Raw genomic sequence first — 57,671 nt, 5'->3', positions numbered from 1 at the left:
AGAATCTCAATCGCGAGGGGGGCGATTGAACGGATATCCTTTTCGGCTTTGCATGATTCTGTTCGTTTCGCTGTTCTCTTCCCCTGCCGTGGCCGGAGAGTTTTCCGGTTACGCCGAGGCAAAGGGGTTCGTCTATCCCGAACGGGCTCGCGGTCAAAGCCCATCTGTAGACGGCTGGGGAACCCTTTTCAACAAGTGGGAGGAAAAGCTGGGCGAAGCCCGGCTGACCGCATCCCTGCGGGGGGAGTGGCTTTCAACCGACGACCAGGGAGTACGTCTCCTGGACCCGGCGGACCGGCATTTCCGCCGTCCCCCGTTTTCGGTGCAGGACTTCTGGCTGCGCCTGCCCCTTTCTCCGGAAATCGACCTGCAGATGGGGCGTTTCCAGCTGGGCTGGGGAAAGACGGACGGTTACTCCCCGGCCGACGCCTTTCTTCCACGGGATCTGACCGATCCGTATGCCGACGAAAAGCTCCCCTTGTGGGCACTCCGGCTTTCGGGGCAGAAGGGAGACGTGCGTTACGAGGCCGTGGGCTGCCCGGTCACCACGCCGTGGCGCCTGCCGGTGCTCGGCAGCAGAAATGCGCCCATCAACGGAGAAATTCCCCGGGGGGTGTCCTTGAGAGAAATGGATAGCTCGCCGCCGGTGCTCGGGTTCGGCGCCATCCGCCTTCTGGCCACCTTCGGCCAGTGGGATGTGGGGGGGTGGGTGCGCGCCGGCATCCGTCCGGCACCCATCCTGGAATTCCGCACGGATCAGGCCGTGGAGACTTCCGGCGGCATCGAGATTCCCGTGGAACGCCGCTATGCAGAGGAAGAGGGGATAGGTATCGAGCTGTCACGGGTAGTGGGGGCGTGGGTCATCCGGGGGGAAGTTGCCGGGCTCTTCTCCAGAAACGATCACCTGGGCAATGCGGCCATCGGGTCGCTGAGCGCCGAAAAAGCCTTTGGCGACGGCACGCTGCTCATGACCCTGGCCGGGAATGCCATCGATCCGCCGGTGGATGAGATCTTGCTCTTCGATAGGGCAATCCTTCCTGCGCTCATCACGGCCTGGACCCGCACCGAGGAGTGGGGGGAGTGGAAGACGGTCTGGAGTGTGGGGCTGAAGCATGGCGACGGCCTCGTCAAGGCTGAGCTTTCCTACAACATTACCGACGTATGGAAGCTGACAATGGGGGGAGAAGCCCCCTACGGGTCGGGTGCCGGCGGCTTCGGCGCCCTGGATGCCGCCCGGCGCCTGCGCATGGCAATCCGCCGGAGCTGGTGAAGTTTGCGCATGTATCCAATTGGCCTGTGCATCCGAACATTTGGGAGGGAGTCATGAGCAATCTCAATGGTGACACCGGCACACAACTTTTTCACTGCAAGAGTATTCCCCTCCCAACATCAAGCCAGAGATATCAAACCGGTTGATATGGCTATAGCCACAGCGTGAGATCTGTTTGCTGCTCCGAGCTTCTGCACAATGGTTGAAGTATGGAACTTTACGGTCCGTTCGCTGATTCCGAGTATGACCGATATTTCCCAGTAGTTCTTGCCGTTGGCCAGCCAGCTAATCACCTCGATTTCACGCGGTGTAAGGGTGGCGAGACAGGCGGACGGCAGATCGGTCTGCACGGTTCGTCGCAGGGCCTCGTGAAAATACGGGGCCAGGATGTCGAGTATTTGGGGGGTATGCACTGGGTATTTCTCGCTGACGCAAAGGGAGAAGATGCTTGCTGTCCTGTCGTTTGATGACAAGACCCCGAAACTATAACCCTTGCGGATTCCGAAATCCTCCGCCAGGGAAAGAAATGGCTGCGGACGTCCCCACTTGAGGTATGCTTCGCTCCAAGGCTTAGCCGAGAAATCTGCTATATGTGCGCGTACCACTGGGTCTACCGCGGCAAAATCATGTTCAGCATAAAGACTGAGCCACTCCTCGGGGTAAGATATGTTGATGATCTGCTGGGCATTCATGGTCCCGGCTCCGTCAAAGCGTGCGGTACCACAAACGGCCATATCAAAAGATAGAAGATCGTTGAGCGAATGGAACAGCCGTTTGAGCCTTTCCATATCGGCACAGCTTCTGGATGCATCTATCAGCTCCAGCAGCCTCACCGCCTCCCTCCGTGATAGCCACTCCATCTATATACCTCATTGTCACTGTCCCAATGGACAGGTGATTTTTAGGGGACATTAACATATAGTGCATCATTCCGGCAAATGATTGGCCGTACCGAAATGCTCGAGAGGAGAACCATTGATGAAAAGGCACTTCCTGCTGTTTCCAATCCTGGTCCTGATGCTGGCAACACCGGCTTTGGCCGATCTCACCAAAATCAGCGACAACGTATACTCCTACGTGGGGGCGACGGATGCCTCGCCAACTCACAGCTTTGCCGCCAACGCCGGGATCGTCATCGGCCGCGACGGCGTGCTGGTTGTGGATACCCTGCTCTCAGCCAAGGAGGGGGAGCGGTTCCTCGCCGACATCCGCAAGGTCACGACCAAGCCGATCCGCTATGTGGTCGACACCCACATCCACCTGGACCATGCCTTGGGCAACTGCGTCTTTGCCAGGGAAGGCGCTACCATCATCTCCCATGAAGCCGAGCGGTCCTCGCTGGCCCAAAACGGGGCCGAGATTCTCAGAAAAGCCGGCGACTATGGGCTGAAACCGGAAGACATGGTCGGCACCGAGATCGTCCTGCCGTCGCTGACGTTCAGCGACCGACTGACCATCGACCTGGGGGGCGAGACGGTGGAACTGCTCCGTATCGCCCCTTCCCATACCGCGGGGAGCACCATTGTCTACCTGCCGGCACAGAAACTCCTCTTCAGCGGCGATATCCTCTTCACCGATTTCCACCCCTTCTTTGCCGACGGCGACCTCCCCAACTGGGCAAAGACCCTCGACGCCATTCTCGCCATGGACGTGGAGCGAATCGTCCCGGGTCACGGCCCCCTTTCGACGAAAAAGGATCTGCAGGAGATGAAGGAATACTTGCGGCTTTTCGACGCCAAGGCACGGGATCTGGTGGCAACGGGCAAGGATGTCGACACCGTTGCTGCGCAGCTCGCGAAGGTGCTGCCCAAGCGGACTCTGGCGGAGTGGATGATTCCCGCCAATCTGAAGGCCCGCTACCTGCATAAACAGTGAGAAGCACACATGTCTGCGAGAGTAACGGATTGGATGACTACCTTGTCGAGACTCCTCGTGCTACTCGTGCTCGCAACGAATATCTTCGGCTGTTCCCTAATGCGGAGCAGCGTTGCCGCCTTGAAATCCACCGCCGAGTTCGTTCCGACGGGAACCGATCGACGCGTCTTCGCGGAGCCGGGGGCCGAGGACGTGGCAACGGTTGCCGCCAAAGAGCTGGCCGAAGCCATTGCCACGGTGGAAAGGGAGCAGCATGGCCCATTCGCGGGGCCGGTTGAGGTCTACGTCACGCGGGACGAGGAGAGCTTTGCCGCATTTACCGGGGTGCCGAAAGAAGTACGCGGCGCCGTGATCCTGAAGATATTTCTCTCCGGGGGGCTGAGGAAGGAACCGGACCGCATCAGGCGGATCCTGACCCACGAGTTGTCTCACCTGCACCTGGGGCAGCGGCTCGGCATGGTCTATGGCTACAACGCCACCCTCCCCTCATGGTTCCAGGAGGGGTTGGCCGTGGTCGTCTCCGGTGGCGGTGGAGCGGAGAAGATGAGCGAGGAAGGGGCGGTCGAGGCAATTTTGAAAGGAAAGAGCATCATACCGGAGGCAAATGGGAGTTTCTTTTTCAAGAAATTTGCCAATTCATACGGGCTGACACCGCCCATGTTCTACCGCCAGAGCGGCATGTTCGTCGCTCACCTGCAGCGGCTGGACGAAGCGCGATTCCGCTCGTTCCTGCTGGCCATCAAGGATGGGCACGGATTTGGAGATTCGTTCGCCAAGTCATATGGAATGGGTGTGGATGAGGCGTGGCAGCAATTCACGGAACGATTTAAACGACGGCAGCCATCTGCCCATTTATGAATTTTCCAAGCCTTTGGTCAGGTTTGGTGACTGACAAGGAGGAAAAGAGATGCCGGTAATAACCATTGATTTGGCAGCGGTAACAAAGGAAAAGAAGGCACAACTCGTGCAGGTCCTTACCCGCGACGCCAGCGAAATTACGGGAATTCCAGAAGACAAGTTCATTATCCTGATCAACGAACTGGAGCGCGACAACATCGGCGTTGGCGGCACGCTGCTCTCCGACAGGATATAGCGGTGGACTTTGTGGCCGGGGAGGCATTCAGCGCCTTCATGGAGACCGTCGAGAAGAGCGGCATACCGTTTGTTCTCCATGCCCATGCGGCAACGCGGACAGTGGAAGAGGCGGGCCGAAATCTGACGTTCGACGTATCACGGATTGTTAAGACCGTGGCTTTTCGCATCAGGAGCGGCGGGCTCGTTCTGGCTGTTCTCCGGGGCACCAGAAGGGTTGATTATCCAAATCTCGCAGCCTTGATCGGGGTAAGCCGCCGCGACCTCGCACCCCTTTCGCCGGAGGAGGTAAGAGAATTTCTTGGTGTGGAGCCGGGAAGTGTCTCGCCCATGTCGCTTTGGGAGAATGCCACCGCGCTCATTGATGACGAGGTGCTGACGATCCTGCCGACCGTCTACTGCGGCATCGGTCGCCCTGACCGAACGCTGGAAGTTACGCCGGCTGATCTTGTTCGGCTTGCAGGCGGGCGTACCGGCGGGTTTTCGCGGTGATCCTATAATGATCGAAAGAGGGATGAACATGGCAATAAACTCAACAAGACTGATCTACTTCTCCCCGACCCAGACGACAAGAAAGGTCGTGGAAGGCATTGCAAAGGGAGTTGGTGTTGACGATGTTGAACACCTCGATCTGACGCCACCCGGTGCCGCAGTTCAAAGGCAAGTGGATACCCGTGATGGGTTGGTCATCATAGGCGCCCCCGTGTATGCCGGACGGCTCCCGGCCGAGGCAGCCGCCAGATTACAGCGCCTCATGGCAAACGGTACACCGGCGGTCATTGTCGTCGTGTATGGGAACAGAGCGTACGAGGATGCCCTGCTGGAACTTTGGGACCTAGCCCTGGAAGCGGGGTTCAAGCCCGTTGCCGCCGGGGCCTTTATCGGGGAGCATTCATATTCTACAGTTGCCACGCCGATCGCCGTCGGGCGACCTGATACGGAGGACTTGAGGGCGGCCAGGGACTTTGGGAGAATGATCAGGGAGAAAATGGGGATGATGGAAGATTTCGGAGACATATCTCTGCTTCAGGTGCCGGGGAACTTCCCCTACAGGGAGTCGGGTTTGTTTTCAAGCATATCTCCTGTTACCCAAGAGGCTGCATGCACAAAATGCGTACGGTGCGTTTCAGCATGTCCGACCGGGGCGATTGTCCTTCAGGACAAGGTGGCAACGGACCCAAGTATCTGCATCAGGTGCTGCGCCTGTATCAAGGGTTGTTCCGCTGGGGCACGAACAATGACTGATCCGCACGTACGGCAGGTGGCTGAACAGTTGAGTTCGAGCTGCCGAAGCCGGAAAGAGCCGGAAATGTTCCTGTGAGAGTTCCCCATGGCAAAAAATACGGAATCGTTCTATCTCCGCTCGCCTACATCTGATCCTAGCGCGCTGCGTTTTTCGTAACGAACTTTTCCCCATGAGACAGGAAGGCCAGAGGGCGCTGCCCGGTTCAGCCTCGGCGACGAGAGGCTAGTCTTGACGTAAAAAGAAGGGAACAATGATGAGAGTGACGCATTTTTTTATGGCCGCGATTGCGGTTGTCTTTGTGCTCGCCGGCTGCTCTACAATGCCGAAGAAGCCGGACAGTCTGACACGGGGAGATTACGGTTACACGAAGGAGTACGTCTCCTGGCTGATCAAAAAGGAGATGCGGGAAAACGACGTGACCGGTCTCAGCATCGCCCTGGTGGACGATCAGCGGGTTGTCTGGGCACAGGGTTTCGGCGTTGCCGATGAGGCGAACAAGGTGCCGGCCACACCGGATACGATTTACCGGGTCGGCTCCATCTCCAAGCTGTTCACGGCCACCGCGGTCTTGCAGTTGGCGGAACAGGGCAAAATGGACATCGACAAGCCGCTGTCGACCTACCTGCCCGAATTCTCCGTTAAGAGCCGCTTCCCCGATGCCGGCCCGATCACTCCCCGCACCCTCATGACCCACCATTCCGGCCTCCCTTCAGACTTCCTGAAAGGGATGTGGACGAATAACCCCGAACCTATTTCCAACGTGGTTAATCTGCTGAAGGATGAGTACGCGCAGTATCCCCCCAATTTCGTCTTCTCCTACTCCAACCTCGGTGTTTCCCTCCTGGGCAATGCGGTGGAGCGAATAGCCGGCCGACCGTATGCCTCCCAGATTGATGAGACGGTGCTTCACCCTCTGGGGATGGCCAGTTCGTCATTCTCTACCCATTCCGACGTAGCGTCCCGCCTGGCCAAGGGATACCGGAACGGGAAGGAGATCGGGGAACCGCAGCTGCGGGACATCCCGGCCGGCGGGCTCCACACCAATGTTCTGGATCTTTCCCGCTTCATGGAGATGGTCTTTGCCGGGGGGAAGGCCGGCGAACGGCGGATACTCAAGGAGGAAACGCTTGCGGAGATGCTCAGCCCGCAGAATGACGGGGTGCCCCTTGACCATGACTTCCACATCGGGCTCGGGTGGCTGCTGACTGACGTCGGCATCGAAAATGCCGGCAAGGTTGCCTGGCATGACGGCGCCACCCTACTCTACCGCAGCCAGATGGTCATCCTTCCTGAACAGAAGCTGGGGGTCGTGGTGCTGTCCAACTCAGCCACGGCTGCTTCCGTGGTGCACAAGGTGGCGACCGAGGCTCTAAAACTCGCCATGGAGGCCAAGGCAGGCATCCGGCAGCCGGAGCGAAGCAAGCCGGTTGAGCGCGAGGCGGACTTGTCCCCTGAAGAACGGCAAAAACTGGCGGGCGCCTACGTCACTCCCTTCGGAACTGTCAAAGTAATCGAATCCGGCACTACGCTGCGGACGGAGTTCTTCGGCAAAACCTTCAGCGTCGTTCCCCGCAATGATGGCCGGATGGGACTCCGGTACAGACTTTTGGGAGTCATCCCGATAAGTCTGGGAGATCTGGACTATCTCGGGTTCTCCACGTCGACGGTTTCAGGCCATAACGTTCTCCTGGCCACGGCAGCGGGGAAGAGCATGCTGGTCGGCGAGAAGATGGAGCCGGTGCTGGTCTCTGAACAATGGCAACGGAGGGTGGGGGCCTACGAGATCGCTAACCCCGGGGACGACACCATGCTGGTTGACGACATTCGCCTGCGGTACGAAGACGGCTTCCTTCGGGTCGACTACGCCCTCCCGCTGTTCTTCGACGGGAAGCTCAACGTATCGCTGCAGCCTCTCTCCGACACGGAGGCGGTGATCCGTGGCCTGGGTCGGGGGATGGGGGAAACGATCCGTGTAGTTGCGGTCAACGGCGAGGAGATGCTCCAGTATTCAGGATATCTGCTCAAAAAGAAGCGAGAGTAAGCCGTGGATCAGCACGATGATCTGTCTGCCAGGCGTGCTTCCGACGGGGTGCTGGTTCGGCGCTGAACGATAAAGAATCTGCACCAACCTTCATCAAGGGATATAATTTTTAAATCGTCGGTGCCCACATGGCGTTATCGGTCGCTGCCCCCCTCACCCCTTGATGATCCCGAGCGTCTTGACCGCCTCTTCCCGCCCGGCAAATCCGCTCTTGCTCGTCATTGCCTTCGTCAGGAGCTCTTTGGCACGGGCCTTGTCGCCGGCCTTGTAGGAGGCCATGCCGAGGTGATAGTCAATAACCGGGCTGTCGCCGGTCTTGCGATGCACCTGCGACAGAATTTCGACGGCCTTTCCGGCATTCCCCTTCTTGTAGTAGATCCAGCCGACGGTATCGAGGACCCGGGGATCGTCGGGACGGCTCTGTTTAACCTTCTCGATGAGCGTAAGCGCCCGGTCGAGATCGGCGCCCGAACCGGTTTCTGCCAGGAGGAACGCCAGATCATTGGCGGCGCTCCAGTTGGAACCATTAAGTGACAGGGCCTTTTCGTAGGCCTGCCGGGCCTTGCCATACTGATTCCGGGCAACATTCATCTGGCCCAGCAGGGTGTAGGAAGCAGCGTCGTTGGGATTTTGCTTCAGACGTTGATCGAGGAGGAATTCCGCCTTATCGAATTTGCCAAGCCGTGTATAGAGCCGCGCAAGGGAGCCGGCGAGGAGTTCCGACGACGGATTGAGCCGCACCGCCTGCTCCAGTTCTGCCAGGGCCTTGTCGGACTTGCCCCGGTGCAGGTAAATGTCTCCCATCTTGACGTAGCCGACCGGAAGGCCCGGAGCCTTCCGTTTAAGTTCGCCGTATTCGGCCTCGGCCCGCTTCAGGTCGCCGGCGGCCAGAAAAAGATCGCCAAGCTCCGCCTTCGCTTCCAGATCGTTGGGGCTCTTGGCAAGGACTTTGCGGAGGGCCGCCTCGGCGTTTTTCATATCCTTCTGCATGACGTGATACCGCGCCAGGGCCACAAGGGCATCGCGGTTTTCGGGATCGATCTTCAGGGCATTCTGCAGGTTGTCGAAGGCCAGATTCTTCTCTCTGTTAAGGAGATGGGCCTCGGCGAGACGGATAAAGCCAGGAACGGACTGGGGATTGTCGGTCACCACAGTGCGATATTCAGCAACGGCTTGGGCACCCTCCCCCTTCATCATGTGAATGTTTCCCTTGAGAAACCGTGCGTCCGTATTCTTCGGACTTTCTTTCAGCACTTCAGTTACCAGTTTTACGGCTTCGTCAACCCGGTTACGATCAAGGGCGATTTGGGCCAAGGCATTTTTCGCCTGGAGCGATTCCTGCCGGGAGGCTTTGTCGAGGCCTGCCGTTTCGGTGAGGAGCGTAACGGCCTGGTCGCCCTTGCCGGTATTGAGGTAAAGGTCCGCCAGGGCAAAGCGGAGCTTGTAGTTCTTCCCTTTTCCGGCAATCCCCTCTTTCAGAAGCTTTTCCGCCTCATCGGCCTCCCCCTTGCCGGCGAGGAATCCCGCGGCCTGAAGCCGGTTTTCCTCTTTTTCAGGAGCAATCGCAACCAGATCGGTCAGGGCCTTACGCGCTTCGGCAACCTTCCCCGTGTCCCAGCAGAGTGCTGCGAGCTTCAAACGGTGGTCTGTCCTGCCGGGTTCCAGTGAAACAACCCGCTGGAGCAGCGATATCGCCTCGTCGGTCCGGCCGGTCCCGACACAGAGACCCGCAAGGGTCAGATGGAGATCAGAAGACGAAGGATTTATCGCGAGCCCCTTGCGGAGAATCGCCTCGGCGTCCTTTGCGTTCCCGTCCAATGCGTGAATCGAAGCCAGGAGCGAGTAGGCATCAGGCTTCTTCACTCCCTTTGCCACAAGGCCTTCCAGTAATTCGCGGGCCTTACCCTTCTCCTTTCTGGCGATGAGGACCGCCCCTTTCAGGAGTTGGGCGTCTTCGCTGGCGGGGTTGATCTTCAGAACCTCCACGGCCTCCTTCATGGCCTCATCGGGAGCGCCGGCTCCAAGGTAGATGCGGCCCAGCTGGAGCCGTGCCTCCTGATGCTGTGGATTCAACTCCACCGCCTTGGTGAAGTTGCCGAAGGCACCCTTGATGTTCCCCTTCTTCATCTCCACCAGGCCGAGCATGTGGTAGGCCTCGGCGTATTTGGGATCAATCTGGATGGCATTCTTGAACTCGAGCGCCGCCTTGGCATAGTCTCCCTTGTCATAGAGCTCCTTCCCCTTGGCGTAGAACTTGGCTTTCTTGGCGTCGGGGCCGCTACAGCCGATAACAAGCAGGACGCCGAGGGTGGCGCAGATTCCACGTACCGAACGATGGTTCATCTTTGTATTACCTCCAGTTGATCGTTACCAGAGCAACGAGAGCTGCGGCTGTCCACCCGGAGAGCCGTCCGTACTTGCCCCGCAACTCGGCCATGAGCACTTCAAATCCGAAATAGAGAATGATGATTTTTGCCGCCATGAGCCCGAGCCGGTAGGGTTGCAGAGACTGGACCGGAAGGCCCGTAACCGCCACGGCGAGCATAATGACAAGCAGATCGAGGGGAGTGCTTCGAAACCCCTCGCTGCGACGCGAAAACTTCGAGATGACCGGGATAAGAAGCGCCAGAATGCCGAACATCACTCCATAGAGCCGCTCTCCCATGCTCCCGAACCGTGAACCGGCGCCGGTGTCGCCGTAATAGACCACAAAGGGAACAAGGATATAGATGATTACCCGTATGGCGCCGCCGCTCCACGCCGGCCGGAAAATGCGGACAAGGGCCAGCAGAAGGAGTAAAGCGGGCGCCGCAACGGATACATATTCGGGAACGCGCACTGGGCGCAGGCAGGAGACAAGGAGTAGTGCCGGCACACCCAACTCGAAACACCTGAAGGCCAGGCGGATAACGCCACCTTCCCCCTTGACCCGCCTGAGCCCCCCCACAATCACCACATCAAGGATGTCAAACCGTCGTATTGTGAAGCCCGTCCGGCGGGCATAGGCGAAAGAACCCGCGACAACCACCGAGAACCCCAGATACCCCGCAAGAATGATCACATCCGACTGAAAGCGCAGCATCACCGCCGCCAGCACGAGCAGGGCCTGGACCACGTAAATGACCAGCACCGACTCGGGATGCCGCAGCCCCATCTGCATGAGGCTGTGATGGATATGGTTTCTGTCGGCCGAGAAGATCGATCGCCCTTGGGAGGCCCTGATGGCCATGACCGTCAGCGTATCGAGGACCGGCAGCCCCAGGAGCAGGAGCGGCAGGAGCGGACTCAGGGAATCACTCTCCTGGGTGAGCCCCAGCGCCAGAGTCACCGCTGAAAAACCGAGAAACTGGCTCCCCGCGTCTCCCATGAAAATGGAGGCGGGGTGGGTGTTGAAGCGAAGAAACCCAAAAATGACCCCGGCCATGGCCAGGGCCACAAGCCCGATGGAGACGTTGCCGTCCAGAAAAGCCAGGTAACCGATTGCACAAAAAATAAGGAGGCAGATGCCGCCGGCGAGCCCGTCGAGCCCGTCGGCCATATTCACCGCGTTGGTGACGCCAACGATGGCGAGAATGGTGAGGGGGATAGCGATAAGTTCGGGAAGCGCTGTGCTCTCGGGGAGGAGTGTCCCGAGGCTGTCGATCTTTACCCCACCCATAAAGAGGGCCACCGCTGCCGCGGCGAACTGACCGCTGAATTTCACGCGGGGTGACAGCTCATACAGGTCATCGACGAGCCCGGTGGCAACAAGGATCGAAGCGCCGATGAGATAGGCCCGTACGAAGCCGTCGGCAAAGTTCCAGACCATAATCGGAACAAAGGCGCCCAGAGCCATGGCCACGCCGCCGATCCGTGGAATGGGCCGCAGGTGCACCTTGCGCTCATTGGGCATGTCGACGGCGTGAAAGCGCACCGCCAGGGCGCTCACCACGGGGATGAGCATTACCGTCAGCAGCATCGCTAGTATCAGGGTCGCAAGGGGGAGCATCAATCAGCTTCCCACGCACTCCATAAGCTCATGGCAGGCCTCAGACAAGTCAGGCACCTTCCCGTATTTACGGCCAATGACATCCCAGATCCGTTCCGCAGCCTTGCCGTCCCAGAAGGGGGGAACCTTCCCCCGCTTGCCCCTTCCCTCCGCCGCATCGAAAACGCGGGTAAGAATCCGATCCGGGTCGGTCCCGGCCAGGACGTTGGTCCCCATTTCCACGGTAATGGGACGCTCGGTGTTCTCCCTGATAGTGACGCAGGGGACCCCCAGGGCTGTGGTTTCCTCCTGGAGGCCGCCGCTGTCGGTCATGACCACCCGGGCATCCTTCCAGAAATAGAGGGACTCACTGAAACTCAGGGGTGGAAGACAGGTGACACCCTTGTGGAGCTGGATGCCAAAGCTCTCCATCATCTTGCGGGTCCGCGGGTGAACGGGGAAGATAATCGGTATCCGGGCCGCAATCTCGTTCACGGCAAAGGCGATGCCGCGGAAGGTCTCCTCGTCATCAACATTAGAGGGGCGATGAAGGGTCATGAACACGTACTCTCCCGCCTTCTGCTTCAATTCCCGCAGTTCGGGCGCCACAGCCCCGTTCAGGTGAACCTGAACCATCTGGTGAAGGAGATTGTCGACCATGACGTGTCCCACCAGAAAGATCTGCTCCGGCGGTTTTCCTTCGTTAAAGAGGTTGCGGACAGCGCTCGTTTCGGTGACGAAGTAGAGGTCGGCGATGGAGTCGGTCACCATCCGGTTGATCTCCTCGGGCATGGAGAGGTCGAAGCTGCGGAGCCCCGCCTCCACGTGGGCCACCCGGATACCAGCCTTCTTCGCCACAATGCTGCAGGCGAGGGTCGAATTCACATCCCCCACGACGATCACCAGATCAGGGAGTTCCTTTGCACACAGCTCCTCGAAAGTCACCATGACCCGGGCTGTCTGCTCGGCGTGGGAGCCGGAACCGGCATTGAGGAAGTAGTCGGGCTGGGGGAGTTGCAGGTCGTCGAAGAACGTCTGGGACATCTCGTAGTCATAGTGCTGCCCCGTGTGGACGATGCGGCAGGTCACCCCCTCACGGGTGAGGGATTCGCGATACAGCGGTGCGATCTTCATGAAATTTGGCCGGGCTCCGGCCACGAGAAAGACGTTCATGGGGGTACTCCTCGAAATCAGTTGGTGTAGGCCGGTTCTTCCGTGAGGAGTCCGGCAATGGTCAGGGACAATGGATTGCTAGGCCCCAGGAAGAAATCCATCGAGTACCGGCACAATCTGACGGGTGAATGCCTGGAGGCGCTCTTCGGCTACATCTACCCGCTCGTTGGGATAAACGGGAGTAATGATCCTCACTAGCGCCCCATCGGTCCGATGGCGGGTCAAGGCGTCCCAGAAGGCATAGATCTTCAGCTGCCAAGGAGAGGTTAGAATTCGTCCCCGCTGGGGAAACCAGTAATAGGTCAACTGCCTGACCTCTCCTTTCTGCATGAAGGCGCGGTTGACTGTCATACTCCGGCTGCCAGAAAGAGAAATCTGCGTGTTGCCCGACTCCTCGAAAACCCAGCCGCTACCCGGGAGGCAAGTAGCGGGCGAATGGATCGATTCACCTTTGCGCTGACTCTCATAGTAGGCGGTATAGAAATTGATTTCCCGGTCGGTGGGGTTGTGATAATTGACAATCACATAATCGGATAACGTAAGTTCATCAAGGAACTTCTGCTCCATGGCCTGTCGTGCTCCCCGCCACTCGCCCACCTCTTGGGGAAAGCTGGTGAAAGGGCGCTTGATTGGCATTTTTTCCCGGAACTCGACACCATGGGAAAGAGCAGCCGTGGCGAAAAGGAGTACCAAGGCAAGCACCGGTTGAAGAGGGAGGTGCCTTACACTACTCTCTGAGACGCTTGTCGCGGCAATCCCCGTCGAACGGTGTGATGCCGAACCGGCAGCGCTCTCCCCTTCGCCTGCCGGTCTGCCGGTTATCTTTCTCAGAAGCCACAGTTCGGCCAAGAGCATCCACAGGGTGCACATGAAGATAAACCACCCTGAAAAGTCGTGGAAGAACCCTTCCGCCACCTGCGCCCCCCATATGGGGTAAAGGATGCCGACAGAGGCGATCCGAAGTCCGTTGGTCACAATGGAAAGAGGAATAGTGGAGACGACCAGCAGAATCTTCTGCCAGAGAGCCCCCCGGTGAAAATGGGCCACTAGGCAACCGAGAACCACGAGGGGAAGGAGGTAGCGCAGACCGCTGCAGGCATCAACTACCTGGAGTTGAGTAAAGCCGACGTCAATCACATTCCCTTCCCGGAAGGCCGACATCCCCGCCAATTGCAGCGCAGTCACCCCCATCCGGGAAGAAATCAGCTTGAGGTTCATGGAAAGGTTGTTATAGATGAAATTCGGCGGTGGAAACATCGTAAGAAGGAATAAAACCGGAAAACCGATAATTCTCAGCTTTTGCCAGCCGAGGTGCGCCCAAAGAACCCCCACCACGATGAACCATGACGATATATAGAGTGTGAAATATTCACCTCCCAATTCGCCAAGCCAGAACAGCGCCAGACCGAGCACAAGAGGAAGTGCCCCCCACCACGAAACGCGTGATGGTAGCGCTGCGAGTTCTTGCCGCTTCTCCCATACCAGGTACAGGACTATAAAAGGAACAAAATAACAGTGATTGAAGTCATCCCGCTCCCACCATCTGAACATGACACGGTATGCAGGTGAAAAGATTATCGTCAGGAGCGTGCCGTAAAGGAACACCGCAACCAATGAGGCCGGTGTGGGGAAAATTGGATTAACTGCGCGCGTACGCATGATTTCCTTTCGATGAGGTTCTGAATTCGATCGATGCCTGCCGTCACTTCAAGATCGACAGAGTTGCAAAAGATGATCAACCTTCCTGAATCCGGGTCTTCTCTGCCACAGGCACCACATTCACGGCAACTCTTTTCCAATCACGCCAATGGTTGACGCCGGTAAAGGCACCATACTCGAGAGAGTTTCAAGGTAGCGGCGGGCGAGTACCTCACGATTGAAGACTGCCGAAACGAAGCGCCGTCCGTTTTGCCCCAGTTCGTCGGCAAGCTTCCCGTCGTCTCTCAGACGCCGAATCGCATCCGCCAGTTCCGCCGCGTTTTCGGGCTCAATGCAAAGGCCACAGCATCCCTCTTCGACAATTTCACGGCTTTCGCCTTCAACCCCGAGGATAATGGGACGCTCCATGGCCATCGCCTCGAATATTTTTGAAGGTATCACTGTCTTGAAGAGATCCGTTTTTTTCAGAAGCACCATGCAGGCATCCGAAGCGTTAATGATTTCCGGCATCCGCTCCTTTGGCTGTTGGGGGAGCATAAGCACGTTCGTAAGCCCTAATTCCGCCTTACGGGCAAGAAGCGGCTCCCTCTCTGCCCCATCTCCGACGAGCAGGAAAACAATATCCTCACAGCTCCGCATCGCCTCGGCAGTCTCGAAGATGGTATTGAGACCATGGGCCATGCCATGGGTGCCAACATAGGAGACAACAAACTTTCCTTCCAGTCCATGCTCTCTCCGGAAAGAATTCTCCCTCGGACCAGATGTGAAACGTTCAAGGTCCGCGCCGTTCTTGATGACGGAGATCCGGTCTCTCCCCACACCGCGGCCGGCAATATGCCGCTTGAAAGCGTCGGTCACGGCCACCACATGGTCGGCACGACGGTACATAAATGTTTCCAACCCTTCCAGCAGGTCGATCACAGTTCTATTGCGGATGGCACCGACGGCAATGATCGACTCGGGCCAGAGGTCCCGTATCTCCACAACCCACGGGGCACTCCTCGCCCGCGACACGAAATAACCGGCCAAACCACAGAAAAACTGGGGGGAAGTGGAGACCACCACGTCGATGTCCCGCACCAGACAGGAGAAGACGGTACTTGAAAGCATATACGAGAGATAATTGGCGATCCGCTTGGCAAAACCCTTGTTGGCGCTCAGGTAGGTCTTCACCCGCAGCACCCTGATCCCGTCAAGATCTTCCTGTTGACACCAGCGGTTCCGGTATCCCGGGTAGATTACGCCCTTCGGATGGTTCGGAGCGCAGGTAATGACGGTGACATGATGACCGTCCCGAACCCATCGCCGCGCGTTCTCGTAGGTGCGCGAGGCAGGAGCGTTCACCTCGGGGGGAAAATAGTGGGTAAGAAAGAGTATGTGCATGGCCTCGCTAACCTCATTTTCATGAAGGAGCTTACAGGGCGCATGCTAGCACCGCTCTTTGTAGACTGTGTTACACGGAAGTAAAAAGAGTATGGGTGGGAAACTTACTACGATAGCTCGACCGACAACTGCCGGTTCAGGTTACTGCGGGACTTACCGCAGCTCATCAGCTGAGCCGATAGTCATGACCCATCCGCAACGGGAGGGGAATCTCACGTTACGCAGACGGACCGAAAGGACTGAACAGGGGAGGCTGAGTCCAAACTCGGGGCAGTACCACCCCTCGTCACACCCGATCTCTTCCCCCCCCAGAGACGCCACTGTCAGGAGCAGCTCAGAACCGTTCCGGATAAAAGCTCGATTTTCATGAAACCCGACCGTGAGATCCGGATGAATATGAAGCCTCGATTCAACTTCATGCTCCCCTTCCCCATCGAGCAGATCCTCCACGACCAGTCTCTTCCCCTGCCAGACAACATTTCGATGGTGGACCGGCCTGCCGGAAAGTCGGTGGTAACCATCGTGGGCGCCGGTAAAGTGGAGGGCGCCATCATCGCGGAGCGTAATGCCTGGGCCCATGGGGCGGGCCCGCCGGGCGCACCGATGGGCGCTCCAGACATCCGACTGGTTCACCCCGTCCAGGGTGACGGTGTTGTGTCCGACGTTGCCCCGGTTATACCGGCGAATGTCACCATCGAGGTACTGACAGCAGCCCGAATCGACTATTACCCGTCTCCCCCTTAGCGACAGTTCGAAGCTCAGAGTGTCACAGTGGGCGTGCCCCGGCTGGTAGTCGGGCCCCACGGGCCCGCAGTCGATAATGAGACGATTCCCCTGCGCAGGGGCCATGACAAAATAGCCGGATTCAGGAAAAGCCCAATAAGCGCCAGTCTGCGCCGCAATCCGCTCACCGGTAAGACGTTCGTAGTAGGCTGCAAGCTCTGCCGGCCGGGTCTCGATGCCGAAGGCTGCATCATTGAAGAGGGCAATCTCCCCGTCGGGGTGACTCATACCGAGCAAAAATCTGACCATGGCACGAGTCACAAGTCTCAATCGTTCGGAAAAGATCCCCAGGTCGCGTCGGGAGTGATCCAGACAGAGGTTCAACAGATCGAGACAATCCTCAAGAATCATGGCGTGATACATGGGGCTGCGTTCAAAATGGCCGCCGTCGGCAAGAATTTGCTCTTCAATCTCTGAAGAAAGGATTTGCAGACCCTTTCCCAGCCACCTTTCGGCCACAGGCCCCACGAAGAAGAGTCCGGCAAAAAGGAGCGCTTTGCCATTCTTGAAATAGTGATTGCCCATCAGATGATATTCGACGGATTGTTCCAGCCAGAGGGTTTGATCGTAGAGGCTGTCCAGCCATTTATCAGCAATTGTAGTCCGCATATCGGAAGTGAGGAATAACTTGATCCAGTTCACAATGCGCAGCGACAACGGGAAAGGCTCCCACGCATCGGCCGTTCCGGGTGCATTGGAGGCGATCCATGAATCGAGCAGTGTCCGCATGCTTTCCCGAGACCGCCCCTCTTCCATAAGGCAATCAAAATAATGAAGATTATAGCGCCAGAGCTTGCCGACGGCGACAGGGTGCCAGTCGATGGCTTCGGGGGAAAAACTCAACTCCTCGTTCAGGAAGCGAAACGCAAATTCACTGCCGCAGTTCATTTTTCGAACAATTACCGGACTCATGAAAACACCGGACCGTCGGTTCACCGGGCCACGGCGACCAGGCAGCGAGGGCTGCCTGAGGCGGCGAACAACTCGAAAAGCCATCTGACGAAGCTTCAGGTGGCGAAGGGTATGAAAATAGCGGGACACTGATTCTGCTTTCACTACCGTATCCTTTATTGAGACAGTTCGTGCAAAATGATGCGGCGTGCCTCATCCGCCTTGCCGGTGTCAACAGGATTTGAAAGAACTCCTTTCGCCAGCGCCCTTGCCGCATCTTCCCCCTTGGACTTTGCATACATGGAGAGCAGTTCGTAATCCTCAACGCCCATACGCCAGGCCTCCCAGCGGCGACTCGAAACAATACCGCCGTTGGCCCCTTCATAGATCACTGCAAAGTCCGGACGGTCACCATCAAAATCATCCCAGGCACTCCCAGGGTTATCGCCTGAACCGATATCGGCATAATTCCAGAAACCGGCCCCTTTGAATCCCAGATAAAACGCTTTCCATGCCATGAGTCGATAGTAGGAATAGGGAGAAAGCGATTTCGTATTGTCGGCCGCGCCGTATATCCATATCTCTTTCTTTGAACGCCTTGCACCCTCCAACAGATCATCACGGTCGATTACCTGGGCTATATCCAGGTAAGGCAAGACCCTCAGGGCTTCCTTCCTCTCCAGAGTCCCGTAAAACTTTATCGACGGGATTTCCTTTCTGGCCCAGGAAGCGAATGCCACAAACCGATCGATATCCTTTCCGTGCACCTCGTCGAAAGGATAAAGATACAGTTGCTCCTCGGAGAATCCGGCTCGTGCGGCACTCTTGACCAGCGTACGATAGAGCTCTTTGAACCAATCCTTCCACTCGGAACTCAGGTACGCATAGTTATTGTTGGCAGTCAGCTTTTTGTTTTCATTGAAATTCAAAAAAAATAAAACCTTGGAAGCCCCGCTACTCAAACGGAGGTAATTTTCAATCCTGAGCAGATCACGAATTTTAGCCGGGGAATTAAAGGGAATATACCACGGGGGAATAACCGCGATATTGACATGATGTGCAAACAGGTCTTTCACCGCATCAGCCTTATGCTCTCTGATGGGCTTGAAATCGAGATAACCCCAGTTAATCGCATTGCAGGAGAATCTAGCGGGGAGAGCAGTGGTTGCTACATAAAGATTCAGGGGGACCGAACTGACATCTGCGCCTATAGCGACTTTCAGAGTGCTCTGCCATTTGCCGGGATATGCCCCATGTGCTGCCAGAAATATCATCCGTGATTCGCCGGGACGCAGTGTAAAACCGGAGTTCACTGGTACAAGCGGATCGGCAACAAATTCCATCGCAGCGCTTTTCACAAACGGCACATAATATACAGCCAGGCTGGGAGCCTCCTTCGCCATACTCTCCGGTCGAATGATTATCTTCTGAGGGGTTGCCGCCAGGTTCGTAAGCACAAAGGATGCATAATCATAGCCGCCCTGCGGCATCGTTAAAGCTATGCCGTTCGGAGGGTTGTCAAGGGGCGCGGAAATCGGTGACATCGGTGCCCAAGGGTTGACTGATTCCAAAAGGAATCGCCTTCCCGAAAATCGCGAACGGAGCGCGTCGCCACGCTGAGCAAAAATCGCAGTCTCGATTGACCCGGTTTCGTCGATACCGGAGAGGGCGTTTATGCTCTGCCTGATTGCGGATAATTGCATATCGGACCTAATGGAGTTGCCAGGCTCCCTGATTGCCGCGTCCAGGAGCCCGATCATAAATTCCTTTTCTATATCGAGCCGTTCCAGCTGGCTGCCAAAGCTCCGTACCGCCTCCATATCCATAGAGCCGACGATATTAGTTGGTCTGTTACCGGCAAAAACCTCGATCTCATCGCAGAAGGCGAAATTCCCTCTCGGGATAACCTCCAGCAGCAGATACCTTCCCTTTGTATTGATGCCTGACAGCTCGAACTTCTTGATCTTGTAATGGCCTGGCGTATTGTCCGGGCTTTTGACAATATCCCCCACATAGGAAAAATGATCCTTGTCAGTTCCGACGAATGCATACACATGGGCGGGGAAGTACACGCCCGCTCCCTGTCCGCGTGCGGTATTGAACGACAATCCGCCGATATCCGCTACTTTTCCGAGATCAATCAGTATTTCAATTCTTTTTGCACCCTGCCACCCCACTGTCGATTTCCGGGTCCAGAAATAGCCTGAGCTGTATTTGCCGTCCGTAAGGGAGGTCCTGTCATCCGGCCCTGCTGTCAGCTTGTAGTTTTGAATTGGAGTGACCGTGTATGCCTTGCCGATGGCCATGTTTGTAGCGGAGTACGTGGAAGGAACCAGGGCGGTAAACGAATATACGAATACCAAAAGAAGGAGGATCAGCTTGTGGACAATTGCGGCAGTCATGAAGTCAGGCAACGGTACATGTGCCAAGTAGCCGGGAGTAATACTGTTCTGCAGCCGATTTACTTAAGTGGGCCTTGAAATACTCGTAGCAGTTATCAGACATAGGTTTGAGCAACTCCCGATTTTCCAGTATGGTGCGGATTGCCTTCTCCAGTGCGGAAACATCGCGGGGCGGGATTTTAAAACCGGTAACCCCGTCCTCGACCAACATCTCCAGTGCTCCCGAGCTCGTAGAAATCATGGGCAACCCGGCACGCATGGCTTCGATTGCGGCATAGGGAAATGCTTCGTGATACGATGGAATGACCAACAAATCAGCTTCTCTATATGCCTGTTCCAGAGTCTCTCCCGACACATGCCCCAGAAACCGTAATGCACCATCAGAAATATATTTGCACATCGTAGAAAGTTCAGGATAAGCAGGGCCATCTCCCGCAACCGTCAACTCAACCTGTCCGTCGGCGCCATGCAGCCTGTTGAAAGCCTCCAGCGCTTCGAATATTCCCTTTTCTTTCACTAACCGCCCCACAAACAGGAGTTTAAGAGGAGCATTTTGGGACTTCAAGTGTCTTAGCCAGATGTCGTCTCCCTGGGCATAATTGGCAAACAGACCGACACTACAACCTTTGCATACAGGTACAAAACCCTCCTGCTGAATTTTGCTTAAAAAGTGATGCATTCGTACCTTGTGCATCAGTCGCAAACACAGAGTTGAAAGAAGTACCGACAGCCATGCGGGTAAGGACTGGAATCTGCCTCCATGATAAAATACATGTATTTTTGTATTGTCTGCATTCGGCAAAATCGCAAGAATCAGCAGCAACTTGATGATAGAGCCGGTATAGATGGAGGTGTTCACGAAAACATGAGTGAAGCGCCCCAACAATATTCTTTGCTTCAATCCTGTCAGTGAGCGGAATATTGAGACAATGCCAGTTTTATTGTTGGAATGGATGGAACCAGGATCGATGACTTCAGCATCCTTGAAACAGGCAAGTGTCTTCAACGTACTGATATGAGTGGCAACCCCTCCTTGATAGGGGCTGTCAGGAGACGGTCCGATTATGCATACCTTCTTATCTGGTTCCATTCCCATTCCATATTGGCGTCATCAAATCAGGCATTATATAATTGTAAGTACTTCTCAGCTGTCATCTCAATAGAATATAATTGTGAGAACTTTTTTCGAGCATTATGGGCAAGACTCGAAGCAAAAGAATTGTTTGATAAAACCTCGATAATCGCATTACCAAGACTTTTAGAGTCACCTTTCGAAACGAGCAGACCATCAAATCCGTGCTCAATAACGTCCGGAATACCACCGACAGATGTGCAGACGACCGGAGTACCGTACCCCATGGCTTCAAGGAGCGTTAAAGGCACCCCCTCCCAATCTGATGAGAGAACAAAAACATCTGAAGCAATCAACAACTCTGGAATATCTTTCCTTGGACCAAGGAGATGTAGGTTCTCTCTGGTTATATCTGGCAATTCAGATATTATTTTATCAATCTTATTTTTATAACTGCCGTTCAAATTATCTTCTCCGACTATCAACAAAGTATAATTTTCAGCATTTTTACATACTTTATTAAAAGATTCTATCAACAGTAACTGGTTCTTTTGTGTGCAAAGCCTGCCTATTGTTATAATTATTTTACTATTAAGCGGAAGTCCATAATGCTTTCTGATATCTTCTTTGCTTTTATTGATAATTTCGCTATTTGTTTTAATCCCGTTATTTACTATAACTGACTCTAAACAATACATATCCCTGACGCTGTCTTGTACTTCCTTGGACAAAGATACGGGTATCCAAGAAAAGAATTTAAAAGCAACTCTGTGTACGTTCTTCAAAAATCCGAATGTCTCATGAGTTGCTAAGTTGTGAACTGTATGAACCTTCAGGGAATAATTACCCAACACTCCTGCGAGAAGTGTATAGCGAAGCCCTGCCAAGTGAGTGTGAATTACATCCGGCTTGATGGCACGGAGGGTTTTAAGCATCCGTAATGGCGTAAACGGATCAAAGCCTTTTTTCTTCCCCAATGTTACGATTTGTGCGTCAGAAGCAAGAGCTTCGTCATATACAATAGATGGTATCGGGTCGTACAAGCTGATCAGTGTCACTTTATAATCAGGTCTTTGATTTTTAATTTCAGCGCAAAGTCTGACCGCCAACAACTCACCGCCACCCACATTGAAACTTGGTATAACCTGAACAATATTCATTGGCATTCCTCAAATCACGCATTCATGGCTATACTTTTAGAGTTCTTTGTCATACCGCAGAGATTGCCTTTAACATAAGCAAAAACAATAGACAAATTGCGATTACGAACAGAATTTACCATGTAAAGCAGACCTAAACTTATCACCGACCAAGCAAATAGTGCAGCAAGCAGAAGCTTCTTGAATGCTGTGTTGCCTCTCACAAAGATATATTTTTTCCAGAAGACAAAACTATTACATCCAACGGAAAACGCTGAATATACTGCTCTCATTGAATCAAGCCTCGTGGAACCGCACAAGTGACGCGTCAGCACATCGGGCACCGCAAATATCCGATAACCAGCCAAGTGAGCTTTGTATGAAAGTATCGCATCGTCACGGAAACCATAGGGCGAGGAATCAACCCACACGTCCTCGTCAAGATTTATTGCCAACAGAGCTGATCGTTTTGCAAGCAACAGCATGCCAGGACAGCTCTCACTCGGGAGCGGAGTTAACGGATCCTTATTCAGGTACGAATACCCACCGGTGGGGAGCATGCGAATAAATACATCCTGATTTTTTCGCGCAATCGCTTGAATGGTGATAAGGCGAAGCCATGCCTTGCCCGGCGTTGGAAGAAGCGTCCTGTTAATAGGATAAACAATATCGGCACCATATTTTGCCATGGCAAGCATGAGCTTGTTCATGGTTTCAGGTTCAAACTCCACATCATCGTCCAACAACAGGACATGATCGTTTCCTGCGCTTTCGATCCCCTTGATCCGTTGAGCAAGCATTCCCTTGCCCGAATAAACAACCAGTTCATTACCCCTGAGTTCGGGAGGAGCAGGATAGCCATGGGGCAAGACGACTATGATTTCGTTCGGTGGTATGGTTAATCCATCTATACTCTTCAACAGCGCTTCAAACCTGTCAGCGCTGGTGCCCAATGTTCTGATGCAAATCGAATATTGAGGAAATATATCTTTTCTATTCGGCTCGGTGTCCATAATTTCCATGGGTTAAGATTCTATTGAAGAAGTTCCAGATAACTCCGGCTGACAGTATCCCAGCTATAGTCGCTGACTTTATCATAGTTTGTGGTCGATATACTATGGCAGAGGCGTTTATCTGCTATCAGCATTGTAATAGCATTGACTATGTGCATATGATTATTGCGTCCCACCAAGAGGCCGTTCACCTCGTTATCTATCAAATCGACATTACCGGCCACTTGAGTTGCGACTATTGGTAATCCTGAAGCCATGGCCTCAAGTATGACCAACGGACAGCATTCATAATTGGAGGTTGACAGAAAGATGTCGGACTGCTGATATGCCGCTACTAGACTTTCGCCAGCAAGGTTTTCACATGTCGTAACGGTGTCGCGTAACCCTCTATTAATAATTGTTTCGTTCAATTGTGATGTACCACCGCCTACTATCAGATAATGTATGTCGCTTCTTGATTTTGCAATTTCAGCGACAGCATTTATCCCAAGTCCAAGGTTTTTAACCAGAGAGTTCCTGCCAACGGTTAATACCAATTTTTTATGTTCGGGGATATTGAACATCTCCCTGATATTTGTATTTGCCTTAGTTTTAAATCTATTCAGCTCTACGCCATTTGGTATTACTCGTATGAGCGAAGGTTTTACTCCAATATCCAACAAATTAGCTTTTGCACTGTTACTGATGGCAATTACTGAACTTGCATTATTGAGGGAATTTGCCAGTTTGTTGTCAATATCGTACTGGTCGCGTTGTGAGTTTACGTCATTACGCACAATATCGGAACCGTGGCTGGTAATACTCCAGATTCGTTTTGGCTTCAAATTATCAAGATACAAAGCTACAGGAATAGAAAAATGTCCTGATACAAAATCAGGATTAAAGTAGTTTATCTGTCTGTTCAAACTTCTTGTGCTGACATTTACCCATGGGAATCTATGATAACCGAATCGCGTTGCGCCGCGCATGATCTTATAACGCATTACCTTATAAAGAGCCTCAGGGTGAGCAACCTCTGCCGTCAATGAATTGAATACGCAGACATCATGTCCCTGCATGCTCCATTGGTTGCCAAGATGATGGACAACGAATTCTCCTCCACCCGTTAAAGGTAGAAATGTATTTGTTACAAGGGCTATTCTCAAGAAATCTGCTCCATAACACTGTGCTTCATGAACATTTTCAACCGCTCAGTCTCTGTCGTGGTGGACAATGAAAGTCCGGCGAGTGAGGTGGCACTTTGCTTGACTGACATAGGGTCATCGCTTTTTGAATCCACAAATCGAAGGATTGTATTTGCTGCTCCAGCCGCATTGTCAAGATCAACAAAGCAGAAGCATGATGAATCAAGCCTGGCGGACGACCATGAATTTGCAACATTGCCAACAATAACCGAAAGGCCACAGGCAAGATATTCTCCGAGTTTTGTCGGCGAAGCGACTCGATTTACGACGCCATCATCCCGGATCAAAAATCCGATGTCTGCAGCGTTAAGATAAGCAGGCACTTCTTCATGGGGGACTGCAATTATTCTGAAATCATCATCGGACAAACCAAGCGAATAGGCATGATTGCAAAGCTCAGCATCCGGATTCGGACACATGATCAACAATTTGGCAGCAGTTGCGGAGCACTTGAGATACTCGGCAAAAACGTTTACTGAGTAATGCACGTTCTGCCACTTATGAACGGAACCACAATACACGAACAAGGTTTCACCGTCATTCAACTGAAGCTTTTGCCTGTAATATGATCGCGTATCAAGATCCATCCTGAAGAGCTCTGATCTCACAGAGCATTGAAACGGATGGAACCGGGCACGTGTCGCAGGATACTTTATTATTAGATGTTCAATCATGTTGACAGACTGACAAGTGATAAAATCAGCATTAAGAGCTATTTCTTGCTCCAGCCTAGACTCATAGCTGTAAACGGATTCATGTAGTTTTGACGTTGGATTATGGAATAACACCTCTTCAGGCCCTGCGCCGTGGAGGTCCATTATCAGTTTGGCTCTCTGCCGCCAAAACTTGGTTGCCTTGGCCAGTTTCCACGACGCGCTGGTTTCCCCGACAACAATGTCAGGCCGCAAGAAGGTGGCAAGAATCAAGCCTGCAATACATGAACTGAAACCATTCCATGTGCGTGCAAGAAGATGACGGTTTGTCCAGAGGATAGGGAGAATAAGTCTCCGTTCGAAAATTCGCGTATTTCTATCGTTCTTAAAGATTTCGCGAAAGTGACGCACTGACACAAGGACTACCTCGTGGCAATGTCCAGCAGTTATTTCAGCAATAGCCGTATTGAGATTTTTAACCCTGATAAAGGCGCCGTCATCAGGCCGGCGAAACGTATGTATCAAAAGGTTCTTTGACACTATCATTCCTCATTCTGCTGTTTGCCATATCTGTGTACTCACTTATGAACAGCCCGACGAAAATGCCGAACGGGACCAGATTCATTGAATAAAACAGGTATGGAACCGTGTTCAGCAGCATCATCAAGCAGGCGCACATTACTGCGCAGAATGCAGACAGACAAAGCCCCAGATTTGGTTCACCACATTTTTTCAACAATTTGGCAAACCTTAAGAATTGAGTAGATATCCAAACCAAAACCATAAGAATTGCCGGTAGTCCCCCCATAAAGCCTACCCGCAGGATACTATGCGCATCCTGGCTTCTTGTGCTCGAAACGATTGAGCCGATCCCCCATAAGGGTGATTCTACAATAGATTCGAGAGCATCGCGGTTTGCAGCAATCCTTGCATTCCTTGGGTCCAGACTTCCCACTTTGGCAGCTTCTGCAAGCCGCTTTTCCATCACTGCAGTAAAATTCGACTTTGCTGACGCATTCCTGATAACTGCATATCCACCACCAACCAGTATGATCATGACAAATACAGTGGCTATGCCCCCCCTTCTCTTAAAGGAAAGTCCCGCATAGATCAGCATAACTAAAGGCAATATCAACACGAAAGACCGTTGCGCAAACGATATTGAACATATGAGACAAATAACCAAAGATGACAGCAGCAAGAATAATCCGAAAACATTTTTGTATGATTTAAGCAAAATTCTGCCCGCCAGAAATGCAGTTGTTATCATTATCAACGCTGACGCCCTAGGTACATAGAACATCCCAGAACTGGTGGCTATGTTTTCGGATACTCCGTAAGCATCATTCATCCCCTTTGGCAGGAAATAGTATTTTGCAACCAGCTTTCCATTTTTTGTCCATAATATGCCGAGGTGGATTAGAGCAAACAACACAGCTAACAAAATAGTAATGTTTGCCAGCAATTTTCGTTCTTTAGCTGAAAGGGTTGAGACTGCTAAAGGCAAAATATAAAATATTGCAGTTTGCAAAGTGACAGTAATCAGATCCCATTTGGTTGATTGGTTAATCAGAAAAGCAAGACTAGCTGATGCAAACAACCAGCCAATCAATATTATTAACAATCGTGCATCGAATTTATTTACAGTTTTAGATTTATAACTAATAATTGCACGAATAAACAAACATAATATAAGTATGGTTGCAGAGCTCGTGCCTGTGACAATAAAGCTGACATTTGTGAACACAGACGGCAGAACAAATGAACATTCCAATAACAATAAAGATATAATTCCGACAATAGGTTTAAATAATGTCACTATGCCGATAAATATGACAAAAAACGTTAACATCTAATTCCCTTCAAAGGTAAGTTACGATCCAATCGCATTTGATACATTGAGAATCTTTAAATAAAATCCTAACTTTATGATCCTGTTGTTCCACATATCGCGAGTAGTTTGTTTATGGGCGAAATTCCTTATCTGATTTTCTGAATACAAATACCTTCCATACCGCCTCCAAAGCGTTTCATTCTCTTCACGAAATACGCTTTCCAGGGTGCTGGTTTTGCTCGCCGGGTGATAACGGAAGGCAGCCAGAAAAGACCGTATCCGGCCGCTCGGCCTGCGCTTGGCCAAGCGGAAAAATAAGTCGTAATCAAAACAGAAGCGCAGGGTCCTGTCGAAGCCCCCTGCTTGCTCGAATGCGCTGCGCCTCCAGAAGCTCGCCGGCTGATGAAATCCGCCGCAATTGTGCAGCAAAAGGCGCTTGAAGGTGACTTTGACGCCGAGATCAGCCTCGGGAAGCCCCCTGCGCGAACGGATGATCGGTATGCCCAACCCATCGATCAGTATCGTTCCGCCGACCACCCACTCTTCGTCGGGATGCTCCCTGAACCATCTGCCAACCATTTCCAGGGAACCCGGCAAAAGCAGATCATCTGAATTGACGTAGCAGAAAATTTCACCCGTGGCCCGCTCGAATCCACGGAATATGGCATCCGCTTGCCCCTTATCCGGAGCGCTTTCCCAGTAGGTCAGGCGATCTGAATATTTTTGTATGATCTCGGTCGAACCATCGGTACTTCCACCGTCCATGACTATGTATTCCAGATCAGGATACCCCTGATCCAGGATGGATCTCATGGTGGCTTCGAGATACTGGGCCTGGTTGTAACTGGGGGTAACAATCGAAATTTTTGGCAACGTGCCGTGATTTAACTGGCTGGACATGGCTTACGCTCTATTACTGTCTCGTAAATTTTGAGAAGCCTTTTTACGAACAGCTTCATGCTGAAATTCTCTTCGACGAGTCTCCGTCCACAACTACCCATTCGGCTTCTTTCTTCATGATTCAGTGCCAAATTGAGCATTGCCTCCTGCAAGGCATTTTCACTTATATCCGGCAATAGAAGACCATTCCGTTTCGCAATGCAGATTTCCGGATTTCCATCCACGTTCGATGCGATAAGCGCCATTCCGCGCCCGGCACCTTCTATGAGCGTATACGGCAGCCCTTCAGACCTGCTCGGTTGGACCAGGATGTTGCTTGCCATGTAATAGGGGCTCGGATCCTGCACTTCTCCAACAAGGAACACGTTCTCGACACCCATCTGGTGAACATACCCCTTCAATTCCTCAAAGAGGGGGCCGCCGCCCACGAAGGTAAGGGTCGAATCCGAAATGCGACGTTGAATATTGTGAAAGGCCTTCAAGGTCAGAAACGGATTTTTCCGTTCATTCAGTGCCCCGACCTGCAGGAATTTGGGCGGACCGCTGATGACACTCGCCATATTCGCTTCGGGAAAAGGTATTGCATTGGGAAGGGGAAAAACCCGTTTCCCCATAAACGGCCAGTATTTATTGCGGATTCCTCCGGCAGAGGCTTTGCAGCAGCCAATATGAGCATCTATATACTGTCGTGCCTGTTTTAGAGTGAACCAGTCGTACATATCCCAGTGGTTGACAGATGGCTTGATTATCCTTGCAACCCACTGTTTCCAACCGATTTTAGGAACACTGTGGTACGAGAGCAAAACAGGGACATTGCATAGTTCGCGCAACTGAATCAGTTCGGAAAACCGTTCCCAAACATGCAAATGGATTACGTCGGCGCGAGCTTCCTGAATTATCCGGCAATAATCTGAGCGGCTTGCAGGTCTCTCAAAGGCGCGCACTACTATTCCATGTTCTTCAAATTTTGCTTTCCTGTCGTGCGGCGTGTTTTCGGCTATTATGGTAATGGAATGGCCATATTTCACCAGTTCCAAGGCGGAATACTCCACCCAGCCTTGCGTCCCTCCACGTCCAAGATCTGTGACTATGTAAGCAATTCTCATTGAGGACCCAGCTATATCCGTTGAAAGGAGCGAAGATGGGGATAGGATCCATCGATCAATTTCTGCCAGTTTATCCTGGGATCCGCAGTATGCTGTATCGGCTTTCGATTCCCGCGCCAGGCAACTCCCATGAACATCGATGTGTAATGGACGCCGCATTGCCAGCCATTATTCTGGAGCCAGAGCAGAGCTTCGGCGATGTTTGGCTGAATCAGATCATGAAGAAGGATAATGCTGTCTTCCGGTGCTAACTCCGCGCACATCCTGGCGTCCTGCAACGGCGCATCGCCATCATGATTGCCGTCAATAAAAAAGATATCCCACGATTCTCCCTGCCGGGAAAGCTGCTCCACCTTTGCAGGGGAAAACCCGGGCACCAGATCTACCGAATTCATGAGCCTGGCGCGAGCAAGAGAATCCCGGCAGGCATCGCCTTGAGGCATGTTTTCCAAAACAGGGTCAACAACGGTCAACTTGAGTCCGGACAGCGCCAGAGCGACGGTTGACCACCCAACCCAGCAGCCGATTTCGAGCATCTTCTTGCCGTTAAACATTTTTCCGTAGTTGTAGAGAAGGGTCGCCTCATCCCAACTAACCCACCCTACCGTGGGGAAACGCTCATCGATTCTTGCCGAGTGCGGCACATTCCTGTTGAACGACCTCAGCTTTCTCATGAGCGGGAAATACTGCTCTATTTCACGCGGCAACACCTCACATCCCGTCGGGGAATAATCATAATGAAGTGACCAATGTATGTATTTAACTGGATTACGAACTGGAAACGGTAGTCTCAGCATCGACAGTAGTCCTTATTGTACTTGGATTTGTTAAACTATTTTTCAATAACATTATATATACAACAATTATAATGGCACTTATCGAACCTGACAGAATGGGAGTCATGGTTTTTTCAGCTATGAAGCAGATACCTACTGCCATAACAGTAATGAATACGAATCGAAGGAATGGTAATTCCTGAAAATAGTCTGGCTCCTTGCAGTAGACATAGACAGTCATGAATATGCAGGACACAAGGTGTGCAATTGAGAACGCAATACAAAGCCCTTTGGCGCCGCTTTCAGGAATCAGCAGATAGGAGCAGCTGAAATACAAGACGCTCCACATCATGTTGTAAGCCCATCCGAACCACATCCTGTTCATACTCGCCACAATAGTCCCAAAAGGATAGAACAATCCGACGAGTATGGAATGAATCATCAGCCACTGCACTACCTGACGGTTTCCATTGAATTCCTTCCCATAGGGCATAAGGGTTACGTCAGGTACCGCTATCTGAACGAGAGAGACCGGAACGAGCACCAGAAGAGACAACGTGAATGCATATCTCAGGGTTTTGTTGTACTGCCCGAAAGACCGGTTGCCGAACTGTTCGCTCAGAATCGGAAGAAGTGGGACCATGACCATACCGAGAACCAGTTCGGGCACCTGCTTGATGCGCATGACTGCATTGTAGACTCCCATCTCCGCATAGCCGTTAGGCTGGTTGACCAGCAATGCGCTTGCACCCCACATCACCGGACCGATAAGCACCCCACCCATAACCGAAGGCAGGCTGAACCGCCAGAGTACTCCCCGTTCTTCCCAGCAGGATTTGTATGTGTATGGTACTCCTGCAATTCTGCATTCCCGCCGGATGGCAAGATGATTGAGCAGCCAGTTCACTCCAGCCGCGGCAATCATCCCCCACACCGCGCCCCTGAGCCCTGCGACATAAACACCACCAACCATCAAGGGAAAGTTGGCGAACCCGGACCAAAGGTTGATTCTTGCTACCGTCTTGAATGCCTCGAAACCGGAAAGCGCGCCGGTCTGAGCGCCATTGATCGAAGTAAGAAACAGAAGCAATGAGCAAATCCGCAGGAGGTCTGCAAGGTGGGGCGCGGCAAGGGTATGTTTCGCAAGCCAGGGAGCGAACATAAACAGCACCGATGATGCAAGTGTGCCGGTGACCCAGGCAAATGCGCTTGAAAGCCCCCTGATTCGTCCGGCTCTCTCCGGATCCGCAGACCGATATTCGGCGATAAATTTTGTGGCGGTCAATCCCAGACCAAACCCCGCAAATGTACCAAGCATCCCGATGGTATTCTGAATGACACCCAATTCACCAAAAACTGATTTTCCTATCATTCTGGCGACCAGAATGGAGGATAAAAGCCCCATTCCCTTTGAAATCAAGGACCCGGTCAAAGACCAGAACATTCCCTTCGCAAATCGGTAGCCAACCTTGGAGCTTCTGATACGCTCCAGGGTTGACGAAAGTATATTCGGGCACCAGGAGAGGATAATCGCATTCATGTTCATGCCAGCTGTCCGCCCATGCAGGTGTTGGGGAAATCAGCAAGACATTTCGCGATTCGTTCTGCCGCCCGGCCGTCACCATACGGATTGAGAGCCTGCGACATGACTTGATACGCGTCCGCGGCATCAAGTAGGCGGGCTGCCTCGCGGTAAATGGACTCCTCACGGGTTCCAACCAGCTTGACCGTTCCGGCACCAATTGCCTCCGGGCGTTCGGTGGTATCGCGCATCACGAGCACCGGCTTTCCCAGGGATGGGGCCTCTTCCTGCACGCCACCGGAATCGGTAATGATGAGATACGATTGAGCCATCAGGTAAACAAAGGGCAGATAATCAACAGGTTCGATAAGATGGACGTTGGATAGCTTTCCATTACCCAGGAGACGCCTGACCGGTTCACGTACATTCGGATTCAGATGCACTGGATAGAGAATCTCCACGTCCGGATATCTCTCGGCTATTCGCGCAATAGCCCTGCATATACTTTCAAAACCAGCACCGAAATTTTCTCTTCTATGGCCGGTTACCAGTATCAGCCTCTTATGGGGATCGAGAAACTGGAATTGGGTGGACAGGCTTTCTTTAAGCTCCCTATTGGCGTTGATTTCGCCAATGACCGAAAAAAGCGCATCAATTACGGTATTGCCTGTCACGAAGATAGAAGTGTCCGCCACCCCTTCGCTCAGAAGGTTTCGACGGGCAGTTTCGGTGGGTGCGAAGTGAAGATCCGTCAATGCTCCGGCCGTTCTGCGATTCATTTCCTCGGGAAAAGGCGAAAATTTATTATAGGTTCGCAGCCCTGCTTCAACATGACCGACAGGAATCCGGCAATAGTAGGCGGCAAGGGCCGCCGACATTGTCGTAGTGGTGTCACCGTGGACAAGCAGGATATCGGGCTGTTCTTTCGTCAAGACAGGCTTCAGTCCCAGGAGCACGTTGCTGGTGATATCGAAGAGGTCCTGCCCCGGCTTCATGATGTCGAGATCATACTCGGGCCTGATGTCAAAGAGTTGGAGCACCTGATCGAGCATCTGCCGATGTTGCGCGGATACACAGACTATGGTCTTGAACTGTCCGGCTTGCTTCTGCAGTTCCTTCACCAACGGCGCCATTTTTATGGCCTCGGGGCGAGTTCCGAACACAAACATTACATTCAATTTATCCATTGGCGCGCATTTCCCGCTCTGCCAGCGCCAGATCGGCATCGGTCATCATGGCGACCAACTGGTCAAAGCTGGTCTGCTGTTGCCAGCCGAGCACCCGCTTTGCCTTTGATGGGTCTCCCAGTAGCAAGTCAACCTCTGCGGGACGGAAATATTTGGAGTCAACGCGAATCAGAGGCTTGCCGGTAGCGGTGTCAACCCCTTCTTCCCGATCGCCGCTCCCCCCCCATTCAAGCGGCATCCCAAGGCGGGCGAAAACCTTTTCGGCGAAGGTTCGGACCATATAGGTCTCGCCGGTGGCGATAACATAGTCGTCCGCCTGCTCCTGTTGCAGCATCAGCCACATCGCTTCAACGTAATCTCCGGCAAATCCCCAGTCCCGTTTTGCATCCAGGTTCCCCAGATAGAGACAGTTCTGGAGCCCCAACTTGATCCGGGCCGCCGCCCGGGTGATCTTTCGGGTAACAAAGGTTTCGCCACGCCGAGGTGACTCATGATTGAAGAGAATGCCGTTGCAGGCGTAAATGTCGTAGCTTTCGCGATAGTTCTGGGTGATGTAGTAGGCATAAGCCTTGGCACAACCGTAGGGGGACCGGGGGTAAAATGGAGTCGATTCACGCTGTGGTGTCTCAACGACCTTTCCATAGAGTTCAGAAGATGACGCCTGATAAAATCTGGTATTAAGTCCGGTTTCCCGGATTCCCTCGAGTATCCGTACCGCTCCCAGGGCATCCACCTCTCCGGTGTATTCCGGCACATCGAATGAGACCCGGACATGGCTCTGGGCACCAAGATTGTAGATCTCGTCCGGTTGGACGATGCGCAGCAGGGTGTTGATGGAACTGGCGTCGTTGAGATCACCATAGTGCAAAAACAACCGGACGTCCTTTTCGTGTGGATCGCGGTAGATGTGGTTAATCCGACCTGTGTTAAAGGATGACGAACGGCGGATCATGCCGTGGACTTCGTAACCCTTTTGCAGCAGCAACTCCGCCAGGTAGGAGCCATCCTGACCGGTGATGCCGGTAATCAGTGCTTTTTTCACGTTCCTACCTCTTTTCAATACATTGCTGGTTCTGAAGCAGAGCCACCTGACAAATTCATGCCCTTCATTCAACCGTCACACTCTTTGCCAGGTTCCGCGGCTGATCAACGTCGTTCCCCCGCAGCACCGCCACGTGGTAGGCCAGAAGCTGCAACGGCACGGTGGCGAGGATGGGAAGAAGTTCCGGAGGCGCCTCGGGAATCTCCAGCATGATTTCCGCCTTGGCGACCAGGGTGTCGTCCCCCTCGGTGGCGACGGCGATGACCCGGCCCCCCCGGGCGATGACTTCCTCCATGTTGGAGATGGTCTTTTCGTAGTGGGCGTTTCGCGGCGCCAGGACCACTACCGGCATCTGCTCGTCGATGAGGGCGATGGGGCCGTGCTTCATCTCGCCCGCCGGGTACCCCTCGGCGTGGATGTAGGAGATCTCCTTGAGCTTGAGGGCACCTTCCAGGGCCACGGGGTAGCAGGAGCCACGCCCCAGGTAGAGGAAATCGCGGGCATGATGGCATCCGCGGGCGACCGCCTCCACAACGGGCGCTATCCGGAGGGTTTCTTCCACGAGGCCGGGAAGCTTCACCAGGGAACCGATCAGCTCCCTCCCCTTCTCCCGGGAGATGGTCCCCACGGTCCGGCCGAGCCGGATGGCCAGAAGATGGAGCGCCGCCAGTTGGGTAACGAAGGCCTTGGTGGAGGCGACGCCAATCTCGGGGCCGGCGTGGGTGTAAATGACGCCATGGGCCTCACGGGCGATGGATGAGCCGACCACGTTGCAGATGGTGGCGGTGCGGGCGCCCCGCAGCTTCGCTTCCCTGAGGGCTGCCAGGGTGTCGGCGGTTTCTCCCGACTGGGAGATGGCCAGCACCAGACTCTCCTCCCCCACCACCGGATTGCGGTAGCGGTACTCGGAGGCGATCTCCACCTCCACCGGCAGCCGGCAGAGGTCTTCAAGGAGAAACTTTCCCACGAGACCCGCGTGCCACGAGGTGCCGCAGGCAACGATGACCACCCGGGAAACCTGCGCCAGTTCGTCGTCGGTCATCTTCAGTTCATCCAGGAATACGGCCCCCTCTTCCTCGAAGACCTGACCGGCGATGGTGTCGGCAATGGCCCGGGGCTGCTCGAAGATCTCCTTGAGCATGAAATGGCGAAAGCCCCCCTTCTCGGCCATGACCGGGGTCCAGTCGATGGTGGTGGGCTCCTTGGCCACGGGACGGCCGTCGATGCGGGTCAACGATGCCTCGCCGTCGCAGAAGAGGGCCACCTCACCGTCATCCAGGAAGACTACCCGGCGGGTGTGGGAGAGGAGCGCCGGGATGTCGGAGGCGACCAGAAACTCCCGTTCGCCGAGCCCCACCACCAGTGGGGAGCCATTACGGGCGGCGATCAGGGTGCCGGGCATCCCCTCGCAGAGGATGCAGAGGGCGTAGGCTCCCCGGAGTTCCCGCAGGCTCTCGCGGACAGCGGTTTCGAAATCGGACCCGAGCTTCATGTTGTGCTCGATGAGGTGGGAGATGACCTCGGTATCGGTGTCGCTGCGGAACGAGTGCCCCAGCCGTTCCAGTTTCTCCTTCAACTCCCGGTGGTTCTCGATGATCCCGTTGTGGACCACGAAGACCTCGCCTGCCCGGTGGGGGTGGGCGTTCTTCTCCGACGGCCGGCCGTGGGTGGCCCAGCGGGTGTGGCCGATGCCGATGGTTCCCCCCAGGGGCGTTTCCGTCAGAAGCCGTTCCAAGTTCGCCAGCTTCCCTTCGCAGCGAAGCATTTCGGCGCCGTGGCCATTCATGGTGCAGATGCCTGCCGAGTCATACCCCCGGTACTCCAGGCGCCGCAGACCTTCGAGGATGACGGGGACCGCCGGCTGACGCCCCGTGTAGCCAACTATGCCGCACATGACTCCCTCCGCTTGAGAGCCAGCTCCCATTCCCAGGCAGTCCTGATGATGAAGTCGAGATTGTCGTATTGGGGCTCCCACTTCATGAGGGATCGGAGTTTGGAGCTGTCCGCGACCAGGGCCGGCGGGTCACCCGGCCGCCGCCCCGTTTCCTCTACCGGAAAAGGGGTGCCGGTAACATGCGCCACGGCCTCGATCACCTCACGCACCGAAAATCCGTGCCCGTAGCCGCAGTTGACGATCTCGCTCGCGCCTCCCTCAGTCAGGTAATCCAGGGCCAGAACATGGGCGGCGGCAAGGTCGTCCACGTGGATGTAATCACGGATACAGGTGCCGTCGGGAGTCTGGTAGTCGGTCCCGAAGATCTGGAGCCGTTCGTACTGGCCGTGGGCGGTCTTGAGCGCCCGGGTGATGAGGTGAGTCGCCTCACGGTAGGCCTGGCCCAGGCGGCACGCCACATCGGCGCCGGCCACATTGAAGTAGCGGATGGCCACGTAGCGGAAATCCTCGGCCAGTGCAAGGTCGGCAAGAATTTTTTCCACCATGGCCTTTGATGAGCCGTAGGGGTTGATGGGAGCAAGGGGAGCGGTTTCGGCGACCGGCACCACATCCGGAATCCCGTAGACCGCCGCAGTGGAGGAATGCACCAGGCATCGCACCCCCGTCCTGACCATTACATCGAGGAGATTCAGGGTGCCGGCCGTGTTGTTGCCGTAGTAGAGAAGCGGCCGGCGAACCGATTCCTCCACCTGGATGGATGCGGCAAAGTGCATCACCGCGTCGGGACGGAACTCGCGGAAGACCTTTTCCAGCAGAGCCCGGTCCTCCAGATCTCCCTTGACGAGAGTGCCGTACATGACCGCCCACTCGTGCCCCGTGGAGAGGTTGTCGTACACGAGCAGCTCATGCCCCTCCAGGCCAAGGGCCTTCACCACGTGACTTCCTATGTAGCCGGCACCGCCGGTGACCAATATCTTCATCGTGACCCTCCCTGTTCCGGCCTTGTGTCGTGGCGCGCCGTCATCTGGCAGCCACCTCCGTCAAAGTTCCCTCGCCCTGCTGTTGGGTGGAGACGAGCCCGATTACCGCGGAACGTTCCCTCTCCAGCGAAAGGTGATTCCCCGTCGTACGGAGGGTGGCCACAAACATCAAAAGCGCCACCGAGGCAATAAGCATCCAGAGTATCCGTTCGGTTCTCGCGTGCATGGTTCACCTCGTCAGTAGAGTGGGTACCGATGGTTCCGATGCAGGCAAGCCTACGCCCGGACTGTTACATTGGAACGACAGGATTATTAATTTTTGCCAAATTCATCACCACGGCACATCAGCCATTCTCGGGGGCGGTGGTGGGTCCACATCTCAATTTTTCACGGTTTTTTCCTGACCGTCACCTCACGGCAACACCGGCCCGGTACTCTCTATTTGTCAGCCACGTAAAACGAGTGAGGAGGAAATGCGCATGTTAGTCAAAGGCGATCTCGTACGATTCATCGGAAGGAAGGATGAAAGGGAAGAACTGGAACCGGGGACCACGGCCAGAATATCCAATGACCAGGGCGAAGGGGTGGTGTACCGGTTCAATCTGGAAGGGTACTGCTCCTCCTTTGCGGAGAGCGAGCTGGAACTGGTGCATGGGGTCGCTGAACTGCACGAATGCGAGTGCGGCGTATGCACCTGCTACCGGCCTGCTGCATAGAACATTCACCTGGCGTTAACAGCAGGCATCAGGAGCCGGTAAATAGTATCTTGCAGCAATTTATGTCTCGCTACATACCGAACGAGAGGGCCTCTTGTCGCAATCGAACAACAATGCCTTGCACTTGTTGAATAACATCAGGACCGAGTCCGTACAGTCGGAGCCCATACCGGACATCCTGGCCCGAATAGGTACCGAGTTGCAGAATGGAGGGGTTCGAGCCCCGTCGCTCCCCTTTGCCGCCGGCGACACCACCGCCGGCACTGAAACCGAACTTCAGGCGGCAGTCGCCGGACAACGGGGAGACGTCGACCTTCCCCTTGCCATCGAGGAATCGGTCTATTTTGCCGCCATCGCCCGGCGCGCCGCTGCCGGAGAAGCGCCTCGGAGCGCCGTGTCCGGTCTGGAGCGCTTTCTCTCCCGCAACCGCGAACAGGTCTGGGAGAACAGCTGGGTGCGGTTTCCCCGCCGGATGCTCTCACCCTTTGCCGATCGGGTCTTCACCGCCGATCTCAGGGCGAACAAGTCCGATCTTGCCTCGGGGGAGCGGAGCGACGCGGGACGCTTCATCGCCCTGAAAGACGGCGAACAGTGGCTTCGCCTCCCCGTAAGCTACCTCATCAAGCTGGCCCTGGCCGATGCCGCCGGCACCAGCGCCCATCCCGCCATCCGTGCCACGGGGGAGCGCCTCATGGGGCACTTCCTCAACGACAACACCTCCCCGGAGACCTTCTCGTTCCACGTGGTCACCACTGCTTCCGGCAGCGGTCCGGGCAAGGGGGTGGCCCGGGAGAAGGCCATCCGCTATCTTCTGACGCAACTCCTGATCATGTACGCCAATACCGCCTTCGGCCTCTCCGCCAACGGACAACGGGCCATGGTTTATCTGGCACCCCATCCGCCGGTCCGCCAGAAGGAGCTGAACGGCCTCATCGCCGACTCCTTCTACCGGGATCTCTTCATGAGCCCCTGCCTTTCCGGATGGGACCGGGGGGAAGAGAAACACCGCTACATGCACCTCTGCCACCAGGTCCTCTCCCGCAGCCGCCTCAACACCGTGGCCAAGCTGCGCGACGCGGGGATCATCCAGAACAACCTGGTGGTGCTGCCGAGCGTCTCTGACGTAAGCCTCGCCAACAACGGCACCCACCTCTCCCTGGGAAGCCTGCGGCTGGGCGCCGCCCTCGATGATCCCTCCTCCGGGTTCACGCCCCATCACGAGAAACACCTGGGGGATCTGGTCATCAAGGCGACGGAACACTTTCTCCCCCTCTTCGTCGGTACCTATACGGCAGCCCCCTACCGGCTCGGATTCACCGACTTTCACCCGGAGCGGGCCCTGGGATTCCTCCCCCACGAACTGGACTACACCCACCTGCGGATGCTCTGGCGGCGGTGGCGAAAAAAGGCGCGGCTCTCCTTTTTCGGCAACGTCATCACCCCCTTCGGCCCCGAATGGCTCGACCGTTCCATCAGCAGGCTCTTCGGCCTCACCGGCGACGTCGTGCCGGACTTCCGCCTCATCGACTACCTGGTAAGCCTCCTCTCCACCACTCGCAGCCCGGCCCTGGACGGCAGGGTCGGCAACGGCGACCGGTTGCGGCGCGATCTGGCCGAGCTGGGGATATTCGACGCTCAGATGTCGGTCTATCTCCTCTGCAAGCTCCGCGAGAAGCATGTGGTGGGCTTCTCCGGCTTCGAGGGGCGCCACTACAGCCTCTTCGAGTCCTTTGAAGACGACCTGGGGGGCGCCGCCGACCTCCAGAATCTGGTCATCCTCTTTGCCTACAAGCTCATGGCGGAAGGGAAACTGAGCCACCGGGACATCCCCGACAATCCGGTCATCGAGAGCGAGCGTCGCCAGATCTTCTTCGCCGCGGCCATGGGAGTCCCCACCATCTACATCCGCCGGGCCACCCGCAACCGGCTCCTCAGGTCGATTCTCGAACGGACGGACGGCAGCAGGCAGAGCCGGCGCTACCCGGGCTACCTTCGGGTCCGGGTGGAGGAATACCGCCGTGCCCTGGTGCGCACCCTCATGACCGATGGCGCAGACCTGATCGAGATGCTGGGGATGAAAGAGAGGATGGAGGAACTGACCGCGCGGCTGGAGCTCCCTGACCGCCTTACCGCGGCGGGACGGCTCACGCGGGGAATCCTGGCCGGAACCGGCACTCGCTCGGCTATGGCAACCCCTGCCGCGGATTTCAACCGGGGGGCGGAATCGTTTTATCGGCAAGGGCTTCGCTTCAGACACCTGAGCGAGGCCCTCGACATGCTCGAAGAACGGCTCACTGCCCTCGACCGGCAGGCGACGGAAGGTGATTCTTCGACCGCCACACTCCTGGCTGATCTGACCGGCGGAGGCGGCGGCGCCTCCTACCTTCGGCGAGTCAGGCGCGACCTACTCGACGAAAACCTGCCGGCCGAGTCGCTGCGGACGGTCATCGCGCTGGTTATTGCCAGTATTGCGAACGATACAGAGCATGCCGCAGCACGTATCAACGCCCACAAGGTGAGGCACTTGCAATGATTGACCAGCATCAATACATCGAACGTGAAAGCGGATCTGTCTGCAACGAACGACTCTTCGGCGACCGGCTGATCCGGCTCCTCTACCACGGGGCGCGGGAAAACGCGCCGTTTCTCTTTAAAATGGCCACCAGTAGCTGGTCGTCGGGTCTGCTCGGCTTCATCAACTTCGACCTCCCCTTCGGCAGCAACCGCCGTTTTCTGGAAGAATGCGGAGTGGACTTGGACGAGTGCCTCGATCCGCCCGAGTCCCTCGACACGCCCCGCAAGGTCTTTGAACGGAGGATCCGCTACGAGCAGTGCCGTCCCATGCCCGAGGTGCAGTGGGCCGTGGTCTCGCCGGCTGACGCCCGGGTGCTGGTCGGATCGTTTCGTGACACCTCGGCCCTCTTCCTCAAGGAAAAGTTCTTCGACTTCGAGGAGCTGCTGGGCCGCCACAAGGAGGAATGGCTCCGGGCGTTCACCGGCGGGGAATTCGCCGTGTTCCGCCTGACGCCGGACAAATACCACTACAACCATACCCCGGTGGCGGGAACGGTGCGCGACATCTATGAAATCGACGGCGGTTACCACTCATGCAACCCGGGAGCCGTCGTCATCGAAGCGACCCCTTTCTCCAAAAACCGACGGGTGGTGACGGTCATCGATACCGACGTGCCGGGGGGAACCGGCGTGGGGCTCGTGGCGATGATCGAGGTGGTGGCCCTCATGATCGGCCAGATCGTGCAGTGCTACAGCTATGAGGGGTACACGGCCCCGCGCCCCGTCGAGCCCGGCATGTTCCTTCGCCGAGGGGTGCCCAAGAGCCTCTACCGCCCCGGCAGCAGCACCGATGTCCTCATCTTCCAGCGGGACCGGATGCACTTTGCCGACGACATCGTGCGCAACATGCACGACACCCGGGCCGCGAGCCGCTTCTCCCACGGTTTCGGGCGCCCCCTGGTCGAAACCGACGTCAAGGTCCGTTCGCTCATCGCCGTTGCGGTAACGAACTGAACCATCAGGAGCCGTCCATGACCCTATTCATAGTAGTCACTGCCGTTTTGTCAGCCATCTACCTCTGGTGGGGAATCAGATTTCTGCCGGCGGAGCGCTGGCAGATGGCGGCGGCCGTGCCGGTATCCCGCGAGGCCGACGGCAGCTGGCAGGGCGTGAACATCACATGGTACGGCATCCTGTCGGCCAACGCCTACGGAGCCGCGGCCCTCCTCTTTCTGGCCCTGGCTGCAAGCCTCGGTGCGCCGCTCGTCCTCACCCTCTCCACCCTTGGCGTGACCCTTGCGCTCTGTGTCCCGGCATCGCGGCTGGTGGCGCGGATCGTCGAGGGGAAGCGCCACACCTTCACCGTGGGTGGGGCGGTCTTTGTGGGCACCATCACCGCCCCCTTCGTGGTGAGCCTCATGAACCGGCTCCTGGCCCCAGCCGATGGACGGCTGCCGGTCATGGCGCTCCTGGCGGCCGTGGCAAGCGCCTATGCCCTGGGGGAAGGATTCGGCCGACTCGCCTGCATCAGCTTCGGCTGCTGCTACGGCAAGCCCCTGTCGGCTGCACACCCGCTCATCGGCCGCCTTCTGACGCGGAGGGCCTTCATCTTCCGGAGCGAAACGAAAAAGGCAAGCTACGCCGGAAACCTGGCCGGAATCCCCCTGGTGCCGATCCAGGGGATCACCGCCGTCCTCTACACCGCCACGGCCCTGGCCAGCGCAGCACTTTTCCTTTCGGGACAGTTCGCCCTCGCCTTCCTCATCGCCATGGGAATCACCCAGCTCTGGCGCACGGTGTCCGAATTCCTGCGGGACGACTACCGGGGCGACAACCGCATCTCCGCCTACCAGATCATGGGGATTCTGGCGGTTGCCTATGGAGCCGCCACCGCCTTCTACTTCCGGGGAGAGACGCCAATCATTCCCGATCCCGGCAGGATCGCCGCTGCCCTCTGGACCCCGGCCGCCATCCTCCCCCTGCAATGCATCTGGCTTGCGATCCTGTTCTATACCGGCCGAAGCACCGTCACCGGCTCGCGCATCTTCTTCCATGTGCACCGGGAGCGTGTTTGAGCGGCCGTAACCGACTTTTTATTCTTTCTTAATAGAATCGTCATATCGACCGTGTATGAATAGGAGAAATTAGACAACGGGACCTTTGCTGACCTTGCCTACGGCACCAGGAAGCCCGAACAGGATAAAGCGCATCAGTCGTTCCGAGCGACAGAATACGCACCGCATCCTCTTCCTGGTGGGGTCACAGCCCAATACAGCCTTTCCCTAACTGACCACCCTGCGGGTTCAGCTGACCAGCCGTCTGGGAAACAGGATATCCCGGAAAAGGCCCATGGCCTTTCCGGGATTAATCTTTTGTGACGGAGGTTTGCCATGACCACCCGCACCGGTCTGGTTCTTGTTTCATTGCTGCTCTTCACCACCATTGCCGAGGCCACGCCGAGAATTATCGAGCTTCCCGACCGGATAATCGTCGAACTGTACGGCACCCCCGGTACTCCCGAATTGCCCACCCCTCCCCCTAAGGCCAAAGAACCGTATCTGGTCGAGCGATTTGAAAATCATCCTGACCACTACGAAGTCGAGTTGGTCGGCAAACCCGAACACGACAAGGACAAACCGGTCGACTACACGGCTTCCGCTTCAACGTATCCCCAAGCTGTAATCACTCAGACCGCGACCGAACAGACCTATTCTTCTCCAAGTTATGGCGGCGACACGCCGGCGATGCCTGTCCAGTCTCCCTATTACCGGGAACTCTCTGAACGGATCCGTATCCTGCAGCGGGAGCGGCAGGAATGTCTCAAAACTGCCCCGGGAGAAGAACGTGCGGACCGGGACAGGAAACGCCGCGAAGCAGAAGAAAAGCTCCGGGAGATTCGGGCCGTTTCGGCTGAGATGGCTCAATTACGTGGCCAGGGAGGAAGTTGAGTGCGTACAGTTGGTTCCTTCTGAATGACGCTGTAACCGACAATTCACGGAACGGTCATAAGGCTGTAAATTCGGCAGTGCATACTGGCAAACATGAAAACAGAGTACCGATGCGACCTTCACGTTCATTCGAGCCACTCCAACAAGCCTACCTACTGGGCGCTGCGCAAGTTCAAGTGCCCTGAGAGCTTCACCTCACCCCGGCACATCTATGACACGGCCAAAGCGGCCGGCATGGACTACGTGGCCATCACCGACCACAACACCATCACCGGCGCCCTGGAGATTGCCCATCTTCCCGGCGTCATCATCGGTGCCGAGCTCACTTCCTACTTTCCCGAAGACGGCTGCAAGGTCCACGTGGTGGCCCTGGGACTCAGGGAAAGCGTCTTCCAGGATCTCATGCAGCTTCGGCGAAACGTTTTCGAGCTGGCCTCTTATCTGCACGAGAAACGCATTGCCCATTTTCTCGCCCATCCCCTCTATGCCCAGAACGACAAGCTCTCTGCCGACCACATCGAAAAGCTGCTCCTCCTCTTCAACACCATCGAAGTGCGTAACGGTGCCAGGGCCAAGCGTTTCAACGGCTTCACCGACGAGCTTCTGAACACCCTGACCCCCGAGCGTATCCAACGACTTGCCGAGAAGCACGGCATTGTCCCCACCGGGCCTGAGCCCTGGATCAAGGGACGTGTCGGCGGTTCCGACGACCACGGCGGGCTCTTCATCGGCCGGGCCTGGACCTCCGCCCAGCGCGGCGAGACGCCGGCGGGGTTTCTGGACGCCGTCTTCAACCGCGAAACCTGGGCCGACGGCGAGGACGGCGACGCCCTGACCCTGGCCCACAGCCTCTACGGGATTGCCTACAACTTCTACCGTGAACGGCTCGACGGGGGGACAAACCGCTCCACCCCCTTCGTGAATGCCCTCCTCAATCGCATGTTCGAGACCAGCAGGAAGATGACCCTGCGGGAGCGGCTGCGGCTCCTGGTGCGCAGGAACCTCCCGGAGATTTACGAGCAGCGCGGCGGAGCCAGCTTCGAGGAGGTTCTGGACCGGGAGGCCAGACGGGTGCTGAACGACACGGGATTCATGGCCCGGATCAGCCCCGAGACCCGCAACCGGAAGATCTTCGCCATCACCAGCTACCTGGCCAACCGGATGCTCTACCTCTATTCGGAAAAGCTGACCAAGCTCTCATTCTCCTCGGGCATCTTCTCCATAATCCAGTCCCTGAGCACCGTCGGGCTTGTCCATCTCCTCATCTCCCCCTACTACCTGGCGTTCCACCATCAGCACCGGGGCAAGGAGCTGATGCGGGAGCTGGCCGACCGCTTCCCCCTCGCCAACCAGGGGAATCAGCGCGAAAAGATCGCCCTCTTCACCGACACCCTGGACGAGATCAACGGCGTGGCCATCACCATCCGCCGGCTTATTGCCACGGCCCGCAGCCGGGGAATAGAACTCACGGTCATCACCTCGTCCCCCCGGGCGACCGGCCACGCCGACGGCGTCATGAACTTCACGTCCATCGGCGACTTCGTCCTCCCCGAGTACCCGGAGATCCGCCTCCACTTCCCTCCCATTCTCGATGTGATCGACTTCGTTGAGCGGGAAGGCTTCACCTCCATCCACGTGAGCACTCCCGGGACCATCGGGCTCTTGGGCCTCATGGCGGCACGGCTCATGGACATCCCCGCCGCCGGCACCTACCACACCGATATTCCCCAGTACGTTCGCGACCTGACCAACGACGAGATGCTGGAAAAAGCCGCCTGGAACTACATGATCTGGTTCTACGGCCAGCTGTCCGAGGTGATGGTCCCATCCGCCAGCACCCGGCGGCAGCTGGTGGAACAGGGATTGCCGGAAGAAAAGACCCGTCCCCTCCCCCGCTGGGTCGATATCGACGCCTACACTCCCGAGCGGCGGGATCCCCACTACTGGAAACGCCACGGGATCGGCGAAGGGGTGAAATTTCTCTACGTGGGGCGGGTCTCCCGGGAAAAGAACCTGGAGCTTCTGGCTGACGCCTTTATCCGCATCGTGGACTACGGCGCACCGGCCTGGCTGATTGTCGTGGGGGATGGCCCCTACCGGGCCGAAATGGAGGCGCGGCTGGCCGGATACCCGGTCCACTTCACCGGCTATCGGGAGGGAGAGGAACTGCAGCGCTGCTATGCCTCAGCCGACGCCTTCGTCTTCCCGAGCACCACCGACACCTTCGGTAACGTGGTCCTTGAGGCCCAGGCCTCGGGACTCCCGGTAATCGTCTCGGACGAAGGGGGGCCCCATGAGCTCATGGTCGAGGGAGAAACAGGCCTCATTCTGCGGCACATGGACGAGGACGGCCTTGCCGCCTCCCTCCTCACCCTCGTGCGCGATCCGGACCTGATGCACACCATGGGCCGCAATGCCCGGGCCTTTGCCGAGCAGGGGGCGTCCCTCACCGGAGATGCCTACAGCACCATTCTGCGGCAGCCGGGCAAGGCTGCCAACTTCTAGTCAACCGGTCTCCTTCATTGACAGTTTCCCCGTTTCCTCGCATCGAACGGGTGGCAGTGCTCCTGTCACCCGTTCTCTTCATCATGGCCGGCTGGTTGGTTTTCTGCTCAGCCGCCGACGCCCGCCCCCTTTCCGTCGGCATTATCGCCCCACCGTCGCTTCTTGCCGCCCCGGTGGCCAGAAATACCGTCGATGACACGCTTCGTCTCATGAAAAAAGGGTTCCCCGACGCCCGGATCACCCTGAACGATTCCAAGGCCTCCATCCGCCTGGTTCTCCCTACCCTTCCCCAAAGCACCACGGAATCCCTTCGAGACAGCACAGCCCAATCATACACCTGGAACTCCCGCCACGTCAGAGACGCCACGGTACTGACTCTCTCGGCCACCACGGCAGCGGGGATCAGCAACGGCCTCTACGGTCTCCTCCAGGAGCGGCTCGGCTACCGCTTCATCCACCCCCGGCAGACCATCGTTCCCCGCCACGCCACGTGGCCACTCACCAGCCGCTTTCGCTGGAGCGCCACCCCCCGCTTCGCCAGCCGCGGGTTCCACCTCCATACCCTTCACCCCACCGAACTGGCGACCCAACTCCACGACCCCTCGTATCCCGGCGCCCTCGCCGATGTGAAGGAATATATCGACTGGCTGGCGCGCAACGGCCAGAACACGATGCAGTTTTTCCTCCTGCGGGGTGTGGATCGCGACCGCTGGCCTCCCCACGCCCGGGCTTTCGTGGAGTATGCCCACCAGCGGGGGATCGCCGTGGGGGTGGAGATATCCCTCTCCATGCTCCAGCAGCAGGCATTTCAGACGGTGAAGCTCCTGAGGCCTTTTTACCGGCGCCAGATCGACCGGAACCTTGACTGGCTCTTCCAGGTCCCCTGGGACTTCGTCACTCTCGAAAGCGCCACGGGCGAGCATCTGCCCCGCATCGACCGGCTCGCTCCCTCCCTGCGCAACCATGCGGCGGAGCAGGTGATCAAGCGCCATGGCGCCCGCTTCTTCCACGCCACCCACGTTATCCGTCCCGGCGCCCAAGAGGCGAACGGCACCCCGCCGCCGGTGGACGACCTGCCGCGAGACTGCGGCATCCTCGTGCACACGGTCATGTGCTACTCCGCATCGGAGGAAAAAGCCCCGGTCTACGGCAACACTAATCAGCGTTTCATGCTGAAGCTGGCCGAACAGGAATCGCGGCGGCGGGAGACCTGGTACTGGCCCGAATCGTCCTACTGGGTCGCCTTCGACAATTCCGTCCCCCAGATGCTCCTCCCCTATCTCTCGGCCCGTCACCACGACATGATGACCATGGAGCGCCTTGGCGTGACCGGACACCTTACCTTCACCTCGGGCTGGGAGTGGGGCAACTGGCTCACCGACTGGAGCATCGCCCGCTGGTCGTGGCGGCATGCTTCCAGCGGCCGCGACGAGGCGACGTCCCCCCTCTCCGTGCTCGGCGATCTCTTTCCCGACCGCCGTCTCCGGCAGCTCTGGCAAGAGGCCCTCACCCTCCAGGAGCACTACCTGAAGGAGCGGGAGCTTCTCCGCTATACCGCAGCCCTGGCCCCCTTTTCCGAGATGCCGTGGCCCCTGAACAAGCCGTTCCAGCCGGAGCCGCCGTTCCGGTACGGAGAACTCATCGCATCAAAGCGCTCAACAGCGTTACCTGCGGCAACGGTGGCCGATCTGGAGGAATTCAGCCGGCAGATGGAACGGCTTGCTCTGGAAATCAGGAGGGAATCGAAACGATTCGTGACAACGGTTCCGAATGGTAAGGAAGGGTTACGGGGAATTTCGCGGGAACTGGAGCGGAGTCTCACGGCCACGGCCCTGCGGGCCGGTCATCGGGCACTCACCATCCGTGCAATCATGGCCCAACGACAGCTGCCGCGCGAGAAGCGGCCCGGAGCCGGGGCGCTCCGGCTTCTTGCCAGGGCGGCGGCGGTTCGTGAACGGGCACTGGTTCTCGTAAAGGAACAGGAGGCGGGATATCGTTACCCGGTGAGCCTTGTGGCGCGTAAGCGGACGGACCTGACCGCCTACGGATTCGGCTATCTCTATCCGGTAAGCGAGCTTCATTTCTGGAAGCGGGAAGAGGAACAGGCGCGCCGGCTGCGCTTCGACGCCCTGTTCATGAATCTGTGGGATTTCAGGAGAACCTTGGGGTTGGAGAGTTTGCTCTTCTGAAGGCGGAAGCCGGGAAGGTATCGCCTTGGTCAATGGCCGGCGAATTCCGTCAGGCTCATAATCATCTCTCCGTCAACCGTCGGATCGATGTGGGGGATTTTACTCTGGCCACCGAGCTTTCCCCGCACCTCCCGTGACCAGCGGTAGATGAGTTCCTCTTCCACCGTCACAACCCGCGGTGGCGCAATTCGTCCCTGTTCCCGGAACGTGGCGTAGTCGGCGTTCAGGGATCGAAGGGTTGCGTCCAGAAGACGCTCCAGGGTTCCGCTATCACGCTCGTTCATCTCTCCAACCGCCAGCACCCACACGTGTCGCCGGCTTGCGATGTCAGGGCCCACCATGAATTCCCGCACCTCTATGCCACCCGTCTGGTTAAGCCGGGCCACCGCCTCCTCCACTTCTCCTTGGGTTACCTTTTCCTCGAAGCGGTCCAGAAACTTGTCCCTGCCCGTGAATTCGATAAAGAGGGGCTCCCGGTCGGTGAAGCGGATGGTGTCGCCGATATGATAGCGCCAGAGCCCGGAGCAGGTGGTAAGGATGACGGCGTAGCGCCGCCCGGTCTCGATCTCCTCCAGGGGAATCGCCGGGGCGTCGGGGGCTGGCACTCCCCGCTCGTCAAGTTCCTCGAAGGGGACAAACTCGAAGAATACCCCGTAGTGGGGGGCAAGGCGCATCCGCTCCTCCCCCAGGAGCTGAAAGGCCATGAACGCTTCCGATGAAGGGAGTACCTCCAGATAGTTGGGAAGTCGGTTGCGGAAGAGAATGTCGAATTCCCGGCGGTAGGGTTTCATGCTGGTGCCGCCGTGGATGATGAGTTCGAGATTGGGCAGAAGCTCCGAGAGGGAGCGGTGCCCCATCTCCTCCACCCGCTGCAGCAGCAGGATGATCCAGGGGGGAACGCCGGAGATCCCCCGGATGGAGCGGTCCGAGAGGAGCATCCCCGCCAACTCCACCACCTTTTCTTCCCACGGCAGGGCTGCCACCCGTATTCCCGGCGCAACGAAGGGTTTAAGGAAGAAGGGGCGATGACGCAGGGTGATGGCGCTCATGTCGCCGCTTTTGACCCCATCCCCCAGATCCGTGAGATTCGTGTTTCCGGACATATAGAGGAGCTTTCCCTGGAAGAGACGGCTCCTGGGGTTGCGGTGGAGGTAGCAGGCGGTCATGTCCAGGGCGGCCCGCTTGTTGGCGGCGAACATCTCCCGTGAGAATGGAATGTACTTGGTGGGGGCAGTGGTGCCCGAGGTTTCGCAGAAAAAGGGGATCTTGCCCGGCCAGGTGGCATCTTCCAGAAGAAGCCGCTTCCTGCCATTCTCCTCCCGAAGCCCCTCCTGAAAGTACTCGTTCCAGAAGTCAGAGTAGGTACGGATCGGGACCCGTCGGCGGTATTGAGCGTAAAGCCGGTCGATGGGCTCTCCCGCCAATTCCGCCAGTCCGTGATCACGGCCGAATCTGGTGCCCCCTCCGACCGCCACCAGGCGCTGCAGCATCTCCCGCTGGCAGGCCACGGAGTCGCGGGACTCGAAGTTCCTGGCAAGGGCTGAGGCGCCGCTTTTCAGCATCAGATCCAGGGCCGGCGCCGTCAGTGCCCTGAAGGGGGAAGATGCCGTCACGAAACCACCGCCAGGCGCAGCGGCGTTGTGAGTCTGTCGTACCACGCCTCGATGAGGGGATTATAGCAGTGCTGGTGGAAGATGAGGGAGGCATGGGCCACGGCGTCGCCGCTTGCGGGGGACATGACCGTCCGCACCTTGCCCCGGGGGAAGAGCCGCGCGCGGATTTCCGAGTCCCGAAGGGCCGCAAGCGTCGGGGAGGTGTTAACCAGGAGTTCGTCTTCCTTCTCGGCCAGGAGCACCAGGGCCGGTCCCCCGAAAACCGTGCCGTCCGTTGTCGTCGGGGCATCCCGCAGGGCCATGACCCTTTCGTATCCGCCTAGACAGGAAGTGCTTTCCAGAACCCCCATGATCCTTTTCCGTATGGACAGGTGTCGGTTCGACAGGACCCGATTCTCGGCCCCTGCCTCAAAGAGGGCCTGGAAGCAGCGGCGAGCCCGCTCGATCTGGCGGTTCAACTCATCCCCCTTGGTGGTCTCAGCCCGCAGAATCCGCTTCAGGTTGCTCTCCAGCATCCTGACTCCTCCGCGCCGCTCCCCTTCGGGGCGGACCAGATCCTCGATGCAAAGGACCGGGCTCGTCAACACTGTCCCCCTGATGGAGAGGCCTGTGTCGTGACCGTCCCGGAAAAAGCGGGACACCAGACTACAGCCGAAACTGACGGAAAAAATGATCGGCTTCTGCCCCTTGCGGTTCAACTCTTCAATCAGGTCCGCCAGTTGAGCGAAAAAGAAAGGAGCCGAAAAGCCGGAGCGGGAGAAATTAATATAGTAGACGGAACCGTGGCGCCGGAAGATCTCCCGCTGGAACTCCACCGCCTCGGTGGCATCGGGAACGAACCCCCCGATGACTATAGTGGGAACCTCTCCCTGTCCCTTCTCTTTGAACAAGTGGTTACGGACCGTGTGGATGCTTGGCAGTTCGTTCCGCAGGGCCAGTTCCCTGCGCCTGAGCCTTGGGGAGAATGTCTTAATGGACATCTGCCGGATAAAACCGGAGGTGGCGGTGGCCATCCCCATGAGGGCGGGGTGGGTGCTCATAGCTCTTCGGGCCAGGGGAATGACAGCATTTGTGATCATGGTCGGAGCTCCCGTCGTTTTCTTCCCTTATGCCAGAGCCCGGTTACAACTCAGTGGCAGATGGGAAAAAAGCTTGTGGCTCCGCAGTGAAGGCCAGAAATTAGAAGATACATTAGGGTTGAGAGTGGCTAATGACCTATTAAATATGGGAAGTGTCCCTCGTTTCCTCTCGGCGATCATCGTGTCGTCCAGCCAGAGCTGGGCCACCGGCGTGGAGAGGGTTTGACCGGAAAGGCCGAGGTCCTGCGTGTTGGCAACTCCGTCGTAGGTGTAGCTGACGTTCACATTGGCTGAATGGGTTGCGACGCTGTTGGCCAGATAGCGTACATTGATGTCCCGGTATTGGCCGGGAGAAAGGTTGCCGTTCTGGTTGCCTCCCGTAATCTGGAACCGGACTGCATCGGCGCCCGTGATGCTGACGCCGGTCACGGTGAGGGGCTGGCTCCCGGCGTTAACCAGTCTGACTGTGCCGTCCACCGGATTGGCGAGATAGGGGGTGCCATAGTTGAAGCCGTAGGACCCGGTGAAGTCGGGCTTGTAGATGGCCTGGCCCTGCAAGGGCAGATAGTTGGTGGCGCTGTACGTCATGCCGTCATAGGTGAAGCCCATGTTGATGGAGGCCGATTGGGTACCGTGGACATCGGCCAGGTAGGTTACCGGGATGTCCTGAAAGCTGTTCGCGGCCAGGGTTGTGGCGGCGGTGCCGGAAAGGAGCTGGGGGGAAATAAGGGACTCCCTAATAATATGGGAAGTGTCCCTGGTTTCCTCCCTGCGGACGAGGCAATATGGGAAGCGTCCCTCGTTCCTTCCTCGTTCCTTCTGCGGAAGAACCTCCTCAGTTTTCAAGAAGACTTACGTTATCTCCCCCGAATTTATCCTTCAATAACAAATACAATTCCTCTGTATATTTCCGATGTATTGAAGGACGAATAGCACCTGACAATTGAATTAACCTCACGGCAGCAGCATCTGTCATTGTAGTAAACAATATAGTTGGTTCATATTTTTTTTGAGCTATCCAGATAGTTACAGGTTGTTCTACTCCTATTTCTTGTTTTACCCAAGGATCATTTTTGTCACTTTGTCTAATTGTGTATCCATGATGCAATGAAAATTCCTTTATTATATATTCAGCATCTGTTGTAGAGAGAAAAGGTAACGTGCGTATATATATTCGAGAACGATAAAGTGTATCACAACCAATAAGATTCAAGTTCATAATTAAAAAAAGTACAAACAAAAAGAAGCGCTTCATTTTCCATATCCTCCCCAAGGACTTGGCGGTGTTGATTGTGGCCCTCTTTCGTTCCAATTTGCAGGGCCATGTGTATTTCCATTGATTATTTGTCCTGCGGCTAAACCAAGAATGTTGGAAGGAAGATAAAGCGGCCCCAACTGTTCACCCTGAATCGTATGTTGTGATTCATGCTTACCAACAGTGCCATTGTCCAGCATTGTATTTGGTCCGAAGTCTTTTGCGTAAGATATGGTGTTCCCTAATGTAATCGCGCCAAACATAAAAGGATGTTTTTCGAATTGAATTGCATTGTTTCCAATGGATGCGTGTGCACCTCCAAGCATTCCAATACCGCCCCAAGCCAGTCCTAATAGGGTATTGGGAAGGTTCCAGATTTTTCCGAAAGCACTTAAACCATTAGGATCAATCAACATGACGGGGTTGTTGCCAACATAAACCATCAAGTTCACATCCCCACCGTCGAAGCCCTTGGGGTCTTCGCTGATGAACCTGCCGACGCTGGCATCATAATACCGTGCTCGCATGTAATAGAAGCCGTTCGGCTCGCTCATGACGCCATATTTTCCCACATACTTGAACGGCTGGCTGATGGTTTCCTGCTGGTTGCCGATAGCCCCGAAGGGAGTGTAGGCATACCTGTTCACCACATTAGCGCCGGCATCGGTTAAGGCCACGGTGTGGCCGGTTGCGTCGAAGTGGTAACAGTACGGCTGGTTGCCCGAGGCCACCATGGCGAGCAAGCCATTGCCGTAGATGTAGTAACGGGTGATGGCGTTGGTGCCGTCCGCCTCGGCCAGGAGATTGCCGTTGGCGTCGTAGATGTACCTCGTTGTTACGCCGTTTCGGGTCGCCTCCAGGCGGTTCCCGGCGCCGTCGTATTTGTACTGGTAGCTGACCGAGCCGGTGATATTGGTCAGCCGATGGGCGTCGTCGAAAGTATAGATGTCACCTGTCCTGGTGGCAAGCTGCCCTTCGTTGTCGTAGGTAAAGCTGGTGCTCCCAGCCTGGGCGAGGCGGTTCTTCTGGAGGTTCATGGTGAAATTCGTGTTTGAGGCGGTGGCGTTCAGCGCGATGGGCACGGTCTGGGTGACGCCGGTGCGGTTGCCGTTTCCGTCCAGGGTGAAGGCGTAGGTAGCTATGGGGCTTCCGGCGTTGGAGAGCCGGTTTTCGAGAGCGGTGAGCCGGTTGGCGTTGTCGTGGGTGTAGCGGGTGTAGGTATTGTTGAAGTGGGTAAGATCAAGCATCCTTCCTGCATCGTCGTAGGTGTAGGTGGCGGTTTTATTGAGCCAGTCGATGGTGACGGTTTTGATCCGGTTCAGGGCATCGTAGGTGTAGCTCACCGTCTTGTTGCCGGGATAGGTGATTCTGGAGATGTTGCCGTTGGCGTCGCGGTCGTAGCCGATGGCGAAGCCCCGTGGGTCGGTGGTGCTGGTGAGGCGGTTGGCGTCGTCGTAGCCGTAGGTGGTTGTCCCCAGAGAGTCCAGCATTTTGGTCAGGTTGTCGTCCTGGTCGTAGGTGTACGTTACGCTTGTCCCCCCGGCATAGGCGATGCTGTTCGTCTTGCCGGTAGGGGTGTAGGTGAAGGTGGTGGTCTTGCCGTTGCGGTCCGTTTTCGTCCAGAGGGTGCCGTCGTCGTAGTAGGTGAGCGAGGTGTTCTTGGTCAGCGGGTCGGTGCTGCCGGTGGGGAGGCTCCTCTTGTCGTAGGTAAAGGAGGTCTTGGCCCCTTCCTGGTCGGTGAGGGAGGTCATTCGGCCGATTCCGTCGTAGACATACGTGATGGCAGGGGCCGTGGAGGTCTTGCTGGTGGCCGGGTTGCCGTAGGTATCCTGGGTCAGGGTGGTGATGACACCTCTGCCGTCGGTGGTGGTGTTCACGAGGCCGTTGGCATAGTAGCTTTTCTGGGTGTAGATGGATTGGCCTGTGGCCGGGTAGACGGTGGTTTTGACGGGGTGATGCTTGGTGTCGTAATCGGTGTGAGTCGTGTGCCCCAGGGGGTCGGTCACGTCGGTAAGACGGAACTGGCTGTCGTAGGTGGTGTCGGTGTACCTGATGAACGGGTCGGTTACTCTGGTCAGGTTATGGTTGCCGTCATAGAGATAGCCGGTGCTGAACCCTCGGGGATCGGTCTCGGCGACCACATGCCCCTGACCGTCGTAGTATCTGGTGGTTCTCTGGCCCAGGGTGTTCTCCACCCCCAGGAGGTGTTTCTGCTCGTCGAAATGGTAGATGGTCTGGTGGCCGGTGCCGTCCTCCTCGATGTTGCGGTAGCCGTTGAAGTAGAGGTTGTAGGTGGCGGTGCCGGTCTGCCTGGGCATGGTCTGACTCTGTACCTGGCCAAAGGCATCGTAGACGTTGGTGACGGTGGTGACGGTGCGGGGGTTTTTCAGTGTCAGAATCCGGTGGCTGGTGTCATACCCATAGGTCCAGACCTTTCCTTCCGGATCGGTGTAGGTGGTGAGGTCGGTGCCGGTGTAGCCGTAGGCAACGCTGCGCCCCGCCTTGTCGGTCACGGAGGTGAGGAGATCCCCGGTATAGGTGAAGTCGAGGCTGTGGCCGAAATTGTCGGTTACCTTGCTGAGTTTCCCGCCGGTGTAGGTGAAGGTGACCCCATTGCCGTCGGCGTCGGTCATGGCGTTGGCGTTGTTGCTGCCGTCAAAGGTGACGGTGCGGCCGAAGCGTTCATTTACCTGGTAGAGGCTGCCGTTTTTCACCAGCGTTGAGGTGACGCCGGGAGGCGAGGCAAATGAGCCGTCCGGCAGCTTCACGAAGGTGAGGACGTCAGTCTCCAGGTGGCAGCCGGCCGCGTTGTTGGTGAGGGTGTCCATTGCCCATTTGCCGATGAGCGCTCCCGTCAGCCATGATTTCACGTCAGGGGTGCCGTTCATGACATCCAGGGTGGCGACCGAGGCGACGATCAGGGCCGCGGCGTCCACGGGCTGGCGCTGGCCGAGGCCGAAGGGGGTGCTTGAGTGGGGTTCCACGTAAAGATGATAGTTATGGGACCAACCGTAACCGAGTGAGTCCTTTATGTTGTTGCTGCCGCTGTTGTAGGAACGCCTGAGGCTCAAGCCCCCCGCCCCGCCGGACAGGGTAAGATCGGTGTTGCTGTACATCCAGAAGCCGGTCGCCATGTCAACGGGATCAACGCTGCCTATTTTCGGGATGGTGGCCTGGGGCGAGAGATTCACATTCACGTGGGCCATTTCTGTATTAACCGCCACAGGCGCCTTGATAGCCCCGTACCCCCCGTTGTACCCCCCGCCGATGATCATCCCCACGTGCCGGGAAGTGCCCCCCATGTTGAAATCGATGTACCCTTTGCCCGACCAGACTTGCAGGGGGATCTTGCCGTTTTCCGGGAGGATGAGGGTGTTGCCGCTGGTGACGCTGGTCTGGAAGCTGTTCAGATCATCTGTACTGTAGTTGGCAAGCTGCGGCTTGATGGCGGCGTAGTTGGCGGAGGTGACCATGAAGGCTTTTTTCCCGGCGGCGTTGTTCAGTTGCAGAAGCTTCACCGTGGATACCGCCGGGCTGTTCGCCTGCATCTGTTCCAGCACGCCGTGCTCCATGGCGCTGGCCAGGTGGCCGGTGGTCCTGAAGTAGGCATCCCGTGCAATGGTGTCGCCGTGGATGGGGGAAACGGTGGACACCTGCGCCTTCACGTCGATGTAGTAGCCGGTTTCCTGGGCCACGATGCCGAAGCGGTGCTGGCGCAGATCGATGACCCCGCCGATCTGGCTGAGAAGGTTGGCGTCCAGGGTGGTGTCCCGCATCCAGGTCTGGCCGATGACGTTGAGGGATTCGGTGAGCACCTGCCGGGAGGTGTCGGCAAGCCCCGATTCCCGGTAGGCCTGCATCTGCCGCTCCCGTTTCTCCAGGAGCTTCCCGAGGCGGCTGCCGCCGAAATCATAGACGATGGCGTAGGTGGAGCCGCGCGTCAGGGTGTAGTTCACCGACTGGTCGGCGAAGCTGCCCGTATACTGGTGCATGACTGAGATGGTCATCGTGCTGAGGTCAACTCCGGTGACAGGTTCCAGTTCCTCGGCCAGCATCGTGTCGTCAAGCCAGAGCTGGGCCACCGGTGTGGAGAGGGTCTGGCCGACAAGGTTAAGGTCGATGGAGTTGGCGATCCCGTCGTACGTATAGGTGATGTGCAGGGTGGCGCTATGGGTGCCGACGCTGTTGGCCAGATAGCGGATAGTGATGTCCCGGTGGCCGCCGGAGGCGATGGTGCCTGCCGCGTTGCCGCCGGTGATCGTGAACCGGGCGGCATCGGTGCCGGTGATGCTGAAGCCGGTCACGGTGAGGGGCTGGCTCCCGGCGTTGGCAAGGTGGGCGGTGCCGTCCACCGGATAGGCGAGATAGGGGGTGCCCGCGTTGAACCCGAGCGAGCCGGTGAAGTCGGGCTTGTAGATGGCCTGGCCCTGCAAGGGCAGATAGTTGGTGGCGCTGTATGTCATGCCGTCGTAGGTGAAGCCCATGTTGATGGAGGCCGTTTGGGTGCCGTGGACATCGGCCAGATAGGTTACCGGGATGTCCTGAAAGGTGCTTGCGGCCAGGGTTGTGGCGGCGGTGCCGGAGACGAGCTGGAAGCGGGCCGCGCCTGTGCCGGTGAGGGTCTTGGCGGTGACGGCCAGGGGGAGGGAGCCGTTGTTGCTGAGCCGGGCGTTGCCGGTGTACGGCGTGTTCATGTACGCCTGGGCGTTCAGGCCGTAGCCCCCGAGGGACATGGCGTTGGCGACATAGCCGGTGAGGTCGTAGTAAGAGTCGGCGCCGGTAATCGGTGTCCCGTTGTAGAACCATTGGATGTGGAGCTGTCCGGTCTTGGTGCCGGCCGTCTGGCCGGCGTTGGAGAAGACCACCTTCGGGCTTATGCTTGCGCCGGGGGCGACATTGTTTGTCCCGGCGTACTGGGTAATGGAATATGCCCCTTGCGGGTTACTCGTGAGCGTGACGACTATCTGGACGGTCACGGAATTGGGGTTGGTGATGGGCCCCCACGTCATCGAGGTGGAGCTTGCCCCTGCCGAGGCGGGATAGATGGAGCCGAAATTTGCCGACCCCGTGGCCATGGGGACGATTGTCTTGCTCCCGTCCAGGTATGAGCCCGGCACGATGATGTTCGGCAGGGTTGTGTCGGTCGGACCCGCCGGGGTGATGGTCAACTGACCGTCGACGGGGGTGGTGGCGGTAGGAAGCGGCGCGAGGTTCACCTGCGGCTCAGTCGTTGCGGGCGCCGCCACTGCCGAAGCCGTGGTTATGGAACCGGTGCGGTAGACGATGGAGAGCTTCTGGCCGGCGAGGTCGGGGATGTTCAAGGTCTGGTCGATCTTGCCGTGCTGGATTCTCACCTTGTGGACGTAGGCGTCAGGGATGTCGGTCCAAGTGGCGGTGACCGTGGTGGCGAAGTCGAGGCTGGTCGGGAACGCGGCAAGGGTCTGGGGGACGATGGCACTGCCGCCGATGATTTCGGACGTTTTGGCGTTGGGGTAGTTGGCCCGGATGTAGGCGGCCAGGTTCAGGGTGTAGCCGTCCAGGGCACTCTTGAGACCGGCTTCGTTCAGACTCTGGACGTAATCGGTCCCCACGGTGCCGCCGGCCGCCGCAAGAAGGCCGCTGGTGCTGTACCCCATGGCGGTCTTCAGGTCAATGCCGGTGATGGTCTGATGGGGCTTGAAGGCCGGGTCGAAGAGGTAGGTGGCGCCGGCGATGGTGGCCTGGGCCCAGACGCGGTTTACGGTGAAGGAGGTTCCCGACTGGCTGTAGGGGATGCCGCCGTTCGCCAGGACGGTGCCGATGACGCTGCTGGTGGCATCCACTCCCAGCCAGTGCTGCATATCCTTCTGGTTGGGGTCGCCGCCGACGGGAATGGTCATGGTGCCGTAGACGTACTGGGCGGTGTAGCCGCTGGCGCGCAGCAGCGAGATCATGAGGGAGGCCTGGTCGAAGTCGTTGCCGGAACCCTCTATGGCGGTGAGTGTGGCCCCTTTCAGGGAGCCGAAGTAGGGAGCATAGTCGACGTTGTTGCGGACGTATTCGTAGATGAGTCTCGGGTCATTCTTGAGGGAACGGGCAAGGGCGGCTATCTCGGGGGTGGCGGTGGTGGCCGATTGCGGCGTAATGGAACCGAGCGGTGCGGAGAGGGGCTGGATGACGCCCTTTGCTTGGTAGAATGCGTCCGCCTCCTGGGGAGTCACCGGTGTGCCCTGGACTTCCAGCCACCCCGGACCGGCGGGGCCGTCGGCGGCGTTGACGGTGGTGACCGACAGGCTGAAACAGAGCCCGAGCAGGGCGATGAAGCGCCCGGGGAGCCTGAATCGCTGGCTCATGGTGAGAAGCATCAGCAGGAGGGTTGCCAGCACGAGGCCGACGGTGCCCATGGCGGGCACTGCCGCTGTCGTGGCAACGGGGTTGCCGTCCAGTTGCAGGACGGTCAGCTTGGTCAATCCGGCCAGCGGCGCGGTTGAGGTGATGTTGTTGTTGCGCAGGTCGGCGCTGGTCAGGTTAACCGCCCACTCCAGGCCGGTCAGGTCGCTTATCCCCTTTCCCGCGGCGCTTAAGGTGGTGAGGAGTGCCAGGTCATCCCTGGTCAGCGGATCGGAAGGATTCTTCCCCAGCGCGCTGCACACGGCATTCCTGAGGTTGGCGTCCGGCATGTTCACGAGAATCCCCACAGTTACGGTCTGGTTCGTGAAATTGCCGACGTTGTCGTAGAGGTAGCTGATCCTGGTGAGCCTCGTCGCATCGACAGTGGTCATAGCGGTA

General features: G+C 56.7%; 43 protein-coding genes (2 of these 43 only partly in view). 15 read left to right on the top strand and 28 right to left on the bottom strand.

Going from position 1 to position 57,671, the window contains the following annotated elements:
* Together GMET_RS07630 and GMET_RS07625 are read left to right on the top strand one after the other, a co-directional pair.
* A protein-coding gene (locus GMET_RS07630; protein WP_004511552.1) for an outer membrane lipoprotein-sorting protein crosses the window boundary here: on the top strand, positions 1-29 show its 3' end. It extends 778 nt beyond the left edge of the window; 29 of the gene's 807 nt are visible here — the last part of the coding sequence; the start codon falls outside the window, past its left edge; it ends in the stop codon at positions 27-29.
* Positions 30-52: 23 nt separating this feature from the next.
* Positions 53-1,270 (top strand): hypothetical protein, encoded by a 1,218-nt coding sequence (locus GMET_RS07625; RefSeq protein WP_238378995.1) that lies wholly within the window; start codon positions 53-55, stop codon positions 1,268-1,270.
* Positions 1,271-1,389: 119 nt separating this feature from the next.
* Here the strand turns inward: GMET_RS07625 and GMET_RS07620 are convergent, their stop codons facing one another.
* On the bottom strand, positions 1,390-2,130 hold the full coding sequence (locus tag GMET_RS07620; protein ID WP_004511554.1) for a LuxR family transcriptional regulator: 741 nt from the start codon (positions 2,128-2,130) through the stop codon (positions 1,390-1,392).
* Positions 2,131-2,248: 118 nt separating this feature from the next.
* Here GMET_RS07620 and GMET_RS07615 point away from each other — a divergent pair, with 118 nt between their 5' ends.
* The 6 genes from GMET_RS07615 to GMET_RS07590 all read left to right on the top strand — a co-directional run bounded on the left by GMET_RS07615 (position 2,249) and on the right by GMET_RS07590 (position 7,524).
* Entirely contained in the window at positions 2,249-3,145 is an 897-nt protein-coding gene (locus GMET_RS07615; RefSeq protein WP_004511555.1) for an MBL fold metallo-hydrolase, read from the top strand.
* Between the two features lie 99 nt (positions 3,146-3,244).
* Positions 3,245-4,003 (top strand): hypothetical protein, encoded by a 759-nt coding sequence (locus tag GMET_RS07610; protein WP_238378994.1) that lies wholly within the window; start codon positions 3,245-3,247, stop codon positions 4,001-4,003.
* A gap of 49 nt (positions 4,004-4,052) precedes the next feature.
* Positions 4,053-4,238 carry a 4-oxalocrotonate tautomerase DmpI gene (gene dmpI, locus GMET_RS07605; protein WP_004511557.1) on the top strand — a complete coding sequence of 62 codons (186 nt, stop codon included), beginning with the start codon at positions 4,053-4,055 and terminating at the stop codon, positions 4,236-4,238.
* Positions 4,239-4,240: 2 nt separating this feature from the next.
* The gene (locus tag GMET_RS07600; RefSeq protein ID WP_004511558.1) at positions 4,241-4,729 is read left to right on the top strand and encodes a YbaK/EbsC family protein; all 489 of its coding nucleotides are present in this window, start codon (positions 4,241-4,243) and stop codon (positions 4,727-4,729) included.
* A 7-nt stretch (positions 4,730-4,736) separates the two neighbouring features.
* A complete protein-coding gene (locus GMET_RS07595) occupies positions 4,737-5,558 on the top strand; it encodes a 4Fe-4S ferredoxin (RefSeq protein ID WP_238378993.1) in 822 nt (273 codons plus the stop codon).
* A gap of 175 nt (positions 5,559-5,733) precedes the next feature.
* Complete coding sequence (locus tag GMET_RS07590) at positions 5,734-7,524, top strand: serine hydrolase domain-containing protein (RefSeq protein ID WP_004511560.1); 1,791 nt, start codon at positions 5,734-5,736, stop codon at positions 7,522-7,524.
* A 153-nt stretch (positions 7,525-7,677) separates the two neighbouring features.
* Here the strand turns inward: GMET_RS07590 and GMET_RS07585 are convergent, their stop codons facing one another.
* The 22 genes from GMET_RS07585 to GMET_RS07480 form a co-directional block, all read right to left on the bottom strand.
* Positions 7,678-9,867, bottom strand: a complete 2,190-nt coding sequence (locus GMET_RS07585) for a tetratricopeptide repeat protein (RefSeq protein ID WP_011365838.1) — start codon at positions 9,865-9,867, stop codon at positions 7,678-7,680.
* A gap of 7 nt (positions 9,868-9,874) precedes the next feature.
* Positions 9,875-11,512 carry a glycosyltransferase family 4 protein gene (locus tag GMET_RS07580; protein ID WP_004511562.1) on the bottom strand — a complete coding sequence of 546 codons (1,638 nt, stop codon included), beginning with the start codon at positions 11,510-11,512 and terminating at the stop codon, positions 9,875-9,877.
* Between the two features lie 3 nt (positions 11,513-11,515).
* A complete protein-coding gene (wecB, locus tag GMET_RS07575; RefSeq protein WP_004511563.1) occupies positions 11,516-12,664 on the bottom strand; it encodes a non-hydrolyzing UDP-N-acetylglucosamine 2-epimerase in 1,149 nt (382 codons plus the stop codon).
* A gap of 78 nt (positions 12,665-12,742) precedes the next feature.
* The gene (gene xrtD, locus GMET_RS07570; protein WP_004511564.1) at positions 12,743-14,323 is read right to left on the bottom strand and encodes a VPLPA-CTERM-specific exosortase XrtD; all 1,581 of its coding nucleotides are present in this window, start codon (positions 14,321-14,323) and stop codon (positions 12,743-12,745) included.
* 120 nt (positions 14,324-14,443) lie between these two features.
* Positions 14,444-15,706: a glycosyltransferase family 4 protein gene (locus tag GMET_RS07565; protein WP_004511565.1), complete on the bottom strand. Its 1,263-nt coding sequence runs from the start codon at positions 15,704-15,706 to the stop codon at positions 14,444-14,446.
* A 153-nt stretch (positions 15,707-15,859) separates the two neighbouring features.
* The gene (locus GMET_RS07560; RefSeq protein ID WP_187148471.1) at positions 15,860-17,401 is read right to left on the bottom strand and encodes a heparinase II/III family protein; all 1,542 of its coding nucleotides are present in this window, start codon (positions 17,399-17,401) and stop codon (positions 15,860-15,862) included.
* A 155-nt stretch (positions 17,402-17,556) separates the two neighbouring features.
* Positions 17,557-19,686 (bottom strand): glycoside hydrolase domain-containing protein, encoded by a 2,130-nt coding sequence (locus GMET_RS07555; RefSeq protein ID WP_238378992.1) that lies wholly within the window; start codon positions 19,684-19,686, stop codon positions 17,557-17,559.
* 100 nt (positions 19,687-19,786) lie between these two features.
* The gene (locus tag GMET_RS07550) at positions 19,787-20,872 is read right to left on the bottom strand and encodes a glycosyltransferase family 4 protein (RefSeq protein ID WP_004511568.1); all 1,086 of its coding nucleotides are present in this window, start codon (positions 20,870-20,872) and stop codon (positions 19,787-19,789) included.
* Positions 20,873-20,898: 26 nt separating this feature from the next.
* Entirely contained in the window at positions 20,899-22,014 is a 1,116-nt protein-coding gene (locus tag GMET_RS07545; RefSeq protein ID WP_004511569.1) for a glycosyltransferase, read from the bottom strand.
* A gap of 14 nt (positions 22,015-22,028) precedes the next feature.
* Positions 22,029-23,015 carry a glycosyltransferase family 2 protein gene (locus tag GMET_RS07540; RefSeq protein WP_011365834.1) on the bottom strand — a complete coding sequence of 329 codons (987 nt, stop codon included), beginning with the start codon at positions 23,013-23,015 and terminating at the stop codon, positions 22,029-22,031.
* 11 nt (positions 23,016-23,026) lie between these two features.
* A complete protein-coding gene (locus GMET_RS07535) occupies positions 23,027-24,151 on the bottom strand; it encodes a glycosyltransferase family 4 protein (RefSeq protein WP_004511571.1) in 1,125 nt (374 codons plus the stop codon).
* Positions 24,148-25,389, bottom strand: coding sequence for a glycosyltransferase (locus GMET_RS07530; RefSeq protein ID WP_004511572.1), 1,242 nt, complete (start codon positions 25,387-25,389; stop codon positions 24,148-24,150). The genes GMET_RS07535 and GMET_RS07530 overlap by 4 nt, the downstream gene beginning before the upstream one ends.
* Positions 25,343-26,695, bottom strand: coding sequence for a hypothetical protein (locus GMET_RS07525; protein WP_004511573.1), 1,353 nt, complete (start codon positions 26,693-26,695; stop codon positions 25,343-25,345). The genes GMET_RS07530 and GMET_RS07525 overlap by 47 nt, the downstream gene beginning before the upstream one ends.
* Positions 26,696-26,716: 21 nt before the next feature.
* On the bottom strand, positions 26,717-27,577 hold the full coding sequence (locus GMET_RS07520; protein WP_004511574.1) for a glycosyltransferase family 2 protein: 861 nt from the start codon (positions 27,575-27,577) through the stop codon (positions 26,717-26,719).
* Complete coding sequence (locus GMET_RS07515) at positions 27,562-28,683, bottom strand: glycosyltransferase family 4 protein (RefSeq protein WP_004511575.1); 1,122 nt, start codon at positions 28,681-28,683, stop codon at positions 27,562-27,564. The genes GMET_RS07520 and GMET_RS07515 overlap by 16 nt, the downstream gene beginning before the upstream one ends.
* Positions 28,684-28,694: 11 nt before the next feature.
* Complete coding sequence (locus tag GMET_RS07510; protein WP_238378991.1) at positions 28,695-29,393, bottom strand: class I SAM-dependent methyltransferase; 699 nt, start codon at positions 29,391-29,393, stop codon at positions 28,695-28,697.
* A gap of 58 nt (positions 29,394-29,451) precedes the next feature.
* Positions 29,452-31,005, bottom strand: coding sequence for an oligosaccharide flippase family protein (locus GMET_RS07505; protein ID WP_004511577.1), 1,554 nt, complete (start codon positions 31,003-31,005; stop codon positions 29,452-29,454).
* Positions 31,002-32,150, bottom strand: coding sequence for a non-hydrolyzing UDP-N-acetylglucosamine 2-epimerase (wecB, locus tag GMET_RS07500; RefSeq protein WP_011365831.1), 1,149 nt, complete (start codon positions 32,148-32,150; stop codon positions 31,002-31,004). Before wecB (GMET_RS07500) ends, GMET_RS07505 begins: the two co-directional genes overlap by 4 nt.
* A gap of 10 nt (positions 32,151-32,160) precedes the next feature.
* Entirely contained in the window at positions 32,161-33,210 is a 1,050-nt protein-coding gene (gmd, locus tag GMET_RS07495; RefSeq protein ID WP_004511579.1) for a GDP-mannose 4,6-dehydratase, read from the bottom strand.
* A gap of 64 nt (positions 33,211-33,274) precedes the next feature.
* Complete coding sequence (gene glmS, locus GMET_RS07490; RefSeq protein ID WP_004511580.1) at positions 33,275-35,104, bottom strand: glutamine--fructose-6-phosphate transaminase (isomerizing); 1,830 nt, start codon at positions 35,102-35,104, stop codon at positions 33,275-33,277.
* Positions 35,092-36,084: a UDP-glucose 4-epimerase GalE gene (gene galE / locus GMET_RS07485; RefSeq protein ID WP_004511581.1), complete on the bottom strand. Its 993-nt coding sequence runs from the start codon at positions 36,082-36,084 to the stop codon at positions 35,092-35,094. Before galE ends, glmS begins: the two co-directional genes overlap by 13 nt.
* A gap of 40 nt (positions 36,085-36,124) precedes the next feature.
* Entirely contained in the window at positions 36,125-36,310 is a 186-nt protein-coding gene (locus GMET_RS07480) for a hypothetical protein (protein WP_004511582.1), read from the bottom strand.
* Positions 36,311-36,563: 253 nt separating this feature from the next.
* On the opposite strand from GMET_RS07480, the gene GMET_RS07475 reads away from it, so the two are divergent.
* From GMET_RS07475 to GMET_RS07445, 7 genes are all read left to right on the top strand, one after another.
* Positions 36,564-36,800, top strand: coding sequence for a hypothetical protein (locus GMET_RS07475; RefSeq protein WP_004511583.1), 237 nt, complete (start codon positions 36,564-36,566; stop codon positions 36,798-36,800).
* 127 nt (positions 36,801-36,927) lie between these two features.
* The gene (locus tag GMET_RS07470; RefSeq protein WP_315971674.1) at positions 36,928-39,333 is read left to right on the top strand and encodes a hypothetical protein; all 2,406 of its coding nucleotides are present in this window, start codon (positions 36,928-36,930) and stop codon (positions 39,331-39,333) included.
* Positions 39,330-40,328, top strand: coding sequence for a phosphatidylserine decarboxylase (locus GMET_RS07465; RefSeq protein WP_004511585.1), 999 nt, complete (start codon positions 39,330-39,332; stop codon positions 40,326-40,328). The genes GMET_RS07470 and GMET_RS07465 overlap by 4 nt, the downstream gene beginning before the upstream one ends.
* A gap of 17 nt (positions 40,329-40,345) precedes the next feature.
* Positions 40,346-41,389: a prolipoprotein diacylglyceryl transferase family protein gene (locus GMET_RS07460; protein ID WP_004511586.1), complete on the top strand. Its 1,044-nt coding sequence runs from the start codon at positions 40,346-40,348 to the stop codon at positions 41,387-41,389.
* Between the two features lie 315 nt (positions 41,390-41,704).
* Entirely contained in the window at positions 41,705-42,262 is a 558-nt protein-coding gene (locus tag GMET_RS07455; RefSeq protein WP_004511587.1) for a hypothetical protein, read from the top strand.
* 93 nt (positions 42,263-42,355) lie between these two features.
* Positions 42,356-44,767 carry a glycosyltransferase gene (locus GMET_RS19165; protein ID WP_004511588.1) on the top strand — a complete coding sequence of 804 codons (2,412 nt, stop codon included), beginning with the start codon at positions 42,356-42,358 and terminating at the stop codon, positions 44,765-44,767.
* A 56-nt stretch (positions 44,768-44,823) separates the two neighbouring features.
* Positions 44,824-46,956, top strand: coding sequence for a hypothetical protein (locus GMET_RS07445; protein ID WP_049756791.1), 2,133 nt, complete (start codon positions 44,824-44,826; stop codon positions 46,954-46,956).
* A gap of 29 nt (positions 46,957-46,985) precedes the next feature.
* Here the strand turns inward: GMET_RS07445 and GMET_RS07440 are convergent, their stop codons facing one another.
* The 5 genes in view from GMET_RS07440 to GMET_RS07425 are tightly spaced (at most 47 nt apart) and all read right to left on the bottom strand, a layout consistent with a single transcriptional unit that may run on beyond the window.
* On the bottom strand, positions 46,986-48,518 hold the full coding sequence (locus tag GMET_RS07440) for a GH3 family domain-containing protein (protein WP_187148480.1): 1,533 nt from the start codon (positions 48,516-48,518) through the stop codon (positions 46,986-46,988).
* 47 nt (positions 48,519-48,565) lie between these two features.
* Positions 48,566-49,648 (bottom strand): hypothetical protein, encoded by a 1,083-nt coding sequence (locus tag GMET_RS07435; RefSeq protein WP_004511591.1) that lies wholly within the window; start codon positions 49,646-49,648, stop codon positions 48,566-48,568.
* Between the two features lie 27 nt (positions 49,649-49,675).
* Positions 49,676-50,494, bottom strand: a complete 819-nt coding sequence (locus GMET_RS07430) for a choice-of-anchor D domain-containing protein (RefSeq protein ID WP_004511592.1) — start codon at positions 50,492-50,494, stop codon at positions 49,676-49,678.
* Entirely contained in the window at positions 50,484-50,903 is a 420-nt protein-coding gene (locus GMET_RS18535) for a hypothetical protein (RefSeq protein WP_138983403.1), read from the bottom strand. Before GMET_RS18535 ends, GMET_RS07430 begins: the two co-directional genes overlap by 11 nt.
* A protein-coding gene (locus GMET_RS07425; protein WP_004511593.1) for an RHS repeat-associated core domain-containing protein crosses the window boundary here: on the bottom strand, positions 50,900-57,671 show its 3' portion. Its footprint extends 113 nt past the window's final position; 6,772 of the gene's 6,885 nt are visible here — the last part of the coding sequence; its start codon lies beyond the right edge, outside the window; its stop codon occupies positions 50,900-50,902. The genes GMET_RS18535 and GMET_RS07425 overlap by 4 nt, the downstream gene beginning before the upstream one ends.

The organism is Geobacter metallireducens GS-15, from assembly GCF_000012925.1.
In the GTDB taxonomy this organism is placed as follows: domain Bacteria; phylum Desulfobacterota; class Desulfuromonadia; order Geobacterales; family Geobacteraceae; genus Geobacter; species Geobacter metallireducens.
This window is presented reverse-complemented; position numbering and strand designations above follow the sequence as displayed.

What these genes read in the sequence shown, in the direction of transcription:
- GMET_RS07625 (WP_238378995.1), top strand. Translation starts at nt 53, where the DNA reads ATGATTCTGTTCGTTTCGCTGTTCTCTTCCCCTGCCGTGGCCGGAGAG.
- GMET_RS07620 (WP_004511554.1), bottom strand. Translation starts at nt 2,130, where the DNA reads ATGGAGTGGCTATCACGGAGGGAGGCGGTGAGGCTGCTGGAGCTGATA.
- GMET_RS07615 (WP_004511555.1), top strand. Translation starts at nt 2,249, where the DNA reads ATGAAAAGGCACTTCCTGCTGTTTCCAATCCTGGTCCTGATGCTGGCA.
- GMET_RS07610 (WP_238378994.1), top strand. Translation starts at nt 3,245, where the DNA reads ATGCGGAGCAGCGTTGCCGCCTTGAAATCCACCGCCGAGTTCGTTCCG.
- dmpI (WP_004511557.1), top strand. Translation starts at nt 4,053, where the DNA reads ATGCCGGTAATAACCATTGATTTGGCAGCGGTAACAAAGGAAAAGAAG.
- GMET_RS07595 (WP_238378993.1), top strand. Translation starts at nt 4,737, where the DNA reads ATGATCGAAAGAGGGATGAACATGGCAATAAACTCAACAAGACTGATC.
- GMET_RS07590 (WP_004511560.1), top strand. Translation starts at nt 5,734, where the DNA reads ATGATGAGAGTGACGCATTTTTTTATGGCCGCGATTGCGGTTGTCTTT.
- GMET_RS07585 (WP_011365838.1), bottom strand. Translation starts at nt 9,867, where the DNA reads ATGAACCATCGTTCGGTACGTGGAATCTGCGCCACCCTCGGCGTCCTG.
- GMET_RS07580 (WP_004511562.1), bottom strand. Translation starts at nt 11,512, where the DNA reads ATGCTCCCCCTTGCGACCCTGATACTAGCGATGCTGCTGACGGTAATG.
- wecB (WP_004511563.1), bottom strand. Translation starts at nt 12,664, where the DNA reads ATGAACGTCTTTCTCGTGGCCGGAGCCCGGCCAAATTTCATGAAGATC.
- xrtD (WP_004511564.1), bottom strand. Translation starts at nt 14,323, where the DNA reads ATGCGTACGCGCGCAGTTAATCCAATTTTCCCCACACCGGCCTCATTG.
- GMET_RS07565 (WP_004511565.1), bottom strand. Translation starts at nt 15,706, where the DNA reads ATGCACATACTCTTTCTTACCCACTATTTTCCCCCCGAGGTGAACGCT.
- GMET_RS07560 (WP_187148471.1), bottom strand. Translation starts at nt 17,401, where the DNA reads ATGAGTCCGGTAATTGTTCGAAAAATGAACTGCGGCAGTGAATTTGCG.
- GMET_RS07555 (WP_238378992.1), bottom strand. Translation starts at nt 19,686, where the DNA reads ATGGCCATCGGCAAGGCATACACGGTCACTCCAATTCAAAACTACAAG.
- GMET_RS07550 (WP_004511568.1), bottom strand. Translation starts at nt 20,872, where the DNA reads ATGGAACCAGATAAGAAGGTATGCATAATCGGACCGTCTCCTGACAGC.
- GMET_RS07545 (WP_004511569.1), bottom strand. Translation starts at nt 22,014, where the DNA reads ATGAATATTGTTCAGGTTATACCAAGTTTCAATGTGGGTGGCGGTGAG.
- GMET_RS07540 (WP_011365834.1), bottom strand. Translation starts at nt 23,015, where the DNA reads ATGGAAATTATGGACACCGAGCCGAATAGAAAAGATATATTTCCTCAA.
- GMET_RS07530 (WP_004511572.1), bottom strand. Translation starts at nt 25,389, where the DNA reads ATGATAGTGTCAAAGAACCTTTTGATACATACGTTTCGCCGGCCTGAT.
- GMET_RS07525 (WP_004511573.1), bottom strand. Translation starts at nt 26,695, where the DNA reads ATGTTAACGTTTTTTGTCATATTTATCGGCATAGTGACATTATTTAAA.
- GMET_RS07520 (WP_004511574.1), bottom strand. Translation starts at nt 27,577, where the DNA reads ATGTCCAGCCAGTTAAATCACGGCACGTTGCCAAAAATTTCGATTGTT.
- GMET_RS07515 (WP_004511575.1), bottom strand. Translation starts at nt 28,683, where the DNA reads ATGAGAATTGCTTACATAGTCACAGATCTTGGACGTGGAGGGACGCAA.
- GMET_RS07505 (WP_004511577.1), bottom strand. Translation starts at nt 31,005, where the DNA reads ATGAACATGAATGCGATTATCCTCTCCTGGTGCCCGAATATACTTTCG.
- wecB (WP_011365831.1), bottom strand. Translation starts at nt 32,150, where the DNA reads ATGTTTGTGTTCGGAACTCGCCCCGAGGCCATAAAAATGGCGCCGTTG.
- glmS (WP_004511580.1), bottom strand. Translation starts at nt 35,104, where the DNA reads ATGTGCGGCATAGTTGGCTACACGGGGCGTCAGCCGGCGGTCCCCGTC.
- galE (WP_004511581.1), bottom strand. Translation starts at nt 36,084, where the DNA reads ATGAAGATATTGGTCACCGGCGGTGCCGGCTACATAGGAAGTCACGTG.
- GMET_RS07480 (WP_004511582.1), bottom strand. Translation starts at nt 36,310, where the DNA reads ATGCACGCGAGAACCGAACGGATACTCTGGATGCTTATTGCCTCGGTG.
- GMET_RS07475 (WP_004511583.1), top strand. Translation starts at nt 36,564, where the DNA reads ATGTTAGTCAAAGGCGATCTCGTACGATTCATCGGAAGGAAGGATGAA.
- GMET_RS07465 (WP_004511585.1), top strand. Translation starts at nt 39,330, where the DNA reads ATGATTGACCAGCATCAATACATCGAACGTGAAAGCGGATCTGTCTGC.
- GMET_RS07460 (WP_004511586.1), top strand. Translation starts at nt 40,346, where the DNA reads ATGACCCTATTCATAGTAGTCACTGCCGTTTTGTCAGCCATCTACCTC.
- GMET_RS07455 (WP_004511587.1), top strand. Translation starts at nt 41,705, where the DNA reads ATGACCACCCGCACCGGTCTGGTTCTTGTTTCATTGCTGCTCTTCACC.
- GMET_RS19165 (WP_004511588.1), top strand. Translation starts at nt 42,356, where the DNA reads ATGAAAACAGAGTACCGATGCGACCTTCACGTTCATTCGAGCCACTCC.
- GMET_RS07440 (WP_187148480.1), bottom strand. Translation starts at nt 48,518, where the DNA reads ATGCTGAAAAGCGGCGCCTCAGCCCTTGCCAGGAACTTCGAGTCCCGC.
- GMET_RS07435 (WP_004511591.1), bottom strand. Translation starts at nt 49,648, where the DNA reads ATGATCACAAATGCTGTCATTCCCCTGGCCCGAAGAGCTATGAGCACC.
- GMET_RS18535 (WP_138983403.1), bottom strand. Translation starts at nt 50,903, where the DNA reads ATGAAGCGCTTCTTTTTGTTTGTACTTTTTTTAATTATGAACTTGAAT.